Annotated in this window: 4 protein-coding genes and 2 pseudogenes (1 of these 6 cut by a window edge); all 6 read right to left on the reverse strand. The window is 73.4% G+C overall.

Annotation, left to right across the window (positions count from 1 at the left end; genetic code table 11):
* A protein-coding gene (locus ACQPZW_RS31830; protein WP_433789717.1) for a type I polyketide synthase crosses the window boundary here: on the reverse strand, positions 1-8,692 show its 5' portion. Its footprint begins 821 nt before the window's first position; only the first 8,692 of its 9,513 coding nucleotides appear in the window; the start codon lies at positions 8,690-8,692; the stop codon falls past the left edge of the window.
* A 20-nt stretch (positions 8,693-8,712) separates the two neighbouring features.
* Positions 8,713-29,385 (reverse strand): SDR family NAD(P)-dependent oxidoreductase, encoded by a 20,673-nt coding sequence (locus tag ACQPZW_RS31835; RefSeq protein ID WP_433789718.1) that lies wholly within the window; start codon positions 29,383-29,385, stop codon positions 8,713-8,715.
* A 23-nt stretch (positions 29,386-29,408) separates the two neighbouring features.
* Positions 29,409-41,804 (reverse strand): SDR family NAD(P)-dependent oxidoreductase, encoded by a 12,396-nt coding sequence (locus tag ACQPZW_RS31840; protein ID WP_433797671.1) that lies wholly within the window; start codon positions 41,802-41,804, stop codon positions 29,409-29,411.
* Between the two features lie 252 nt (positions 41,805-42,056).
* Positions 42,057-44,059 (reverse strand): annotated as a pseudogene (locus tag ACQPZW_RS31845) (type I polyketide synthase); the annotation flags it as partial.
* Positions 44,060-44,192: 133 nt separating this feature from the next.
* On the reverse strand, positions 44,193-52,949 hold the full coding sequence (locus ACQPZW_RS31850; protein WP_433789719.1) for a type I polyketide synthase: 8,757 nt from the start codon (positions 52,947-52,949) through the stop codon (positions 44,193-44,195).
* A gap of 3 nt (positions 52,950-52,952) precedes the next feature.
* Positions 52,953-57,353 (reverse strand): annotated as a pseudogene (locus ACQPZW_RS31855) (type I polyketide synthase); the annotation flags it as partial.
* Positions 57,354-57,671 lie beyond the last annotated feature (318 nt).

Raw genomic sequence — 57,671 nt, forward strand, 5'->3', positions numbered from 1 at the left:
CGAGCGCGTCGAGGGCGGCGTTGGCGGCACCGTAGACACCCTGGCGGGCGCTGCCCCACACCCCGGCGTTGGAGGAGAACAGCACCACCCGGTCCAGGTGGGCGGGGTCGAGCAGGTCGAGCAGGTGTACGGCGCCGTCGACCTTGCCCGACATGACGTGGGCCAGGTCGGCCTCGGTCGTGTCGGCGAGCAGGATCGGGTCGAGGGTGCCGGCCGCGTGGATCAGCGCGTGGACCGGCGTGTCCAGTGCGGCGAGCAGGGCGGCGACCTGGGCGCGGTCGGCGGTGTCGTAGGCGGCGATCGTCGCCCGTACCCCCAGGTCCTCGAGCTCTTGCCGCAGTTGCGCCGCGCCGGGGGCGTCCGGGCCGCGACGGCTGGTCAAGACCACGTGGTCGGCGCCGGAGGCGGCGGCCCACCGGGCGACGTGGCCGCCGAGCGCGCCGGTGCCGCCGGTGATCAGCACCGTGCCGTGCGGCGTCCACAGCGGCTGCGTCGGGTCGGCGGGGGCCGGGCGCAGGCGGCGGGCGAGGACGCCGGTCACGCGGATCGCGACCTGGTCCTCCTCGTCGTACCCGGCGAGGACGGCGGCGATCCGGTCGGTGGCGCGGGCGTCCACGGTAGCCGGCAGGTCGAGCAGGCCGCCCCACTCCTCCGGGTGTTCGAGCGCGAACGTGCGGCCGAGCGCCCAGATCTGCGCGGCGGCGACCTGCGCGGGCGGGTCGCCGGCGACGGCGCGGACGGCGCCGCGGGTCACGATCCACAGCGGGACGCCGGTGCCGGCCACGATGTTCATCAGGTCGAGGGTGCCGGTCACGGTGGTCAGCAGGGAGATGATCCCGGCGTACGGCCGGCCGGTCACCGCGTCGATCTTGGTGGCGTGCTCGACTTCCGCGCCCGCGCCGACCAGTGCCAGCGTCAGGTCCGCCGGGTCGGTGCCGGCCGGATGCAGCACCAGCCATGTGCCGGTGAGGCGGCCCGGCTCGGGCTCGGGCAGCGGCTTGAACACGATCCGGAACCGCCACGCGTCGACCTGCCAGCGTTCGCGCCGGCCGCGGTGCCAGCCGGCCAGGGCGGTCAGCACCGGGGCAAGCGTGCCGGGGTCGACGCCGAGCGCCTCGCCGAGCCGGTCGGCGTCGGTGGCCTCGACGGCGGCCCAGAACTCGTTCTGCGGGTCGCCGCCCGTGGTCGCGCCGGGGGTGTCGGCGAGCCAGTAGTGCTTGCGCTGGAAGGCGTAGGTCGGCACGTCCAGGTTCCGGCGGCGGCCGGTGAGGACGGTGGACCAGTCGACGGGGACACCTGTCACCCAGGCCTCCGCGAGGGTACGGATCTCGCGTCCCGGCTCGTCGCGGCGCAGCGTCCCGGTGACCGCCACGTCGCCGCTGGTGTCCTGGATCGACCCGGTCAGCACCGGATGCGGGCTGACCTCGACGAAGTGCCGGTACCCGTCGGCAGCCAGGCGTTGCACGGCGTCGGCGAACCGGACCGGCAGGCGCAGGTTGTCGTACCAGTAGGCGGCCCCGGCCTCCGGGCTCATCGGCTCGGCGCGCACGGTCGAGTACCACGGCACCCGCCCGGCGCCGATCCGCACGTCGGCCAGCAGCTCCAGCACCCGGTCGCGCAGCACCTCCACCTGCGCCGAGTGCCCGGCCGCGCTGGCCTTGACCCGCCGGGCCCGTACCCCGTCGGCCTCGAACTTCGCGGCGAGCGCGTCGATCGCCTCGGCCGGCCCGGTCAGGATCACCGACGCCGGCCCGTTGATCGCCGCGATCTCCACTTCGGTGTCCCCGAGGATGATGTCGGCGGCCGGGGCGGCGACCGCGAGCATCGCTCCCCCACCGGCGATCGTCATCATCTCGATGCTGCGCAGCGCCACGATCCGGGCCGCGTCGTCGAGGGTGAGCGCCCCGGCCACGCAGGCGGCGGCGATCTCACCCTGGGAGTGGCCGACGACCGCGGCCGGGCTGACGCCGTGCTGCTCCCACCAGGCGGCCAACGACACCATCACGGCGAACAGCACGGGCTGGACCACGTCGAGCCGGTCCAGGTTTCCGGACGTTCCCCGCAGCACCGCCTCGACGGAGTAGTCCAGGTACGCGCCGAGTGCCTTGTCGCACTCGCGGAGCCGGGCCGCGAAGACCGGGGAGCTGTCCAGCAGGTCGGCCGCCATCCCTTCCCACTGGCCGCCCTGGCCGGGGAAGACGAAGACGATCCCACCGGCCGGGCCGCTGGTCCCGGTGACGGCGCCCGGGGTGGGGCGGCCGTCGGCGAGGGCGGTCAGCGCATCCAGGTCGGCGCCGAGCACGACCGCGCGGTGTTCCAGGCGGGCCCGTCCGGCGATGGTGTGCGCCACCTCGGTCACCGGCAGTGCGGGGTGGTCGCGCAGGAATCCGGCCAGCCTTCGGGCCTGACCGGCGAGGGCGGTCTGGTCACGGCCGGACAGCAGCAGCGGGACGACCGGCAGGGCCGGGTTCTCCGGCGCTTCGGGGAGGGCCGGGGCCTGCTCCAGGATGACGTGGGCGTTGGTGCCGCTGATCCCGAACGACGACACCGCGGCCCGGCGCGGGCGGCTCAGCTCCGGCCACACGCGGGCGGTGTCGAGGAGGGTGACGGCGCCGGACTGCCAGTCGATGTGCGGCGACGGCGCGTCGATGTGCAGGCTGCGCGGCAGCACGCCGTGGCCGAGCGCGAGGACCATCTTGATCAGTCCGGCGACACCGGCGGCGGCCTGGGTGTGGCCCAGGTTCGACTTGACCGAGCCGAGGTAGAGCGGGTCGGTCTCGCGGTCCTGGCCGTAGGTAGCGAGCAGCGCCTGCGCCTCGATCGGGTCGCCCAGCGCGGTGCCGGTGCCGTGTGCCTCGACCGCGTCCACGTCCCGCGGCTTCAGGCCGGCGCCGGCCAGCGCGGCCCGGATGACGCGCTGCTGGGAGGGCCCGTTCGGGGCGGTCAGCCCGTTCGAGGCGCCGTCGGAGTTCACCGCGGAGCCGCGCATCACGGCGAGGATCGGGTGGCCGAGCCGCTGGGCGTCGGAGAGTCGTTCGACGAGCAGGACTCCGGCGCCCTCGGACCAGGTGGCGCCGTCGGCGGCGGCGGAGAAGGGCTTGCACCGGCCGTCGGCGGCCGACCCGCCCTGCCGGGCCACCTCGACGAACGTGGCCGGGTTGGCCATCACCGACACGCCGCCGGCCAGCGCCATCGTGCACTCGCCGCGGCGCAGTGACTCGGCCGCCAGGTGCAGGGTGACCAGCGACGACGAGCAGGCGGTGTCGATGGTGAGGGCCGGACCCTCCAGGCCGTAGACGTACGCGACCCGGCCGGAGGCGACACTGCCGGACACGCCGGTGGCCCGGTAGCCTTCGACGCCTTCGGGCAGGATGGACAGTCCGGTGCCGTAGTCGTGGTACATCAGGCCGGTGAACACGCCGACCCGTTCACCGCGCCGCCCGAGCGGGTCGAGCCCGGCCCGTTCGAACGCCTCCCAGGAGATCTCCAGCAGCAGCCGCTGCTGCGGGTCCATGGCCAGCGCCTCGCGCGGGGAGATGCCGAACACCCCGGCGTCGAACTCACCGGCGTCGTAGAGGAAGCCGCCGAGCTGGGTGAACCCGGCGCCGGTGAGGTCCCAGCCGCGGTCCTGCGGGAACCCGGCGATCGTGTCGACACCGTCGTCGAGGACCCGCCACAGGTCCTCGGGCGAGCGCACCCCGCCGGGGAAGCGGCAGGCCATCCCGATGATCGCGATCGGCTCGTCGGTACGGGCCGCCACCGGCTCGGCCGTGGGCGCGGCGGCGCCGAGCACCCGGTCGAGCAGGAACCGGGCGATGGCCCGCGCGTTCGGGTAGTCGAACGCCAGCGTCGCCGGCAGGGTCACGCCGGTCGCCAGCTGGAGGCGGTTGCGCAGCTCGACCGCGGTCAGCGAGTCGAAGCCCAGCTCGCGCAGCGCCCGGTTCGGGTCGACCGCGGCGCCCCCGCCGAAGCCGAGCACGTTCGCGATGACGCCGCGGACCAGCTCGGTGGCGGTCTGCTCGCGTTCGGCCTCGGAGACCCCGGCGAGCTGCTGGGCGAAACCGCCGCTGGAGGCCCGGCGCGGTGCGGTGCGGACCAGGCCGGACAGCACGATCGGCAGCATCCCGGCCGCGGCGGTCTCGCGCAGCGCGGGCAGGCTCAGCGCGACCGGCACGGCCAGCGGCACGTCGGCGCGCAGCGCGGCATCGAACAGGGCCAGGCCGTTCGCCGGGTCCAGCGGCAGCACACCTCCCCGGCGCAGTCGCCGCCGGTCGGCGTCGGTCAGGTTGCCGGCCATCCCGGCGTCGGTGTCCCACAGGCCCCAGGCCAGCGAGGTGGCGGGCAGGCCGCGGGCGCGGCGGTGGGCGGCGAACGCGTCGGTGAACGTGTTGGCGGCGGCGTAGGCGGCCTGGCCGGCGTTGCCGAACAGACCGGCGGCCGACGAGAACAGGACGAAGGCGGCCAGGTCACGGCCGGCGGTCGCCTCGTGCAGATGGTGTACGGCGTCCACCTTCAGCCGCAGCACCGCGTCCAGGCGTTCCGGGGTGAGGTCGGTGAGCATCGCGTCGTCGAGCACCCCGGCGGTGTGGATCACAGCGGTGACCGGCATGTCGCGCAGCGCCGCCAGGACCGCGTCCCGGTGGGTGACGTCGCAGGCCACCCCCCGGACCGTGGCGCCCTCGACGTCGACGGTACCGCCGGAACGCGACAACAGCAGCAGATCCCGTACGCCGTGCGCCGCCACCAGATGCGCGGCCACGAGCCGTCCGAGCGTGCCGGTCGCGCCGGTCACCACGACCGTCCCGCCGGTGAGGTCGGGCAGCTCCCGGTCGGACGGCTCCTGCCGGGCGACGCGGGGCACGAGGATCCGGCCGTCACGGACGGCCGCCTGCGGATGCCCGGCGGCCACGATGTCGGCCAGCCGGCTGTCGTCGGGCGCGTCCACGATGGTCAGGCGACCGGGGTGCTCACTCTGCGCCGAACGGACCAGTCCCCACAGGGCCCCGGACACCACCCCCGGCACCGTGTCGGTCCCTAGTACGGCGAGCGCCCCGTCCGTACGTACCACCAGATGTTTTGAATGATCGTGAAGGTTGTGCTGGAGGACCGTGAGCAGGCGCGCGGTTTCGGCCCGGACGGTCTCCGGGGTGGCCTCGGCGGTGCTCGCGAAGTCGAGGACGACGTGGTCGGTTTCGGACACCGATGAGACGTCGGTCTCCACCCAGCCGAGCGTGTGGAGCGGCGGCACGGTGACCGTGGCCTCGGTGGCGGCCGGGCGGACCGCGAGGGCGTCGATGTCGAGAACCGGCAGGCCGGCCTCGTCGCAGGCCTGGAGCCGGACCGTCTCGGCGCCGGCGGCCGCGGTCAGCCGGATCCGCAGTGTGCGGGCGCCGGTCGCGTGCAGCCGGGCCCCGCCGAACACGAACGGCAGCCGCGCCGTGTCGCCGGGCACCAGCCCACCGGCGGCCAGGGCGTGCAGGCAGGCGTCGAGCAGCGCCGGGTGGATGCCGTAGGCCTCGGCCTCGGCCGGCAGGGTGACCTCGGCGAGGATCTCGCCGTCGCGCCGCCAGGCCCGCCGCAGCCCCTGGAAGGCGGGGCCGTAGACGAGGCCGGTGTCGGCGAGGTTCGCGTAGAGGGTGTCGGCGTCGACCGGCTCGGCGTGCGGCGGCCACGGCAGGTCCGGCCCGGGCGTCTCGCCGGCCGGGCGCAGCGTGCCGGTGGCGTGCTCGGTCCACGGCTGATCACGATCGGTCCGGGAGTGGATGGCGATCTCCCGGTCGGCGGTGACGGTGACCCGCAGGTCGGCGCCGCCGGTCTCGGGCAGCACCAGCGGCGCCTTCAGCAGCAGCTCGCCGACGACCGGCGAGCCGGTCCACTCACCGGCGGCGAGAGCGAGTTCGAGCAGGGCCGCCCCGGGGACCAGCACCCGCCCGAGCACTTCATGATCCAAAAGCCAGGGATGGGTACGCCGGGAGACGTGCCCGCTGAACGCCACCGTTCCGTCGCCGGGCAGCAGGACCGCGGCGGCCAGCATCGGGTGGCCGGTGTCGTCGAGCCCGGCGGCGGCCAGGTCGCCGGCGCCCGGCGCCGAGGCCAGCCAGAAGTGCTCGCGCTGGAACGGATACGTCGGCAGGCCGGGCAGCCAGCGGCCGTCGCTCGGCCAGGCGCGCCAGTCCACGTCCACGCCACGCACCCAGGCGTCCCCGAGCGCACGGATCTGAGCGGCGGGGCCGTCCTCACCGCGGCGCAGCGTGCCCCACACACCGGCGTCCGGCGCGCTCTGCTCCAGCGCCAACGTCAGCACCGGATGGCCCGACACCTCGGCGAACAGGCGGAACCCGTCGCCGGTCAGCTTCTCCACCACCGGCGCGAACCGCACCTGCCTGCGTAGGTTCTCCCACCAGTAGTCAGCCGTCACCAGCTCGGTGACCCGCTCCCCCGTGACCGTGGAATACCAGGGGATCTGCGGAGCCGTACCCGTAACGTCCTTGATCGCCGTGAGCACGTCCTCGCGGACCGGCTCCACCTGCGCCGAATGCGACGCGTAACCGACCTCGACCTGCCGCGCGCGGACTCCCTGCCGCTCACACCACGGCACGAACGCCTCGATCGCATCCCGCCTACCGGCCACGACGACCTGCGACGGCGAATTGACCGCCGCGATCGTGATCCCGTCCCGCAGCCAACCCTCGACCGTGCCAGGGCCCGCGGCGATCGACGCCATCCCGCCGGTGCCGTCCAGATCGACCAGCGCCTGCGACCGCGCGGCCACCACCCGGGCACCGTCCTCCACCGACAACGCCCCGGCCACCACCGCGGCGACGACCTCACCCTGCGAATGACCGATCACCGCGGCCGGAGTCACACCGAAGGACTGCCACCAAGCCGTGAGCGCGACACCGACAGCCCACAGCACCGGCTGGACGATGTGCACCTTGGTGAGCCAGTCGTCGCCGCCGCACAGCACCTCCTCGACCGAGAACCCGACCAGCGGGCGCAACGCCGCATCACACTCACGCAGCCGGTCCGCGAACGCTGGATCGTCCAGCAGGCCCACGGTCATGTGCAGCCACTGACCGCCCTGACCCGGGTAGACGAACACGACGTCGGAGGTGCCGAGGACCGTGCCGGAGACCTGGATGTCCGCCAGGGACTCCGCGTCCCAGGCGACCGCCCGCACCGGCAGCGCCCCACGGGTGAGCAGGGTCGCGCCGAGGTCGGCCATCGACGCCGGGTACTCGCCGACAGTGGCGGCGAGTGCCCGCAACCCGGCCATGTCAGCGCCGGACAGCGGCAGCGGCACGATCGGTGTCGTGCCCTCGGGCGCGGGCTGCGCGGCCGGCGCCTGCTCCAGGATGATGTGGGCGTTGGTGCCGCTGAACCCGAACGACGACACCGCGGCCCGGCGCGGCTCGTCACCGGCCGTCCACGGGCGGGCCTCGGTGAGCAGCTCGATCGTCCCGGCCGACCAGTCGATGTGCGACGACGGGGCGTCCACGTGCAGCGACTTCGGCAGCACGCCGTGCCGCATCGCCTCGACCATCTTGATCACCCCGCCGACACCGGCGGCGGCCTGGGTGTGTCCCAGGTTCGACTTCAGCGAGCCGAGCCGCAGCGGGTTCGCCGGCGCCCGGTCCCGGCCGTAGGTGGCCAGCAGCGCCTGCGCCTCGATCGGGTCGCCCAGCCGGGTGCCGGTCCCGTGCGCCTCGACCGCGTCGATCCGGTCCGGAGTGAGCCGGGCGTCGGCCAGCGCGTCCAGGATGACCCGCTGCTGGGCGGGCCCGTTCGGGGCGGTCAGCCCGTTCGAGGCGCCGTCGGAGTTGACCGCCGAGCCACGGATCACCGCGAGAACCGGGTGGCCGAGCCGCTGCGCGTCGGAGAGCCGCTCCACCAGCAGCACACCGGCGCCCTCCGACCAGCCGGTACCGTCGGCGGCCTCGGCGAACGGCTTGCACCGGCCGTCCGCCGCCAGGCCACCCTGCCGGGCGAACTCGACGAACGTGCTCGGCGACGCCATCACCGTCACACCACCGGCCAGGGCCGTCGTGCACTCGCCGCGCCGCAGCGACTGGACCGCCAGGTGCAGGGCCACCAGCGACGACGAGCAGGCCGTGTCGATGGTCAGGGCCGGGCCCTCCAGCCCGAACGTGTACGCCACCCGGCCGGACACCACACTGCCCGAGGTACCGGTCGCCAGGTAGCCCTCGACCCCTTCCGGCAGGGCGGTGAGCTGGGACGCGTAGTCGTGGTACATGACACCGGCGAACACTCCGGTGGCCGAGCCGCGTACCCCCAGCGGGTTGATGCCGGCCCGCTCGAACGCCTCCCACGACGTCTCCAGCAGCAGCCGCTGCTGCGGGTCCATGGCCAGCGCCTCCCGCGGCGAGATGCCGAACACCGCCGGGTCGAACGCGCCCGCCTCGTCGAGGAAGCCACCCTCCTGCGTGAAGTCGCCGTCCGGCACGTCCCAGCCGCGGTCCTGCGGAAACCCGGTGATCGCGTCGCGGCCGGAGTCCAGCAGATCCCACAGCTGCGCGGGCGTCTCCACCCCGCCCGGATAGCGGCAGGCCATGCCGATGATCGCGATCGGCTCGGCGGCCCGCTCCTGGACGTCGACGAGGTCCCGGCGCGCCTGAAGAAGGTCGGTGGTGGCCCGCTTGAGGTAGTCGCGGAGCTTCGCTTCGGTGTCCATGTCGGCTACTCCCATGTCGGTTACGCGCCGAGTTCGTTGTCGAGCAGGCTGAACAGCTCGTCGTCGTCGGCTGCGGCGATGTCGTCGTGGAGGGTGGTCGCGGTGCCGGCCTCGGTCTCAGCCTTGGTGAGATCAGCGAGCAGCGACCGCAGTCGCAACGCGATCCGGTTGCGAGTGCTGGCGCTCGGCGATCCGGCCGCCAGGGCGGCCTCCAAACCGGCCAGCTCGGCTTCGCCGTCGGTGACTTCCGGAGCCAGCTGTACGCGCAGCGCCTCGGCCAGGGCCACCGGGGTCGGGTGATCGAAGATCAGGGTCGGTGCGAGGCGCAGCCCGGTGTCGGCGGCCAGGCGGTTACGGAATTCGACAGCGGTCAGCGAGTCGAACCCGAGCTCCTTGAACGCCTTGGTGTCGCCGACGTCGGTGTGGCCCAGCACGGCCGTCGCCTGCGTGCGGATCAGGCTCAGCAGGGCCCGGGTCTGCTCGGCCGCCGACAGTGCCGCGAGCTGCCTGCTCAGGGCCTTGTCGCGTGCGCCGGTGCGGGTGGTGGCCGGTTTCGGGCGGGGCGTCGCGAGCTCCGGCAGGCGGCCTGCCGCGGCCACCACCAGGGATGCGCCGGTGGTGAGTGCGGCGTCGAAGAGGTCCAGCGCGGCCGCCGTCTCCAGTGGCTCGACGCCGCCGCGCCGCAACCGGTCCCGGTCCATGCCGGTGAGCGCCCCGCCCATGCCCCCGGCCCACAGGCCCCAGGCAATCGACGTGGCCGGCACGCCTTCGGAGCGCAGCCGGGCCGCGTACGCATCGAGGAACGCGTTCGCCGCCGCATAGTTGCCCTGGCCGGCGTTGCCGAGCAGGCCGGCGATCGACGAGAACAGCACGAACGCGGCCAGCGGCCGGTCGGCGGTGGCCGCCCGCAGGTTCGTTGCGGCGTCCACCTTGGCGGCCAGCACCGACTCGAAACGGTCAGGGGTGAGCGAGGTGATGGTGGCGTCGTCGGTCACCCCGGCCGCGTGCAAGACCGCGCTGACGTGCACATCCTTCAGCAGGTCGTGGACGGCCCGGGCGTCGGCCAGGTCGCAGGCCGCCAGGCGCACGCCGGCGCCGGCGGCGGTCAGCTCGGTGACCAGGTCGGTGGCGCCAGGGGCGCCGGGGCCCCGGCGGCTGACCAGCAGCAGATCCTTCACGCCGTGGGCGGTTACCAGGTGCCGGGCCAGGGCCGCACCGAGCGCTCCCGTCGCGCCGGTGAGCACTACCGTCCCGGTACCCAGTCCGGGCAATCCCGGTCCGGCCGGGCCCGAGGCGGCCGCTCCCTTATCTACCGCGCCCGGTTGCGCCGCTCCCCGGTCCGCCGTTTCCAGGGCCGCCGACGCTTCTCTTTCCGCCGCGCTCGGTTTCGCCGCTTCCCTTTCCGCCGCGCCCGATTCCGCCGCTTCCCTTTCCGCCGCGCCCGATTCCGCCGCTTCCAGGCTCGCCGCTGCCCTTTCGGCAGCGCTCAGTTCGGTGGTCGCCGGTGACGGGTGGCTCGATGAGGCCGTGAGGGCGGTCAGGCGCGGTGCCAGGACGACGCCGTCGCGGACGGCCGCTTGCGGCAGCCCGGCGGCGAGGATCCCCGGAACGAGCGGGCTCGCGTCCGCGTCCACCAGCGTGATCCGGCCCGGGTTCTCGGTCTGCGCCGAGCGGACCAGCCCCCACAGCGTGGCGTGGGTGAGGCCGGGCACCGGATCGGCCGGGCCGGTGGCGACCGCACCGTAGGTCAGAACGATCAGCTGACTGTCCGCCCAGGCCTGATCGGCAGCCCACTGTTGCAGCACGCCGAGCGCGGCGGGCAGCGCCGCACGCACCGGCCACGGGTTGGTGGCGTCGAGCACCACCACGGGCGCGACGGCGGCCGGCAGCGGCTCACCCAGCGGCAGGTGCAACCACCCGGTCGTGTCCCCGTCCCCGCTCACCGCCGTCTGCTGCCACTGCACGGTCCGCAGGCCGGTCGCGGCGGCGGGCAGCGGACGCAACGCCACCCGGTCGACGCCTCCCACCGGCAGGCCGGCCCGATCGGCGAGTTCCAGGCGCACACCGTCGGCACCGTCCGGTGACAGCCTCGCCAGCAGCCGGTCAGCGCCGCCGGTGACGAGCCGGACCCCGGTGAACGCGAACGGCAGCCGCACCGTGTCGACGAGCCGTCCCGCGGCGACGGCGTGCAGCACGCTGTCGAGCACGGCCGGGTACAGCAGGAAACCTTCGGCCGGGTCGGGCGCCTCGATCTCGGCGTACACCTGCGTGCCGGACCGCCACGCCCGGCGCAGGCCCTGGAAGGCCGGTCCGTACCCGAGGCCGGCGTCGGCCATCGCCGGGTAGAAGCCGTCGAGGTCGATCTCGTCGGCGTCCGCCGGGACGGTCACCGTGCCCGGCTCGGCACCGTCGTCCGGGGCCAGCAGGCCGGAGGCGTTCGCCGTCCACACGTCGTCCTCGCCGGTCCGCGAGTGGACGGTCACCGGCCGCCGGGCGCCGTCGACAGGCTCGCCGACCGTGACCCGTACCTGCACGGTCGCCCGATCCGGCAGGTCCAGCGACGTCTGCAGCAGCAGCTCGTCGAGGACCGGGACACCGGCAGGCGCCCCGGCGGCGAGCGCCATCTCAGCGAGCGCGGCGCCGGGGACGACCGGACGGCCGTGGACGGTGTGGTCGAGCAGCCACGGGTGGGTGGCGGCGCTCAGGGTGCCGGTGAACAGCACCAGGCCGGCGCCGGGGATCTCGGTGCTGGCGCCCAGGATCGGGTGCCCGGTTCCGGTCAGGCCGAGGCCGGCGACGTCGGCGGTGACGCCGGTGCGCGGGCGCGGCCAGTACCGCCGGTGCTGGAACGGGTAGGTCGGCAGTTCGGCGTGCGCCCGGCCGATGACGGCCGGCCAGTCGACGTGCTGGCCCCGCACCCACAGTTCGGCAAGCGCGGTGAGCAGGGTGTCGACCTCGCCGCGGTCGCGGCGCATCGCGGGCACGCCGCCGGTGAGGGTGCTGAGCACGGCGTCCGGGCCGAGTTCGAGGATCCGGTCGGTGCCCAGTCCCGCCGCGGTGTCGATGAACCGCACGGTGTCCCGCACGTGCGACACCCAGTACTCCGGGTCGGCCCACCGGCCTTCACCGTGGAACGCCAGCGTCCGCACGACCTTCCGGAAGTCGTCGAGCATCGGCTCCATCAACCGCGAGTGGAAAGCATGGCTGGTCTTGAGCCGCGTCGTCTTCCACGGCCCACGTTCCAGAGCAGCGATGTCAGAACCGCCACCAGGCCCCGCCTCACCCGCCGCCGGTTCCGTGACGCCGCCAGAATTAGCCACACCCAACGCCAGATCCGCGACCCCGCCGGAAACGGCCCCACCCGACGCCAGATCCGCGTCGTTGCCGGAAGCGGCGTCGCCCGAGGCCGGATCCGTGTCGCCGCCGGGAGCCGCCTCGCCCGCCGGCAAGGCCGCGACGCCACCGGCAGCAGCCTCATCGCCCGACGTGGCCGGGAGGAGACCTGCGACGACAACCGACGACGGGCCGTTGACCGCTGCGATGTCCAGATCCGGGAACGCCGCCCGAACCTCCTGCTCAGACGCCTGTACCGCGACCATCACACCGCCCGCCGGGAGGGCCTGCATCAACCGGGCACGTGCCGACACCATCGTCGCCGCATCCTCCAGCGACAACACACCGGTCGCGTAGGCCGCTGCGATCTCACCGATGGAATGACCGGCGTAGACATCAGCCTCGACACCCCAAGAGCGGATCAACGCCAGCAGGGCGATCTCGACGGCGAAGATCGACGGCTGCGCCCACCCGGTCTGGTCCACGTCCAGATCCGGGATGTCCAGCAACGCGGTGACCTCGTCGAACGCGGCCTTGTAGACCGGGAACGTCTCGTACAGCTCCCGACCCATGTTCAACCGCTGCGAACCCTGGCCGGTGAACAGGATCGCCAGACGGTCCTCGGAGGCCACTCCCCGGATCGTCGACTCGCCGAGCACGACGCTCCGGTAGGGCAACGTGGCCCGGCTCGTCAGCGCTCCGGCCAGACCCTCGATCGAGGTGTCGAGCCGCTGCTCCATGGATTGCAGTGCGTCCGGATCCGCGGCGCTCAGCACGATCGGCGCATGCGGGAGCACGTCAATCTGTGCCGTCTCGACAGGCGGCGCGGCTTCGAGGATCACGTGCGCGTTGGTGCCGCTGATCCCGAATGACGACACTGCAGCACGTCGCGGTCGATCTGTTGGCGGCCACTCACGAGTTGACGTCAGCACATCAACATTGCCGGCCGTCCAGTCAACATGTGCAGTGCGTACGTCAACATGGAGCGTCGACGGCATGACACCGTGCCGCATCGCCTCGACCATCTTGATCACACCGGCCACACCGGCCGCCGCCTGCGTATGACCGATGTTCGACTTGACCGAACCGATCCACAACGGTGACTGACGATCTTGGCCATAGGTGGCCAGCAACGCCTGCGCCTCGATCGGATCACCCAGCGACGTGCCCGTGCCGTGCGCCTCGACCACATCCACATCAGCCGTCGTGAGCCCACCGGCGGCCAGCGCCTGCCGGATCACCCGCTGCTGTGACGGCCCGTTCGGCGCCGTCAACCCGTTGGACGCGCCGTCCTGGTTGACGGCGCTGCCACGGACGATGGCGAGCACCGGATGCCCGAGACGGCGGGCGTCGGACAACCGCTCCACCAGGAGCATGCCGACACCTTCCGACCAGCCGGTCCCGTCGGCCGCGTCCGCGAACGACTTGCACCGGCCGTCCGGCGACAGCCCTCGCTGGCGGGAGAACCCGACGAACGTCGCCGGTGTGGCCATCACGGTGACCCCACCGGCCAGCGCTGCATCGCACTCGCCGTTACGCAGGGCCTGGGCGGCCAGGTGCAGTGCGACCAGTGACGAGGAGCAGGCGGTGTCGACGGTGACAGCCGGTCCTTCCAGGCCGAACGTGTACGACACCCGTCCGGACGCGACGCTCGCGCTCGTACCCAGGAAGCCTTCGGCATTGTCGGTCGACTGGTCGAGCACCAGACCGTAGTCGTTGTACATGACGCCGACGAACACTCCGGTCCGCGACCCACGCAGGCCGAGCGGGTCGACTCCGGCCCGTTCGAAGGCCTCCCATGACGTCTCCAGCAGCAACCGGTGCTGCGGATCCATGGCGAGCGCCTCACGCGGCGAGATCCCGAACAGCCCCGGGTCGAAGTCCGCCGCGCCGGCCAGGAACCCGCCGTGCCGTGTGTAGGAGGTGCCCGGGTGCGCCGGGTCCGGGTGGTAAAGGTTGTCCAGGTCCCAGTCGCGGTCCTCGGGGAACGGCACGATGCCGTCGCGTCCGGTGAGGACCAGGTCCCACAGGTCGTCCGGCCCGGTCACTCCCCCGGGGTAACGGCAGGCCATGCCGACGATCGCGATCGGCTCGCCGGGGTCGGCGACGTCCGTCGTCTGCTCCCGCCCGACGAGTTCGCCGGAGACGTCCGTCGCCTGCTCACGGCCACCGAGTTCGCCGGAGAGGTACGCCGCCAGCGCGGTGACCGTCGGATAGTCGAAGGCCAGCGTCGACGGCAGCCGCAGTCCGGTAGCCGTGGCCAGCCGATTGCGCAGCTCGAGCGCGGTCAGCGAGTCGAAGCCCAGCTCGGTGAACGCCCGCCCGACAGCGATCCGGTCCGCGCCGGCGTGGCCGAGCACCTCAGCGACCTGGGCTCGAACCAGCCCGCGCACGGCGGCGTCGCGCTCCTCCGTGGGCAGCCCGGCCAGCTGCCGCCCGAGCAGGCTGGTGGCGCGATTGGCGGCGCGGCCGGGCACGAGCGCTTCCAGCATCGTTGGGACGACCGGCGCCGACCGCATAGCCGCTGTGTCGATGCCGAGCGCCGCGACGACCGGCAGGCCGCTGCCCACCGCCGCGTCGAACGCCGCCAGCCCCTGCTCAGCACTCAACGGCACCACGCCACCGCGCCGCATCCGCTCCCGATCGGAATCGGTCAACGCGGCGCCCATACCGGCGTCCCACAGGCCCCAGGCGATCGACGTCGCCGGGACACCCTCAGCGCGCAGTTCCTCGGCGTAGGCGTCGAGGAAAGCATTCGCCGCCGCATAATTGCCCTGGCCGGCGTTACCGAACAGACCAGCCGCCGACGAGAACAACACGAACGCCGCCAGCTGACCGGTAGCCGCGTGCAGATTCCGGGCCGCGTCCACCTTGGCCCGAAAAACCGTCGCCAGCCGCTGCGGCGTCAGGTCAGTGAGCATCGCGTCGTCGAGGACACCGGCCGCGTGCACGACCGCTGTGACCCGCTCACCACGCAGTGCCTCTTCCAGGGCCGCAGCATCACCGAGATCACACGCGACCGTCCGGACCTCAGCCCCGTCGATCGACATCGGCTTCGCCGACCGAGAGATCAAAATCAGCCGGGGTACGCCGTGCGCCCGCACCAAATGCTCAGCGATCATCCCGCCGAGCGTGCCGGTCGCACCCGTCACCACCACAGCACCGTCACCGAAGTCCGGCACACCCGACGACTTCAGACGACCCAGCCGCGGCACCAGCACCTGACCGTCACGCACCCGCGCCTGCGGCACCGGATAGAACACGTCCTCCGGCCCGTCCAACAGGAAAATCCGGTCCGGATGCTCCGACTGGGCGCTACGAACCAAACCCCACAACGCACCCGCATCAGCACCACCATCGGTGCGAATCACCAACCGCGACCCCGACCACACCGGATCGGCCAGCCACTGCTGCAACAACGCAAGCAACGCAGCAGCACGATCCAGAACACCACCGGCAGCACTCGCATCGACCACCAACACCCCCGCCGGCCGGTTCTCCGCCAGGCCGTCGACCACCAGGCCCGCGGGCCGCGTTTTCGCAGGCTCGTCAACCATCAACATGTCGACCGGCGAACTCTCCCCGACCAGCGGGCTCTCCGCAGCCGTGTCGGACTTGAGCCCCTCGGCCGGCGACGGTAGGGGCTCGCCCAGGGTGATGGCCGGGGCCGGTGCGCCCTGCACCTGCTGCGGCACCCATTCGACGCCGAACAGCAGGCGATCGGCGGTGGCGCCGGGGCGCTGCCCGTTGACCGGCCGCAGGACCAGGCCGTCCACCTCGGCGACCGGCAGCCCGGCCGCGTCGGCGAGTGCCAGCCGGACCCCACTGCCGCCCGCGGTGAGCCGGACCCGCAGGTTCGGTCCCGCAGGACGGGCCAGCCGAACCCCGGAGAACGAGAACGGGAGATGGGCCCCTTCGGCGGGAAGCAGGCCACTCACGCCGACCGCATGCAGTGCCGCGTCGAACAGGGCCGGGTGTAGTCCGTAGCCGTCGACCTGTTCACCGGTCGTTACCTCGGCGAACACCGTGTCACCGGCCCGCCAGGCTCGCCGGAGCCCGCGGAACGCCGGGCCATAGCCGAGGCCGGCATCCGCGAACGCCTCGTAAACGCCAGCCAGATCGAGTTCCTCGGCCTCGGCCGGCGGCCAGACCACCAGGTCGGCGGCGAGGTCAACCGAATCCACCATGGGGGCGAGCACACCGGTCGCGGTCACTGTCGTTCCGTCCGCGTCACCGGTGTAGACCGTGAATGTCCGCCGTCCTGCCTGGTCCGCCTCCTCCAGCAGGACGCGCAGCCGGGCCGGCAGGCCGATTGGCTCCCGCAGCACCAGTTCCTCGACGGCCGGGACGCCGGCGCGGGCGCCCACCGCCAGAACTATCTCGAGCAGCGCCGCGCCGGGGACGATCGGAGCGCCGTGTACCCGGTGGTCGCCGAGCCAGGCCTGGCTGCCGAGAACACCGGTGAACAGCAGCGCCCCCGAGCCGGGCAGTTCGATCGCCGCACCGAGCAGCGGATGGCCGACGTCGTCAAGACCGGCGGCGCTGAGGTCGCCCGTGGGCGCGCTCGGCGCAAGCCAGAACCGCTGGTGCCGGAACGGGTAGGTGGGCAGGTCATCTCGCGGCCCGTCACCGAGAACAGCGGCCCAGTCGACGTGCTGACCCTGGACCCACAGGTCCGCTGCAGCGCTGAGCAAGGTTTCCACCTCGCCGCGGTCGCGGCGCATCGCCGGCACGCCGCCGGTGAGGGTGCTGAGGACCGCGTCGGGACCGAGTTCAAGGATCCGGTCGGTGCCGAGCCCAGCAACGGTGTCGACGAACCGCACGGTGTCGCGCACATGCGACACCCAGTACTCCGGGTTCGCCCACGGGCCGTCACCGTGGAACGTCAGCGTCTCGACGACCTCCCGGAAGTCGTCGAGCATCGGCTCCATCAACCGCGAATGGAACGCGTGACTGGTCTTGAGCCGCGTCGTCTTCCACGGCCCCCGCTCCAGCTCCGCGATATCGGACGCCAACGACAACCAACCGGCCGCCCCACCCGCCGAAGAGAACCGAACCCTCGCCTCACCATCGGGCGAAGACTGAGCCGCCGACTGAACATCCAGCGAAATCCGGGCCGCCACGTCACCAGCCGACGAGAACCCAACGCCCGCCGCACCCGCCGAGAAGGACCCAACGCCCGCGTCACCAGCCGACAAGGACCCAACGCCCGCCGCACCCGCCGACGAGATTCGGGCTGCTGGGTCGCCCGCCAGCAGATCCGGATCGAGACCCGCGACCACCACCGACCTCGGGCCGTTGATCGCCGCGATGTCCAGGTTCGGATACGCCGCCCGGACCTCGTCGGCCGACGCCTGCACCGCGACCATCACGCCCCCGGGCGGCAGGGCCTGCATCAACCGGGCACGAGCCGACACCATCGTCGCCGCGTCTTCGAGCGACAGCACACCGGAGGCAAAGGCGGCGGCGATCTCACCGATCGAGTGACCCGCGTAAACGTCAGCCTCGACACCCCACGAACGGACCAGAGCCAGCAGGGCGACCTCGACCGCGAAGATCGACGGCTGCGCCCAACCCGTCTGGTCGACATCCAGATCCGGAATGTCGAGCAGGGCGGTGACCTGATCGAACGCCGCCCGGTAGACCGGGAACGTCTCATACAGCTCACGGCCCATACCCGCACGCTGCGAACCCTGACCCGTGAACAGGACCGCCAACGAAGCCGAACGTGCCTCACCGCGACGGAACTCACCAGTACCCAGCGCCACCGCACGATGCCTCAACACGGCACGAGCCGCCAGCGCACGACCCGCCTCTTCGGTCCGTGCGACACGGTCCTGCATGACATCCAGCACATCCGCATCGGCGGCGCTCAACACGATCGGGACGATCGGCAACCTCGACGTCGCGACTGTGTCGACGGACGGACCAGCCTCCAGAATCACGTGCGCATTCGTGCCACTGATCCCGAACGACGACACAGCAGCACGTCGCGGCCGATCAACAGACGGCCAGTTACGTGTTGACGTCAACAACTCAACATTGCCGACAGTCCAGTCAACCTGTGCCGACGGCGAATCAACATGAAGGGTCGACGGCATGACACCATGCCGCATCGCCTCGACCATCTTGATCACACCGGCCACACCGGCCGCCGCCTGCGTATGACCGATGTTCGACTTGACCGAACCCAGCCACAACGGCGACTGACGACCCTGGCCATACGTCGCCAGCAACGCCTGCGCCTCGATCGGATCACCCAACGACGTTCCCGTGCCGTGCGCCTCGACCACATCCACATCAGCCGTCGTGAGCCCACCGGCGGCCAGCGCCTGCCGGATCACCCGCTGCTGCGACGGCCCGTTCGGCGCCGTCAGCCCATTGGACGCGCCGTCCTGATTGACCGCCGAACCCCGCACCACGGCGAGCACCTGATGACCCAGCCGCTTCGCGTCGGACAGCCGCTCCACCAGCAGCATCCCGACGCCCTCGGACCAGCCCGTGCCGTCGGCGCCGTCCGCGAACGACCGGCACCGCCCGTCCGGCGACAGCCCGCGCTGCCGGGAGAAGCCGATGAACGTGTTCGGCGTCGCCATCACCGTCACACCACCGGCCAGCGCCGCATCACACTCGCCGTTACGCACCGCCTGCGCCGCCAGGTGCAGCGCCACCAGCGACGACGAACAGGCGGTGTCGATGGTGACAGCCGGCCCCTCCAGGCCGAACGTGTAGGCGATCCGGCCCGAGGCGACGCTGCCGGAACCGCCGATGGCCAGAAAGCCTTCGACGCCCGGAGGAACCTCGGCCGTCTGCGAGCCGTAGTCGTGGTACATGACGCCGGCGAACACGCCGATCCGCCGTCCGCGCAGGCCGAGCGGGTCGATGCCGGCCCGCTCGAACGCCTCCCACGACGTCTCCAGCAGCAGGCGCTGCTGGGGGTCCATGGCGAGCGCCTCACGCGGCGAGATCCCGAACAGGTCGGGGTCGAAGTCGGCGGCGCCGCTGAGGAAGCCGCCCTCCCGGGTGTACGAGGTACCCGGGTGGTCCGGGTCGGGGTGGTACAGGTTGTCCAGGTCCCAGCCGCGGTCGTCCGGGAACGGGCCGATGCCGTCGCGGCCGGAGAGCACCAGATCCCACAGGTCGCCGGGGCTGTTCACGTCGCCGGGGTAGCGGCAGGCCATGCCGACGATGACGATCGGGTCGTCGTCCGCCCGGACGGTGCCGACCGTCTCGACGGCCCGCTCCCCGGAGTGCGACAGCTGCCCGGCGAGGAAGCCGGCGAGCGCGGCCGCGTTCGGGTGGTCGAAGGCCATCGTCGACGGCAGGCGCAGCCCGGTGGCGGCGGCGAGCCGGTTGCGCAGCTCGACGGCGGTCAGGGAGTCGAAGCCGAGGTCGGTGAACGCGCGTTCGGGGTCGACCTCGTCGGTGGAGCCGTAGCCGAGCACTCCCCCGACGTGACGGGTGACGAGAGTGCGGAGAGCCCGGAGGCGTTCCGGTTCGGGCAATCCGGCCAGCCGCTGGGCGAGCGGGTGCTCCGGCACGGCCGTGGCATGGACCGGGACCAGACCGCTGAGCAGTGCGGGAACGTGGTCGGCGGCCCGCAGCGCGATGGTGTCGATGCCGAGCGCCGCGACGACCGGCAGGCCGCTGCCCACCGCCGCGTCGAACGCCGCCAGCCCCTGCTCAGCACTCAACGGCACCACGCCACCGCGCCGCATCCGCTCCCGATCGGAATCGGTCAACGCGGCGCCCATACCGGCGTCCCACAGGCCCCAGGCGATCGACGTCGCCGGGACACCCTCAGCGCGCAGTTCCTCGGCGTAGGCGTCGAGGAAAGCATTCGCCGCCGCATAATTGCCCTGGCCGGCGTTACCGAACAGACCAGCCGCCGACGAGAACAACACGAACGCCGCCAGCTGACCGGTAGCCGCGTGCAGATTCCGGGCCGCGTCCACCTTGGCCCGAAAAACCGTCGCCAGCCGCTGCGGCGTCAGGTCAGTGAGCATCGCGTCGTCGAGGACACCGGCCGCGTGCACGACCGCTGTGACCCGCTCACCACGCAGTGCCTCTTCCAGGGCCGCAGCATCACCGAGATCACACGCGACCGTCCGGACCTCAGCCCCGTCGATCGACATCGGCTTCGCCGACCGAGAGATCAAAATCAGCCGGGGTACGCCGTGCGCCCGCACCAAATGCTCAGCGATCATCCCGCCGAGCGTGCCGGTCGCACCCGTCACCACCACAGCACCGTCACCGAAGTCCGGCACACCCGACGACTTCAGACGACCCAGCCGCGGCACCAGCACCTGACCGTCACGCACCCGCGCCTGCGGCACCGGATAGAACACGTCCTCCGGCCCGTCCAACAGGAAAATCCGGTCCGGATGCTCCGACTGGGCGCTACGAACCAAACCCCACAACGCACCCGCATCAGCACCACCATCGGTGCGAATCACCAACCGCGACCCCGACCACACCGGATCGGCCAGCCACTGCTGCAACAACGCAAGCAACGCAGCAGCACGATCCAGAACACCACCGGCAGCACTCGCATCGACCACCAGCACGGCGGTGTACGAGCTTTCTGCGGCCGTGCGGGACTTGAACACCTCGGTCGGCGACGGCAGGGGCTCACCCAGGGTGATGGCCGGGGCCGGTTCGGCCCGGAGGATCTGGGGGGTCCAGTCGACGCCGAACAGCAGACGGCCGGCGGCGTTGGCCACCTGAGCGGCCGTGTACGGGCGCAGCCGCAGTTCATCGATGCGCGCGACTGGTAGCCCGGTGTCGTCGGTGAGGAGTAGCCGTACCCCATCGTTGTTGTCGCCGGGAGTGAGGCGGACCCGCAGCGTGCCGCCTGCGGGGCCCATCAGCTGCGTGCCGGTGAAAGCGAACGGCAGGCGCGCCCCGTCGGCCGACGGTAGCAACCGGCCGGCGCCGATCGCATGCAACGCCGCGTCGAGGAGGACCGGATGCAGGCCGAAACCGTCGACCGGCTCGTCCGTCGCCACCTCGGCGAACACCGTGTCACCGGACTGCCAGGCCCGCCGCAGCCCCTGGAACGCCGGGCCATAAGCGAGGCCCGCGTCGGCGAACGCGTCATACAGCCCGTCGAGCGGCAACTCGGTGGCGCCGCGTGGCGGCCACACGATCAGGTCGTCGTCGGCGGTCGTGGCCGCAACGGTGAGGGCGCCGGTGGCGTGCAGGGTCCACGGCGTGTCGTCGTCGGGGCGGGAGTGGATGGTGATCTGGTTGCGGCTGTCGGTGGCCGGTTCGATCGTGGTGCGCAGTTGGGCGCCGCCGGTGGCGGGCAGGGTGAGCGGGGCCTGGAGGATCAGCTCGTCGAGCGAGGGCGTGCCGGTCCGGGCGCCGGCGGCGAGGGCGATGTCGGCCAGGGCCGCGCCGGGTACGACGGTGGCGCCGAAGACGCTGTGGTCGGCGAGCCACGGGTGGCCGGCGATGGAGAGGTATCCGGTGAAGACGACGGTGTCGGTGCCGGGCAGGGCGACGGCCGCGCCGAGCAGGGGGTGTCCGGTTCCGGTCAGGCCGAGCCCGGTGGCGTCGGTGGCCGGGCGGTTCCGGCGCAGTGGCCAGAACCGCTGGTGATCGAACGCGTATCGGGGCAGACCGATGAGTCGTCCGCCGCCCAGGACAGCTCGCCAGTCGACGCGCTCACCCCTCACGAAGAGCTCCGCGACTGCGGTCAGCAGCGTCTCGGTCTCGGGCCGGTCGCGGTGGAGGACGGCGACAGCGGTCAGGCTGGGGTCGATGTCGCGGATCAGGTTGGTCAGGACGGTGTCGGGGCCGAGTTCGAGCACACGGTCCGCGCCGAGCCGGGCGGCGGTGTCGGTGAACCGCACGGTGTCCCGCACATGCGACACCCAGTACTCCGGGTTCGCCCACGGGCCGTCACCGTGGAACGTCAGCGTCTCAACGACCTCCCGGAAGTCGTCGAGCATCGGCTCCATCAGGCGCGAGTGGAACGCGTGGCTGGTCTTGAGCCGTGTCGTCTTCCACGGCCCGCGCTCCAGCGCGGCGATATCGGAACCGCCATCGGGCCCCGCCTCACCCGACACCACATCCGCAGCGCCGCCGAGCGCGGCCCCACCCGCCGCCGCGATGCCATCCGCCGTCGAATCGGTGACGCCACCACATGCGGCCTCGTCCGGAGGCAGGTCCGCGACGCTGTCAGGGGCGGCCTCACCCGCTGGCAGGGCCGGAGCCCAGCCCGCGACGACCACCGTTTTCGGGCCGTTGACCGCTGCGATGTCCAGGTCCGGGTAGGCCGCTCGCACCTCGGCTTCCGAGGCCTGCACGGCGATCATCACGCCCCCGGGCGGCAGCGCCTGCATCAACCGGGCCCGGGCCGACACCAGCGTGGCCGCGTCCTCCAAAGACAGCACGCCGGTGGCGTAGGCAGCGGCGATCTCACCGATCGAATGACCGGCGTAGGTGTCGCCTTCGATGCCCCACGAACGGACCAGCGCGAGCAGCGCGATCTCCAGCGCGAAGATCGACGGCTGCGCCCAGCCCGTCTGGTCGACATCCAGATCCGGAATGTCCAGCAGCGCCGTGACCTCGTCGAACGCCGTCCGGTAGACGGGGAACGTCTCGTACAGATCGCGGCCCATGGCGGCCCGCTGTGAACCCTGGCCGGTGAACACGATCGCCAGGCGACCCTCGGACGCCACGCCCCGGAACGTCACGTCACCGAGAGCGACCGCCCGGTGCGGCAGCAGCGCCCGGCTCGTCAACGTCCACGCCGCGTCGGCGGACACGGTGAGCCGCTCGATCCGGCCGGCCAGCGCACTCGTGGTCGGCGTGCCGTCTAGCCGCTCGACCTGGCCGGCCAGCGCACCCGCGGTCGACGTGCTGTCGAGCCGCTCGATCTGGTGGGTCAGCGCCCCCTCGGTCGCCGCGCTGACGACCATCGGGACGATCGGCAAGGACGACTCGGTCGCCACCACCTCGTCCGCGGGAACCTCTTCGAGGATGACGTGCGCATTCGTGCCGCTGATCCCGAATGACGACACGGCCGCACGTCGCGGCCGGTCGACAGACGGCCAGTCACGTGTTGACGTCAACAACTCAACATTGCCGACAGTCCAGTCAACCTGTGCAGACGGCGCGTCAACATGAAGCGTTGACGGCATGACGCCGTACCGCATGGACTGGACCATCTTGATGATGCCGGCGACACCGGCTGCCGCCTGGGTATGACCGATGTTCGACTTGATCGAACCCAGCCACAACGGTGACTGACGCTCCTGGCCATATGTCGCCAGCAACGCCTGCGCCTCGATTGGATCACCCAGCGACGTCCCGGTGCCGTGCGCCTCCACGACATCGACATCGACCGGTTTCAGGCGAGCGGCGGCCAGCGCCGCCCGGATCACCCGCTGTTGCGACGGGCCGTTCGGTGCCGTCAACCCGTTCGACGCACCGTCCTGGTTGACCGCCGAACCGCGCACCACGGCGAGCACCGGATGCCCGTGACGCTTCGCATCAGACAGCCGCTCGACAAGCAGCATCCCGACACCTTCACCCCAGCCGGTCCCGTCGGCCGCGTCTGCGAACGACTTGCACCGCCCGTCCGCCGACAGTCCACGCTGCCGGGAGAAGCCGACGAACGTGCCGGGCGTCGCCATCACCGTCACACCACCGGCCAGCGCCGCATCACACTCGCCGTTACGCAGCGCCTGGACCGCCAGATGCAGCGCCACCAGCGACGACGAACACGCGGTGTCGACCGTGACGGCCGGACCCTCCAGCCCGAACGTGTACGAGATCCGCCCGCTGGCGATGCTGCCGCCGGTACCGAGGAACCCCTCCACCTCGGCCTCGGCCTGTTCCAGCACGGTCGCGTAATCGCCGTACATGATGCCGACGAACACGCCGGTCCGGGATCCGCGCAGCGACCGCGGATCGACCCCGGCCCCTTCGAACGTCTCCCACGACGTCTCCAGCAGCAGCCGGTGCTGCGGATCCATCGCCAGCGCCTCACGCGGCGAGACCCCGAACAGCGCCGGATCGAACGCGCTCGCGTCGTCGAGGAAGCCGCCCGCCGCGGCGTAGGTGGTGCCCGGGTGGTCCGGGTCCGGGTGGTACAGGTGCTCCAGGTCCCAGCCACGGTCGGCGGGGAAGGCGCCGACCGCGTCGCGCCCGTTCACGACCAGGTCCCACAGCTCGTCCGGGCTGTTCACCCCGCCCGGGTACCGGCAGGCCATGCTCACGATGGCGATCGGTTCGGCGGAGGCCGGTGTGGCGCGGGCCGGTTCGGCGGAGTCCGGTGTGGCGCCGGCCAGTTCGACGGCGAGGTGCCCGGCCAGGGCGGCGGCGTTCGGGTAGTCGAAGACGAGCGTCGACGGCAGCCGCAGCCCGGTCGCCGCGGCGAGCCGGTTGCGCAGTTCCACGGCGGTCAGCGAGTCGAACCCGAGTTCACTGAAGGCGCGTGCGGGGTCGACGTCGTCGGCCCGCGCGTAGCCGAGCACGTCGGCCGCCTGGGTTCGGACCAGGCCGAGGACGGCGGTCTCGCGCTGGTCGGCGGGCAGTCCGGCGAGGCTGCGGCCCAGGGCGGTGCCGGCGGCCGGGCGGGACGGGGCGCGAACCAGGCCGCGCAGCAGTTCGGGGGCGCCGGTGGCATCGCGCAGCGCGACGGTGTCGACGGCCAGCGGCACGACCAGCGGGGTGTCGGCGCCGAGCGCGGCGTCGAAGGCGGCCAGGCCCTGCTCGGTGGTGAACGGCAGGACACCACCACGGCGCATCCGGTCCCGGGCCGCCTCGGTGAGCGTCTCGCCCATGCCGGCGTCCCAGAGTCCCCAGGCGAGCGAGGTCGCCGGAATGCCGCGGCCGCGCAGGTGGGTGGCGTAGGCGTCGAGGAACGCGTTGGCGGCCGCGTAGTTGGCCTGGCCGGCGTTGCCGAACACGCCCGCCGCCGACGAGTAGAACACCATGGTGGCCCGGCCGCCGGTGGCCGCGACCAGGTTGCGGGCCGCGTCCACCTTGGCCCGGAAGACCGTGGCCAGCCGCTGTGGCGTCAACGACTCCAGGGTGCCGTCGTCGAGCACACCGGCCGCGTGCACCACCGCGGTGACCTGCTGGTTCTCCAGCGCGGCGGTGAGCGCCACGGCATCGGCGACGTCACAGGCGACCGTGCGGACCTCGGCCCCGTCGATCATCGTCGGCTGCGCCGACCGGGAGATCAGGATCAGCTTTCGTACGCCGTACGCCCGCACCAGATGCTCGGCCACGATCCGGCCGAGAGTGCCGGTCGCGCCGGTGACCACCACCGGTCCGTCCCCGAGACCGGCCGGAGTGCCGGCCGTGACCCGCGTCAGGCGCGGCACCCGCACCACCCCGTCGCGCACCAGCGCCTGCGGCACCGGATAGAAGACGTCGGAAGGCCCGTCGAGCAGGTGGATCCGGTCCGGGTTCTCGCTCTGCGCGGCCCGGATCAGCCCCCACAGCGCCCCGCCGTCGGGGTCGGAGATCTCGTCCCCGGCCGCCCCGTGCGTGCGAACCACCAGCCGGGAGTCACTCCACGCCGGGTCAGCCAGCCATTGCTGCATCACGCCGAGCAGGGCCGTCGCCCGGTCCAGGGCGTCCCCCGCCACGGTCACGCCGCTCAGCGCGGTTGCGTCCCCGGGCACGCTCGTATCGGCCCGCTCACTTGCGTCGTCCAGAAGACTTGCGCCGGTTGGCGCGCTCGCGGTGGTCGTTGCGGTCGCGTTGATCAGTAGCACCGGCGCCGGGGCGGGCAGCGGGTCGCCGAGCCGGATCGCCATCGGTGTCTCTGCCGGGGCGATCTGCTGGGCGGCCCATTCGATGCCGAACAGGTGCCGGTTCTGGCCGGCCCCGGCCGGCCGCAACTGGAGTCCGCCGACCTCGACGAGCGGCAGCCCGGCCGCGTCGGCGAGCAGCAGCCGGACGGTGTCCGTGCCGTCCGCGCGGGTCAGCCGGACCCGTAGTTGGGCGGCGGCCGTTCCGGTGACGCGCACCCCGGTGAACGCGAACGGCAGCCGCACCTCGGTGCCGGGCAGCAGGTCGCCGGCGCCGATGGCGTGTAGCGCCGCGTCGAACAGCGCCGGGTGCACCGCGAAACCGTCGGTGGTCTGGTCGATCGCCACCTCGGCGAAGATCGTGTCGCCGGCCCGCCACACCCGCTGCAGGCCGCGGAACACGCCGCCGTACGCGAGCCCCGCCTCGGTGAGGTCCGCATAGAGGGTGTCGATCGGGATCTCGTCGGCGCCCGGCGGCGGCCAGGCCACCAGGGTGAGGTCGGGTTCGGCGGGAGCGGCCGGGGCGAGCGTGCCGACGGCGTGGGTGGTCCACTCGTCGGTGTCCTCGGGCTGGGCGTACACGGTGACGGCCCGCCTGTTCGTGTCGTCGGCTGCGCCCACACGCACCTGGATGCGGATGCCGGTGTGCGGTGGCACGACCAGCGGCTCCCGCAGGACCAGTTCCTCGACACCGTCCATCCCGAACCGGCGGCCGGCGGCCAGGACCAGGTCGAGCAGGGCGGTGCCGGGTACCAGGACGGCGCCGTGCACCCGATGGTCGGTGAGCCAGCCCGGCGACCCGGCGGCGAGACGACCGGTGAGCAGGGCGCCGTCGCCGTCGGCGAGCAGGGTGGCGGCGCCGAGCAGCGGATGGTCGGAGGTGAGCAGCCCGGCGGTGGTGACGTCACCGGTGTCGGCCGCGGTGTCGAGCCAGTAGCGCTGATGAGCGAACGCATACGTGGGAACGTCGGCGGGCCGGTGCCCGGTGCCGTCGAAGAGCGCGCTCCACCGGACGTGCTGCCCCCGAACGAACAGTTCGGCGACCGCGGTGAGCAGCGTCTCGACCTCGGACCGTCCCCGGCGCAGCGCGGCCACGGCGGGAAGGTCCGGTTCGATGTCGCGCACGAGGTTCGCCAGAACGGTGTCCGGCCCCAGTTCCAGGATCCGGTCCGCGCCGAGTCCAGCCACGATGTCGGTGAAGCGCACGGTGTCGCGCACATGGGACACCCAGTACGAAGGGTCGGCCCAGACGCTGTCGCCATGGAAGGTCAGTGTTTCGACGACCTCGCGGAAGTCGTCGAGCATCGGCTCCATCAGCCGGGAGTGGAAGGCGTGGCTGGTCTTGAGCCGGGTGGTCTTCCACGGCCCGCGCTCCAGCTCGGAGATGCCGGTGAGCCCACCGGCCGGAGGCGAATTTCCGGCCGCCTGACCGGCCGCCGCAGTCCGGGCCGCCCCGTCCGCCCGCGGTGGGAAGCGGAGCGCTGCCTCGTCCGCCGGTAGATCCGGGTCGAGGCCGGCGACCACCAGCGACGCCGGGCCGTTGATCGCTGCGATGTCCAGCGACGGGTAGGCCGCCCGGACCTCGTCGACCGACGCCTGCACGGCGACCATCACGCCACCCGAGGGCAGCGCCTGCATCAACCGGGCCCGAGCCGACACCAGTCTGGCCGCATCCGCCAGCGACAGCACACCCGTCGCGTAGGCGGCGGCGATCTCACCGATGGAGTGACCGGCGTAGACGTCGGCCTCGACACCCCACGAGCGGACCAGGGCGAGCAGCGACACCTCGACCGCGAAGATCGACGGCTGCGCCCAGCCGGTCTGGTCGGCGTCCAGGTCGCCGGGGATGTCCAGCAAGGTGGTGACCTCGTCGAACGCCGTCCGGTAGATCGGGAACGTCTCGTACAGCTCGCGGCCCATGTCGAGACGCTGTGAACCCTGGCCGGTGAACACGATCGCCAGCCGGCCCTCGGCGGCGACACCCTGAACTGTCGTGTCGCCCAGCAACACGGCCCGCCGCTCGAGCATCGCCCGGGAGCTGAGCACCGCAGCCACGTCGAGCACCGGCGCGGCGGTCTCCCGTACACGCGAGATCTGGTTCTCCAGAGCGACCGCGGACCTGGCCGAGATCACTCGCGGCACCACCGGCAAGGAGACCGTCGCCTCGGCAGGCGCCGGCGCCGTCGGCGCCTGTTCGAGGATGACGTGCGCGTTGGTGCCGCTGATCCCGAACGACGACACAGCAGCACGTCGCGGCCGATCAACAGACGGCCAGTTACGTGTTGACGTCAACAACTCAACATTGCCGACAGTCCAGTCAACCTGTGCCGACGGCGAATCAACATGAAGGGTCGACGGCATGACACCATGCCGCATCGCCTCGACCATCTTGATCACACCGGCCACACCGGCCGCCGCCTGCGTATGACCGATGTTCGACTTGACCGAACCCAGCCACAACGGCGACTGACGACCCTGGCCATACGTCGCCAGCACCGCCTGCGCCTCGATCGGATCACCGAGTCGTGTCCCGGTGCCGTGTGCCTCGACCACGTCGACATCGGCGGCGGCGAGCCCGGCCGACGCCAGCGCGGCCTTGATGACCCGCTGCTGCGACGGCCCGTTGGGCGCCGTCAGCCCACTGGACGCACCGTCCTGGTTGACCGCCGACCCGCGCACGACGGCGAGGATCGGATGGCCGTGCCGCTGGGCGTCGGAGAGACGTTCGACCAGCAGCATGCCGACGCCTTCACCCCAGCCCGTACCGTCGGCCGCGTCCGCGAACGACTTGCACCGCCCGTCCGCGGCGAGCCCGCCCTGCCGGCTGAACTCCACGAACGTCGTCGGCGTCGCCATCACGGTCACGCCGCCGGCCAGCGCCAGGTCACATTCGCCGTTGCGCAGCGCCTGCCCGGCGAGGTGCAACGCGACGAGCGATGACGAGCAGGCGGTGTCGACGGTGACGGCCGGGCCTTCGAGACCGAACGTGTAGGCGATGCGCCCGGACGCGACGCTGCCGGAGTTGCCGTTGCCGAGGTATCCGGCGACCCCGTCGGGCAGGTCGAGCGGCCGGGAGCCGTAGTCGTGGTACATGACGCCGGCGAACACGCCGGTACGCGGGAACGGCACCGCGGTCGGGTCCATGCCGGCCCGTTCGAACGCCTCCCAGGTGGTCTCCAGCAGCAGCCGCTGCTGCGGGTCCATGGCGAGCGCCTCACGCGGCGAGATCCCGAACAGGTCGGGGTCGAACCCGGCGGCGTCGCGCAGGAACCCGCCTTCGAGCCGGGCGCCGCCGTCGAGTTCGCCGGTCTCGTGGTCGTAGAGGCCGTCGATCTCCCAGCCGCGGTCGTCCGGCGGGTCGCCGATGGCGTCGCGGCCGGACGCGACGAGCCGCCACAGGTCCTCCGGCCCGGTGACACCGCCGGGATACCGGCAGCTCATCGCGATGATGGCGAGGGGTTCGCTGCCGCGGTACTCCAGTTCCTCGACCCGGCGGCGGGCGGCCCGCAGATCGGCGGTGGCCCGCTTGAGGTAGGCGAGGTACTTCTCCTCGTTGGCGCCGGCGGCGTCGCTTGCGGAGGTCATGTCGGAACCGCTTTCGGGTCGTCTCACGGGGTGCCGAGCTCGTCGAGGAGGTCGAAGATCTCGTCGGCGGTGGCCGCGGCGAGGTCGTCGTCCCCGTCGGGGGTGGCGGTCCAGCCGGCGGCGAGAGCGCGCAACCGCTGCCCGATCGCCGCACGGTGGGCCTCGTCGACGGCGACGGCCTGCAGGCGGGCTTCCAGACCGGCGATCTCGGCGTAGACGGCGTCGGCCGGGTCGGTTTCGGCCGGCTGCCGCGGCTGCAGAAGGCCGGACAGGTGCCGGGCGAGCGCGACCGGCGACGGATGGTCGAACAGCAGGGTCGCGGCGAGTCTGAGACCGGTCTCGGCGGTGAGCCGGTTGCGCAGTTCGACCGCGGTGAGGGAGTCGAAGCCGAGTTCGAGGAAGCCGCGGGCCGGTTCGACGTCCTTCGGTGAGGCGTAGCCGAGGACCGCGGCGGTGCGCTGCCGGATCAGGTCGGTCAGTGCCTTCTCCCGTTCGGTGTCGCCGAGCCGGGACAGTTCGTCGGCGAGCTGCGCGGTAGGCGCGGCGGCATCGGCCCGGCGCGGCACGGACACCAGGCCGCGCAGCAGTTCGGGCACCACCCCGGCGGTCGAGGCGGCGGTCGAAGCAACAGTCGAGGCGGCGGTCGAGGCGGCGGTCCGGACGGCGGCCAGGTCGAGGGCGATCGGCGCGACCAGGGGATGCCCGGAGGCGACGGCGGCGTCGAAGGCGGCGAGACCGTCGGCTGAGGTCAGAGCCCCGAATCCGGTACGGGCCAACCGTGCCCGATCAGCGGCGGTGAGGCTGTGCCCCATCCCGGCGTCCCACAGCCCCCAGGCGATCGACGTCGCCGGGACGCCCTGTCCACGCAGGTGGACGGCGTAGGCGTCGAGGAACGCGTTCGCGGCGCTGTAGTTGGCCTGGCCGGCGTTGCCGAACAGCCCGGACGCCGACGAGTAGAGCACCAGCGCGGTCAGGTCTTTGGTGGCGGCGACCAGGTTGCGGGCCGCGTCCACCTTGGCCCGGAAGACCGTGGCCAGCCGCTGCGGGGTCAGCGAGGCGAGGGTGCCGTCGTCGAGCACCCCGGCGGCGTGGATCACGGCGGTGACGGGTTCGTCGCGCAGCGCCTCGGCGACGGCGGCCGCGTCACCCAGGTCGCAGGCGACCGCCGTGACCTCGGCTCCGTCGATCATCGTCGGCTGCGCCGACCGGGACATCAGGATCAGCTTTCGTACGCCGTACGCCCGCACCAGATGCTCGGCCACCATCCGGCCGAGAGTGCCGGTCGCGCCGGTGACCACCACCGGCCCGCCGCCGAAGTCCGGGGTCCCGTCGGCCTGGGCCCGCGCGAACCGCGGCACCCGCACCACCCCGTCGCGCACCAGCGCCTGCGGGACCGGATAGAAGACGTCGGCGGGCCCGTCGAGCAGGTGGATCCGGTCGGGGTTCTCGCTCTGCGCGGTGCGGGCCAGACCCCACAGCGCGGCGCCGTCCGGGTCGGGCACGTCGTCGCCGGCGGACCCGTGGGTGCGTACGACCAGCCGGGAGTCGTTCCACGCCGGGTCGGCGAGCCAGGCCTGCAGTGTCGTGAGCAGCTGCGACGCCCGGTCGAGCGCGTCGCCGGGGACGCTCGCGTCGACAAGCAGCACCGGCGCCGGGGCGGGCAGTGCCGCGCCGAGCCGGATCACGACGGGCTTCTCCCCCGGTGTGACCTGCTGCGGCACCCAGTCGACGCGGTACATCGACCGGAACCCGCCGGTGGTGGCGATCTGGTCGGCGGTGACCGGCCGGAACGCCAGCTCGTCTATGGTGAGCACGGGTGCTCCGGCGGCGTCGACGGCGATCAGGCGGACCGTGCTGTCGGCGGTACGGGTGAGGTGTACCCGCAGGCTGGTGGCGCCGACCGCGTGCAGCCGGGCGCCGGTGACCGCGAACGGCAGCCGCACCGTGCCGTCGAAGAGTCCGGCCGCGGCGATGGCGTGCAGGGCCGCGTCGAGCAGGGCCGGGTGCACCCCGTAGCCGTCGGTGGCGGCGCCGTCGAGCCGGACGTCCGCGACGACCTCGTCGCCGTCCCTGGTCACGGCGGTGAGTCCCTGGAAGACCGGCCCGTATCGCAGTCCGGCGTCGGCGAGATCGTCGTACAGGCCGTCCAGCGGGATCGGCTCGCCGGCTGACGGCGCGACGGTCACGGCCGGGGCGGGTGAGTCGCCGAGGGTGCCGGTGGCGTGGGTGATCCAGGTGTCGGCGCCGGCAGGCTGGGAGTGGACGGTGACCGGGCGGCGGCCGTCGTCGCCCGGTTCGCCGACGGTGACCCGGACGGTGGCCGGCGCGACGAGCGGCGCCTGGAGCAGCAGCTCGTCGAGGACCGGGGTGCCGGTGCGGGCTCCGGCCGCGAGGGCGATGTCGACGAGCGCCGCCCCGGGGACCAGGAGGGTGTCGTAGACGGTGTGGTCGGCCAGCCAGTCCGGTGATCCGGCGGCGAACCGGCCGGTGAACAGGCGGGCGTCGGTGTCGGGCAGGGTGATCTCGGCGCCGAGCAGCGGGTGCCCGGCCTCGTGCAGCCCGGCTCCGGTGAGGTCGCCGGCCGGGTCGATCACGTCGATCCAGAGCCGCTGCCGCTGGAACGGGTAGGTCGGCAGGTCGAGCACGGGCGCCGGGCCGGGACCGTAGACGGCCGCCCAGTCGACGTCCTGCCCGGCCACGAAGATCTGCGCGACCGCGGTGAGCAGCGATTCCACCTCGCCACGGCCGCGGCGCAGGGTGGCCGCGGCGACCAGGTCGGGCCGGGCGTCCTGGATGATGGCGGTGAGCACGGCGTCCGGGCCGATTTCCAGCACCCGGGCCGCGTCGAGGGTGGCGACCGTGTCGGCGAACCGGACGGTGTCCCGCACGTGCGACACCCAGTAGGAGGGGTCGGCCCAGCGGCCGTCGCCGTGGAACGTCAGCGTCTCGACCACGGCTCGGAAGTCGTCGAGCATCGGCTCCATCAGCCGCGAATGGAACGCGTGGCTGGTCTTGAGCCGGGTCGTCGTCCACCGGGACAGGTCGGGGAGGCCGGCACCGGCGACCACGATCGAGGTGGGGCCGTTGACGGCCGCGATGTCCACGTCGGGATAGGCGGCCCGCACCTCGGATTCGGAGGCCTGCACGGCGACCATCACACCGCCGGGCGGCAGCGCCTGCATCAGCCGGGCCCGAGCCGACACCAGCGTCGCCGCGTCGGCCAGCGACAGCACACCGGTGGCGTAGGCGGCCGTGATCTCGCCGATCGAGTGGCCGGCGACCACGTCCGGGACCACCCGCCACGACCGCAGCAGGGCGAGCAGCGCCACTTCGAGCGCGAAGATCGACGGCTGCGCCCAGCCGGTCTGGTCCACGTCCAGTTCGGGGATGTCCAGCAGCGCGGTGACCTCGTCGTGGGCGGCCGCGAACACCGGGAACGCCTGGTACAGCTCACGGCCCATGCCGGCCCGCTGCGAGCCCTGCCCGGTGAAGACCATCGCCAGCCGGCCCTCGGCGGCCCGTCCGGACGCGACCGGCTCCGCGTTGTCGAGGAGCACCGCGCGGTACGGCAGCACGGCCCGGGTGGTGAGCGCGTGCCCGACCAGGGGGCGGGGCAGGTCGCGTACCGCGGTGATCCGGGCGATCTGCTGGTCCAGCGCGGTCTGGTCGTTGGCGGTGACCACGAGCGGGACGGCCCGGTTCGGCAGCGGCTCGGCGGGCTCGGCGGCCGGCGGCTCCTCCAGGATGACGTGGGCGTTGGTGCCGCTGATGCCGAAGGACGACACACCCGCCCGCCGGGGCCGGTCACCGGCCGGCCACGGGTGGGCCTCGGTGAGCAGCTCGACGTCACCGGCGGTCCAGTCGACCTGCGGGGTCGGCGCGTCGACGTGCAGGGTGGGCGGCAGTAGCCCGTACCGCATGGCCTGAACCATCTTGATGATGCCCGCGGCGCCCGCCGCGGCCTGGGTGTGCCCGATGTTGCTCTTGATCGATCCCAGCCGGAGCGGTCCGGCGGCGCGGTCCTGGCCGTAGACGGCGAGCAGCGCCTGCGCCTCGATCGGATCGCCGAGGGTGGTGCCGGTGCCGTGCGCCTCGACCGCGTCGACGTCGGCGGGCCGCAGCCCGGCGGCGGCCAGGGCCTGCCGGATGACGCGCTGCTGGGCCGGCCCGTTCGGGGCGGTCAGCCCGTTGGAGGCGCCGTCCTGGTTGACGGCGGTGCCGCGGACCACGGCGAGCACCCGGTGCCCGTGTCTGCGGGCGTCGGAGAGCCGCTCGACGAGCAGCATGCCGACGCCCTCGCCCCAGCCGGTGCCGTCGGCGGCGGCCGCGAACGACTTGCAGCGCCCGTCGGCGGCCAGGCCCCGCTGGCGGGAGAAGCCGGTGAACGTGTCCGGGGTGGCCATCACCGTCACGCCGCCGGCCAGCGCCAGGTCACACTCGCCGGACCGCAGCGCCTGCACCGCCAGGTGCAGGGCGACCAGCGACGACGAGCAGGCGGTGTCGACGGTGACGGCCGGGCCCTCCAGCCCGAAGGAGTAGGCGATGCGGCCGGACGCGACACTGCCCGAGTTGCCGGTGCCGAGGAAACCCTCGACCTCTTCCGGTACGGCCGTGAGCCGGCCCAGGTAGTCGTGGTACATCAGGCCGACGAAGACGCCGGTGCGGGAGCCGCGCAGTCCCAGCGGGTCGACACCGGCCCGTTCCAGGGTCTCCCACGCCGACTCCAGGAGCAGCCGCTGCTGCGGGTCCATGGCCATGCCCTCGCGCGGGGAGATGCCGAATAGCCCCGGGTCGAAGTCGGCGGCGTCGTAGAGGAAACCACCCTCACGGGCGTACGAGGTGCCGGGGTGGTCGGGGTCCGGGTGGTAGAGGCCGTCGACGTCCCAGCCACGGTTCTCCGGGAACCGGCCGATCCCGTCGCGGCCCTGCGCCACCAGGTCCCACAGCTCGTCCGGGCTGTCCACCCCGCCCGGATAGCGGCAGGCCATGCCGACGATCACGATCGGGTCGGCGGCGTCCGCCGCGACCGGCACGATGGTCTGCGGTGCGGCGGCCGGTTGCGGGGCCAGGACGGCGACCAGGTGATCGGCGAGGGCGGACGCGTTCGGGTAGTCGAAGATCAGCGTGGCCGGCAGCCGCAGACCGGTCTCGGCGGCCAGCCGGTTGCGCAGCTCGACGGCGGTCAGAGAGTCGAAGCCGAGCTCCCGGAACGCCCGGGAGGCCGGGATCGCGTCGGCCGACGGGTAGCCGAGAACCGCGGCGGCCTGGCCGCGGACCGTGGCGAGAGCGGCCGCGACCCGGTCGGCCTCCTGCAGCCCGGTCAGGTCGACGGCGAACGACGAGCCGGTGGCGGCGGTGACGCGGCCGGCCGCACGGCGGCGCGCGACGGCCGGGACCAGGCCGTGCAGCAGCGGATGCGGGTCGCCGGCCCGACGTACCGCCGCCGGGTCCAGGCGCATCGGCACGGCGACCGGCTGGCCGGCGGCCACCGCGGCGTCGAACAGCGCCAGGCCGGTCGCCGGGTCCAGCGCGCCGAACCCGGCCGCAGTCATCCGGCGGCGATCGTTGTCGGTCAGGGTGGCGCCGAGCCCGGCGTCCCAGAGTCCCCACGCGATCGACGTGGCCGGGATGCCCTCGGCACGAAGCTGCTCGGCGTAGGCGTCCAGGAACGCGTTCGCGGCGGCGTAGTTGGCCTGCCCGGCGTTGCCGAACAGCCCGGACGCCGACGAGAAGAACACCAGCGCCTTGAGATCGGTCGTGGCCGCGACGCCGGCCGTGCCCGCGACGCCGGTCACGCCCGCGACGCCGGTGGTGGCCGCGACCAGGTTGCGGGCCGCGTCCACCTTGGCCCGGAACACCGTGGCCAACCGGTCCGGCGTCAGTGAGCCAAACAGCCCGTCGTCGATGACGCCGGCCGCATGGACGATCGCCGTGATCCGCTCGCCGGCCAGCGCGTTCCGCACGGCCTCGGCGTCCGCGACGTCGCAGGCCACCTCGCGGATCTCCGCGCCGTCGATCGCCGTCGAGCCTCCCGAGCGGGAGATCAAAATCAGTCGGCGTGCGCCGTGCGCCCGCACCAGATGCTCGGCCACCAGCCGCCCGAGCGCGCCGGTCGCCCCGGTCACCACCACGGCCCCGTCCCCGAAGTCGGGCGCCCCGGCCGCGTCCACCAGGTCCTGCCGCTCGGCCTCGCCGGGGCCGGTCGTCGCCATCCGGGCCAGCCGTGGGACCTCGACGATCCCGTCCCGGACCCGTGCCTGCGGCACCTGATAGAACACGTCGTCCGGGCCGTCGAGCAGGTGAATCCGATCCGGGTGCTCCGACTGGGCGCTGCGCACCAGTCCCCACAGCGCGCCGTCCGCGGCACTGCCGCCGTGCGTGCGCACCACGAGCCGCGACTGAGCCCACGCAGGATCCGCCAGCCACGTCTGGAGCAGGCCGAGCAGTGCAGCCGTCCGCTCCAGGACGCTCGGAGCGCTGCCGTCCGCCGCCATCACCGGCGCGGCGGCCGCCTCGGCCGAGGGCGTCGGCACGGTCGCATCCACGAGCAGCACCGGCACGGGTGCGGGCAGGTCCTGGCCGAGCGTGATGACGGCCGGCGACTCGGTCGCGGGAGCCACGTCGACCGGGGTCCACTCGACCGTGAAGAGGGAACGGGCGGCGTCGTCGCCGGAGGCGGTGTCCTCGGCGGTGATCGCGCGGAACACCAGACCTTCGACCGTGACGACCGGCTCGCCGGCGGCGTCGATCGCGTCGACCCGCACGCTGTCGCCGTCGACGCGAAGCCGGGCCCGCAGCAGGGTCGCACCCTCGGCGTGCACGGTGACACCGGTGAACGCGAACGGCAGCCGGGTCTCCCCGTCACCGTCGGCTCCGGCGCTCAGGCCGTGCAGCACTGAGTCGAGCAGCGCCGGGTGCACGGCGAACCCGTCCGGGTGACCGTCCAGTTCGGCCGCCACATACAGGTCGTCGCCGTGCCGCCAGGCCTCACGCAGCCCCCGGAAGGCCGGACCGTACCCGTAGCCGGACGCGGTGAGCCGGTCGTAGAGGTCGTCGGTCGGTACCCGCTCGCCTCCGGCCGGCGGCCACGCGAACGTCTCGGCGACCGCATCCCCGGCGACGAGGCCGGCCGAAGATGCGGCGGAGGCCGGGGATCCAGCCGAAGATTCGGCGAAAGCCGGCAACCCGACGGGGGACGCGGCGGACGCCGGCAACCCGGCCGGAGACGCGGCGGTGACGAACCCGGTGGCGTGGGTGGTCCAGGTGTCGTCGGCGCGCGAGTGGACGGTGACCGCACGGCGGCCGTCGTCGTCCGGTTCGGCCACGCTGACCTGCACGTCGACCCCGTCGGCGGGCAGGCGCAGCGGCTGCTGGAGGACCAGCTCCTCGACGACCGGCGCGCCCGCCGCGGCACCGGCGGCCAGCGCCACATCGAGCAGCGCGGTGCCCGGAACGAGGACGGTCCCGGTGATCGTGTGGTCGGCGAGCCACGGCTGGGTACGCGCGGCGACCCGCCCGGTCAGGACCGTACCGCCCGATCCGGCCAGCGAGACCGTGGCACCGAGCAGCGGGTGCCCGGCCAGGCCCAGCCCGAGGCCGGCCGGGTCGAGGACCGTTCCGGTTCCGGGACGCGGCCAGTATCGCTGCCGCTGGAACGCGTAGGTCGGCAGGTCGGCGATCGGCGTCCCGGCGTGGTCGAGAACGGCCGTCCAGTCCACGTCGACACCCGCGGCGAACAGGGCGGCGACACCGGTCAGCAGCGTGGTCACCTCGTCGCGGTCCCGGCGCAGCGACGCGACGGCGAGCGCGTCGGGTGCGATCGTCCCGGTCAGGGCGGTGAGCACCCCGTCCGGGCCGGCCTCCAGGAACCGGTCCGCGCCGAGGGCGGTCAGCTCGGCCACCGTGTCGGCGAACCGGACGGTGTCGCGCACGTGCGACACCCAGTACTCCGGGTCCTCCCAGCGCCCCACCCCGGGCAGCGCCGCCGGGTGGAACGTCAGCGTCCGCACCACGGCGCGGAACTCGTCGAGCATCGGCTCCATCAGCCGCGAGTGGAAGGCGTGGCTGGTCCGTAGCCGGGTGGTCTTCCAGCCGTGCCCGGCCACCGCGGCCACCTCGGCCTCGGCGCCGGAGACGACCACCGAGGCGGGCCCGTTGACGGCGGCGATGTCGAGGCCGGGGAAGGCGGCGCGCACGTCCGCCTCGGCCGCCTGGACGGCGACCATCGCGCCACCTGGCGGCAGGGCCTGCATCAGCCTTCCCCGGGCGGTCACCAGGGTCGCCGCGTCGGTGAGATCGAGGATCCCGGCAGCGTACGCGGCCGCGATCTCCCCGATCGAGTGCCCGGCCACCAGGTCCGGCTCGATCCCCCAGTGCCGCAGCAGCGCGAGCAGCGCCACCTCCAGCGCGAACAGGGCGGGCTGGGCGTAGCCGGTGTTCTCGAGGGCGTCCGGGTCGGCGAAGACGACGAGTCGCAGCGGCTGGTCGAGGTGCGGGTCGACGAGCGCGCACACCTCGTCGAAGGCGGCCGCGTAGACCGGGAACGCCGCATAGAGCTGCTCGCCCATGGTGACCCGTTGGGTGCCCTGCCCGGTGAACAGCAGTGCCAGCCGCCCCTCTCCGGCCTCGCCCCGGGCGACGGTGTCGCCCCGTTTGAGCGCCCGCAGCAGCGGTTTCCGGCCGGCCGCCAGGTAGACGGCCCGGTGGGTGAGGGCGGCCCGGCCGGCGACGGTCCGCGCGACGTCGAGGGGGATGGCGCCGTCGTGGCTGTCGAGCCAGTCACGCAGCCGCTCGACCTGGGCCTGCAGGCCGTCATCGGTGGCGGCGGAGACCACGAACGGCAGCACCGGCAGGACGGTCCGGGCGGCGGGCGGCTCGCCGGGCTCGGCGGCGGGCGGCTCCTCCAGGATGACGTGGGCGTTGGTGCCGCTGACCCCGAAGGCGGAGACACCGGCCCGTCGCGGGCGGGTGCCGGCGGGCCACGGCCGGGCCTCGGTGAGCAGCTCGACCCGTCCGGCCGTCCAGTCGACCTGCGGGGTCGGGGCGTCCACGTGCAGGGTGCGCGGCAGGAGCCCGTACCGCATCGCCATGATCATTTTGATGATGCCGGCGGCGCCGGCGGCGGACTGGGTGTGCCCGATGTTGCTCTTGATCGAGCCGAGCCACAGCGGATCGCCGGCGCGGTCCCGGCCGTACGTGGCAAGCAGCGCCTGTGCCTCGATCGGGTCGCCGAGGTTGGTGCCGGTGCCGTGCGCCTCGACCGCGTCCACGTCGGACGCGGACAGTCCGGCGCCGGTAAGCGCCTGCCGGATGACGCGCTGCTGGGAGGGCCCGTTCGGGGCGGTCAGCCCGTTGGAGGCGCCGTCGGAGTTGACCGCCGAGCCCTTGACCACGGCGAGCGCCGCGCGTCCGGCGGCCCGCGCGGTGGAGAGCCGCTCGACCAGCAGCATGCCGACGCCCTCGGCCCAGCCGGTGCCGTCGGCCGACGCCGCGAACGCCTTGCACCGGCCGTCGGCGGCCAGGCCCTTCTGCTTGGAGAACTCGGTGAACGTGCCCGGGGTGGCCATCACGGTGACGCCGCCGGCCAGCGCCAGGTCGCATTCGCCGCGGCGTAGCGCCTGCGCGGCCAGGTGCAGGGCGACCAGCGACGACGAGCAGGCGGTGTCGACGGTGACGGCCGGGCCCTCCAGCCCGAAGGTGTAGGCGATCCGGCCGGAGGCGACACTGCCGGCGCTGCCGATGCCGAGGTAGCCGCTCAGGTCGTCGGCGCTCTCCTCGAGCAGTGACGGATAGCCCTGGTAGGTGGTGCCGACGAAGACGCCGACCGCCTGGCCGCCGAGCCGGGTCGGGTCGAGTCCGGCCCGCTCGAACGTCTCCCAGGCGGTCTCCAGCAGGAGCCGCTGCTGCGGGTCCATGGCCAGCGCCTCGCGCGGCGAGATCCCGAACAGGGCCGGGTCGAACCGGTCGGCGCCGTCGACGAACCCGCCGCTGACCGTGACCGTGGTGCCGGACCGGTCGCCGTCGGCGTCATAGAGAGCGTCGACGTCCCAGCCCCGGTCGGCCGGGAACGGGCCGACCGCGTCGACCTCACCGGCGACGACGTCCCACAGCTGCTGCGGGGTGGTGATGCCGCCGGGGAACCGGCACGCCATCGCGGTCAGCACGATCGGGTCGTCGTCGTCGTCGTCGGCGACCGCGGCCACCGGGGCGGCCGGGGCATCCCCGCCGAACACCTGGTCCTGCAGGTGGCGGGCCAGTTCCAGCGGTGTCGGATAGTCGAACGCGAGGGTCGCCGGCAGCCGCAGCCCGGTCTCGGCGGCCAGAGCGTTGCGCAGATCGACGGCGGTCAGCGAGTCGAAGCCGAGCTCACGGAACGGCCGTTTCAGCGCGACCGCCTCGGCCGACGGGTAGCCGAGGACCCGGGCGGCGTGGCCACGGACCAGGTCGGACAGGGCGGTCTCGCGCTGGGCGGCCGGCAGCACGGCCAGGCGGGCGCGCCAGCCGGTGTCCACCACCGGCTCGGCGACGGTGAGGGCGGCGACCTCGGGCAGATCCTCCAGCAGCGGGCGGCGGCGGGCCGCGGCGAACGTCTCGGTGAACGCCGGCCAGTCGACGTCGGCGACCGTGAGCACCGGTTCCCGGCCGGTGACGGCCTGCCGCAGCACGTCGATCGCCAGGTCGGGGTCGATCGCGGCGAGTCCGCGGCGGCTGAGGGCGGCGCTCGTCCCGCCCTCGGTGGCCATGCCCGCCTCGGCCCACGGCCCCCAGGCCAGCGAGACGGCGGCCAGGCCACGGTCGCGGCGGTCGCGGGCGAGTGCGTCGAGGGCGGCGTTGGCGGCGGAGTAGGCGCCTCCCCAGCCGCTGCCCCAGGTCGCGGCGATCGACGAGAACAGCACGAACGCGTCGAGCGGAGTGTCGCCGAGCAGCTCGTCGAGGTGCCTGGCCCCGGCGGTCTTGCCGGACAGGACCGCGGCGAGGGCGGTGGCGTCGAGGTCGGCCAGGGGCACGCTGTGCGCGACACCGGCCGCGTGCACGACCGCGGTCAGCTCGCCGGGCAGGCCGTCGAGCAGGGCCGCGACCTGGTCACGGTCGGCGAGGTCGGCGGCCACCACGGTGACCTCCGCGCCGGCGGCACGGATGCCGTCGATCAGTTCGGCTGCGTCGGGCGCGGCCGGGCCGCGCCGTCCGGCGAGGACCAGGTGGGCGGCGCCGTTGGCGGCCGCCCAGCGGGCGACCCGTCCGCCGAGCGCGCCGGTGCCGCCGGTGATCAGGACGGTGCCGCGAGGCTGCCAGCCGTCACCGTTCGCGGGCGGGGCGTGTTCCAGGCGGCGTACGAGCAGACCGGCGGCCCGGACGGCGATCTGATCCTCGGCGTCCAGTGCGCCGGCCAGCACCGCGGTCAGACGGTCGGCGGCCCGCTCGTCGAGGGTGGCGGGCAGCTCGATGAGGCCGCCCCAGCGGTCCGGCCACTCCAGGCCGACGACCCGGCCGAGGCCCCAGATCTCGTCGCCGGAGCCGCGGGTCAGGATCCACAGCGGGCCGGTGGCCGCGTTCTCGACGGCCTGCGCGACGGCAAGCGTCTCGGCCAGGCTGGTCGGCAGCGCCACCACCCCGGCCACGCCGGCCCGGCCGGTGATGCTGTCGACGCCCGCGCCGGCCGGCGCCGCGTGGCCGGCGATGGTGCCGCCGTGAGGGCTGGCCGGGAGAACCAGGTCGGCGATGTCGTCGGCCGAGGTTACGGTGATGACGGTCGCGCCGGCTCGGGTCAGGTGGCCGGCGATGTCGTCCGGGTCGGTGGCGGCGACGAGCAGCCAGGTGCCGGTGAGCGGGCGGGCCGTCGGGTCGGGGACCGGCTTCCAGACGTCGCGGTAGCGCCAGCCGTCGGTGCTGCGGCGGCGGCGCCACGATGCGAGGGCCGGTACCAGGGCGCCGAGTGTCTCCCGGTGGGCTTCGGCGTCGATCCGCAACTCCCGGGCGACCTCGCTGAGGTCGGCGGTGTCGATGGCGGCCCACAGTCCGGAGTCGGCGGTGACCGTCTCGCGCGGGGTGGGGCGCAGCCAGTAGCGCTGGTGGTCGAACGGGTAGGTGGGCAGGTCGGCGGGGTGCGCGGCCGGGCCGGTGACCAGGGACGGCCAGTCGACGTGCTGTCCCCGGACGAACAGCTCGGCGACGGCGGTCAGCAGCGTCAGCACCTCGGGCTGGTCGCGGCGCATCGCCGGCACGCCGCCGGTGAGGGTGCTGAGGACCGCGTCGGGACCGAGTTCAAGGATCCGGTCGGTGCCGAGCCCAGCAACGGTGTCGACGAACCGCACGGTGTCCCGGACGTGCGACACCCAGTACTCCGGGTTCGCCCACGGGCCGTCACCGTGGAACGTCAGCGTCTCGACGACCTCCCGGAAGTCGTCGAGCATCGGCTCCATCAACCGCGAATGGAATGCATGGCTGGTCTTGAGCCGCGTCGTCTTCCACGGCCCCCGCTCCAGCTCCGCGATATCGGACGCCAACGACAACCAACCGGCCGCCCCACCCGCCGAAGAGAACCGAACCCCCGCCTCACCATCGGGCGAAGACTGAGCATCCAGCGGAATCCGGGCCGCCACATCACCCGCCGACAAGGACCCAACGCCCGCCGCACCCGCCGACGAGATTCGGGCTGCTGGGTCGCCCGCCAGCAGATCCGGGTCCAGACCCGCGACCACCACCGACCTCGGGCCGTTGACCGCCGCGATGTCCAGATCCGGATACGCCCCCGGACCTCGTCGGCCGACGCCTGCACCGCGACCATCACACCGCCAGGCGGCAGGGCCTGCATCAACCGGGCACGAGCCGACACCATCGTCGCCGCGTCTTCGAGCGACAGCACACCGGAGGCGTAGGCGGCGGCGATCTCACCGATCGAGTGACCCGCGTAAACGTCAGCCTCGACACCCCACGAACGGACCAGAGCCAGCAGAGACACCTCGACCGCGAAGATCGACGGCTGCGCCCAACCCGTCTGGTCCACATCCAGATCCGGAATGTCCAGCCGGGCGGTGACCTCGTCGAACGCCGACCGGTAGACCGGGAACGTCTCATACAACTCACGGCCCATGTTCAGACGCTGCGAACCCTGACCGGTGAACAGGATCGCCAGACGCTCGTCGGTGGCGGCGCCGCGGACGACCGAGTCACCGAGCAGTACCGCGCGATGCTCATGGACGGGACGGGCCGCCAGCCTCACGGCCACCTCGGGGCTCGTCGACCGTACCCCCTGGATCTGGGCTTCCAGAGACGACGCGGACCTGGCCGTGACCACCACCGGGACCACCGGAAGTCCTCCGGCGGACGCCGGTGTGGTCGCCGGGACCGGCGGGGCCTGCTCCAGGATCACGTGTGCGTTGGTGCCGCTGATCCCGAACGACGACACAGCCGCACGCCGCGGCCGGTCAACAGACGGCCACTCACGTGTTGACGTCAACAACTCAACATTGCCGGAGGTCCAGTCAACCTTTGGGGTCGGTTCGTCAACATGAAGGGTTCGCGGCAACTGGGCGTGGCGCAGCGCGAGCACCGTCTTGATCACGCCGCCGACACCGGCCGCGGCCTGCGCGTGGCCCAGGTTGGACTTGAGCGAGCCGAGCAGCAGGGGCCGGTCCGCGGGCCGGTCCTGGCCGTAGGTGGCGAGCAGCGCCTGTGCCTCGATCGGATCGCCGAGGCGGGTGCCGGTGCCGTGCGCCTCGACGGCGTCCACGTCGGCCGGGGTCAGACCGGCGGCGGCCAGCGCCTGGAGGATGACGCGCTGCTGGGCGGCGCCGTTCGGGGCGGTCAGGCCGTTCGAGGCGCCGTCCTGGTTAACCGCCGTGCCGCGGACCACGGCGAGGATCGGGTGGCCGAGCCGCTGGGCGTCGGAGAGCCGTTCGACGAGCAGCAGGCCGACGCCCTCGGACCAGCCGGTGCCGTCGGCGGCCGCGGCGAACGACTTGCAGCGGCCGTCCGGGGCGAGACCGCCCTGCTTGGTGAATTCGCCGAACGAGTCGGGGGTGGACATCACGGCCACGCCGCCGGTCAGCGCGATCGCGCATTCCCGGTTGCGCAGCGCGCGGACTGCCAGGTGCAGGGCGACCAGCGACGACGAGCACGCGGTGTCGATCGTGACGGCCGGGCCCTCGAGGCCGAACGTGTAGGCGAGGCGCCCGGAGAGCACGGCCGGGGCGGTGCCGGTCAGCAGGTGGCCGAGCACCCCGTCGGGCAGATCTTCGACGTATGAGCTGTAGCCCAGGTAACTGCCGCCGACGAACACGCCGGCCTGGGTGCCGCGCAGCCCGGCCGGGTCGATGCCGGCCCGTTCAAGGGTCTCCCAGGCCACCTCCAGCAGCACACGCTGCTGCGGATCCATGGCGAGCGCCTCGCGCGGGCTGATGCCGAAGAAGGCCGGGTCGAAGTCGCCCGCGTCGTGCAGGAAGCCGCCGCGGCCGTCGAGTTCCGGTGCGCCCGGCTCCCACCAGGTGTCCCAGCCACGGTCGGCGGGGAACGCCGAGATCGCGTCACCGCCGGTGGTGACGAGCCGCCACAGGTCGCCGGGTGAGGCGACACCGCCGGGGAAGCGGCAGCCCATCGCCACGATCGCGATCGGCTCCTGGTCGGCCGACTCCAGCTCGGCGAGCCGCCGGCGGGTCTGGGCCAGATCCTCCGTCACCCATTTGAGGTAGTCGCGGAGGGTTTCCTCGGTCGCCATTCAACTCCACCTCTACGGATGCACGGACACCGGCCCAGGAGGGAGGCTAGGAGCGCGCGGAGGGCCCCCGTACCCCTAGCGCTCCCCTACCCGGTCAGCCGCGGCCGAGCTGTCTGTCGATGAATTCCAGCAGCTCATCGTCGTTGTCGACGGGCGCCGTGACGGCTGTCGGAGCCGGTACGCCACCGCGGTCGAGAGCCGTCAACAGTGACCGCAATTTGATCCGCAGCCGGGTCTCGGTGATGGTGTCCGGGGTTTCGGCGGCGAGCCGCTTCTCGATGGCGTCGAGCTCGTCGAGCACCGACCGGGTCTCGTCCGGGACGATCTCCCGGCGCAGGTGTGCGGCGAGCGCGGCCGGGTTCGGGTGGTCGAAGACGAGGGTGGCCGGGCAGCGCAGCCCGGTCGACGCGTTGACCCGGTTGCGCAGCTCGACGGCGGTGACCGAGTCGAAGCCGATCTCCCGGAAGGCCCGCGTGGGCGGGATCTTCTCGGTGTCCGGGAAGCCGAGCACCGTGGCGATGTGCCCGCGCAGCATGTCGACAAGCTCCTGCTCTGCCTCGTCGGCTGGCCGGCCGCGCAGCCGTTCGCGCAGGTCGTCGCCCTCCTCGCCGTCCGGGGCGGGCATCGGCGCCGTGGTCTTCAGCTCGGCGAAGAGCCGGGCCGGTCGGGCCAGGCCGAACGCGGGCAGGAACCGTCCCCAGTCGACGTCGGCGACGACCGGCGCCGGGTCGGCCAGCTGGGTCACGGCCCGGCCGGGGTCCAGTGGCCGGATGCCCAGCCGCAGCAGCGAGCCGTCGGCGGCCGCGGTCGCTGCGATCCCGCCGCCCGCCCACGGCGACCAGGCGATCGCGGTCGCCGCCCGGCCCCGGGCGCGGCACTGCTGCGCGAACGCGTGCAGGTGGGCGTCGGCGGCCGCGGAGGCGGGGTGGCGGACCGTGCCCCAGACTCCGGCGGCCGAGGTGAACAGCAGGAACGCGTCCAGGTCGCGGTCGCCGAGCAGTTCGTCGAGCAGCCGGGCGCCGGTGATCCGGACGTCGGTGACCTCGGCGATCCGGGCCGGGGTCAGCTCGGCGACGGCGGTGTCCTCGCCGGCTCCGGCCGCGTGCACGACCGCGGTGAGGTCATCCGGCAGCCCGGCGGCCAGCGCCGCGACCTGCTCGGGGTCGGTGAGGTCGCACGGCACGAACGTGACGGGCACGTCCAGGTCCGGTGCGGTACGGCCGGCGACGATCACCGTGGTGGCGCCGTTGGCGGCGGCCCAGCGGGCGGCGTGACCGCCGAGCGCGCCGGAGCCGGTGATCAGGACGGTGCCGCGGGGCTTCCACCCGCCGGTCGTGATTGTGGTGGGCCGCAGGCGGCGGCCGTGGGCCCGGCCGTCGCGCAGGGCGATCTGGTCCTCGCCGTCGGCGGCGGCCAGCACGGCGGCCAGCCCGTCGGCGCCGGCCGGTGGCAGGTCGACGAGGCCGCCCCAGAGTTGCGGATGTTCCAGGGCGGCGACGCGGCCCAGGCCCCAGACCTGGGCCTGTGCGGGGCTGGGGTCCGGGTCGTCGACGGCGCCGCGGGTCAGTACCCAGAGCGGGCCGTTCGTCGCGGCCTGGATCAGGGCCACCGTGTCGGTCAGGCCGCGGGGCACGTCCGGGTGGCCGCGGTACGGGGTCTCGTCGAGCGCGAGCAGGGAGATGATGCCGGAGAAGTCGCCCGGTACGAGGTCGCGGGAGATCACCACGTCGGCGCCGGCGCCGGTCAGCTCGGCGGCGACGTCGTCGCCCTCGCCGTCCGGGGTGACGACCAGCCAGCGGCCGGTGAGCTTGGCGCCGGCGGGCAGGTCCAGGGGCGCCCAGTCGATCGTGTAGCGGACGTTCTGCTCGGCGGGCTGTTCCCCGGCGTCGCTGGGCGACAGCCAGTAGCGGCGGTGCTGGAACGGGTAGGTGGGCAGGTCGGGCAGGTGGCGGCCGCCGGTCAGCCAGGTCGACCAGTCGACGTCGACGCCGTGGACCCAGGCCTGGCCGAGAGCGCGGATCCGGGCGGCGGGGCCGTCCTCACCGCGGCGCAGCGTGCCCCACACACCGGCGTCCGGCGCGCTCTGCTCCAGCGCCAGCGCCAGCACCGGATGGCCCGACACCTCGGCGAACAGGCGGAACCCGTCGCCGGTCAGCTTCTCCACCACGGGCGCGAACCGCACCTGGCTGCGCAGGTTCTCCCACCAGTAGTCAGCCGTCACCGGCTCGGTGACCCGCTCCCCCGTGACCGTGGAATACCAGGGGATCTGCGGAGCCGTACCCGTAACGTCCTTGATCGCCGTGAGCACGTCCTCGCGGACCGGCTCCACCTGCGCCGAATGCGACGCGTAACCGACCTCGACCTGCCGCGCGCGGACTCCCTGCCGCTCACACCACGGCACGAACGCCTCGATCGCATCCCGCCTACCGGCCACGACGACCTGCGACGGCGAATTGACCGCCGCGATCGTGATCCCGTCCCGCAGCCAACCCTCGACCGTGCCAGGGCCCGCGGCGATCGACGCCATCCCGCCGGTGCCGTCCAGATCGACCAGCGCCTGCGACCGCGCGGCCACCACCCGGGCACCGTCCTCCACCGACAACGCCCCGGCCACCACCGCGGCGACGACCTCACCCTGCGAATGACCGATCACCGCGGCCGGAGTCACACCGAAGGACTGCCACCAAGCCGTGAGCGCGACACCGACAGCCCACAGCACCGGCTGGACGATGTGCACCTTGGTGAGCCAGTCGTCGCCGCCGCACAGCACCTCCTCGACCGAGAACCCGACCAGCGGGCGCAACGCCGCATCACACTCACGCAGCCGGTCGGCGAACGCTGGATCGTCCAGCAGGCCCACGGTCATGTGCAGCCACTGACCGCCCTGACCCGGGTAGACGAAGACCGGGCTGTCGCCGAGAACGGTGCCGGAGACCGGCAGGGTCGCGAGGGACTCGGCGTCCCAGGCGACCGCCCGGACCGGCAGCGCGCCACGGGCGGCCAGAGTGGCGCCGAGGTCGGCGAGTGACGCCTCATGGCCGGCGACGGATGCCGCCCTGGCCCGCAGACCGGCCGTGTCCGCGCCGGACAGCAACAGCGGAACCGGCCCGGCCACGCCGGAGGCGGGCGCCGGGAGCTCCGAAGAAGAAGGCGCCTGCTCGACGATGACGTGGGCGTTGGTGCCGCTCACCCCGAACGCGGACACCCCGGCGCGGCGCGGCCGTCCGGTCTCCGGCCACGGCATCGCCTCGGTGAGCAGCTCGACCCCGCCGAGCTGCCAGTCGATGTGCGGTGACGGCTCGTCGACGTGCAGGGTCTTGGGCAGCAGACCGTTCCGGATGGCCTGGACCATCTTGATCAGCCCGGCCATTCCGGCGGCGGCCTGGGTGTGCCCGAGGTTCGACTTGATCGACCCGAGCCGGACCGGCTCCCCGGTACGCCCCGCGCCGTACGTGGCGAGCAGTGCGTTCGCCTCGATCGGGTCGCCGAGCGTGGTGCCGGTGCCGTGCGCCTCGACCGCGTCGATGTCGTCGGTGGTCAGTCGCGCATTGGCGAGCGCCTGCCGGATCACCTTCTGCTGGGAGGTTCCGTTCGGCGCGGTCAGCCCGTTGGAGGCGCCGTCGGAGTTGACGGCGCTGCCCCGGACCACGGCGAGGACCGGCCGCCCGGCCCGCTGCGCGTCGGAGAGCCGCTCGACGACGAGCACGCCGACACCTTCGGACCAGCCGGTGCCGTCGGCGGCCGCCGCGAACGACTTGCAGCGCCCGTCGGCGGCCAGCCCGCCCTTGCGGCTGAACTCGACGAACGGCCCCGGCGTGGACATCACGGTGACGCCGCCGACCAGGGCCAGCTCGCATTCGCCCTGCCGCAGCGCCTGCACGGCCAGGTGCAGGGCGACCAGCGACGACGAGCAGCCGGTGTCGACGGTCATCGCCGGGCCTTCGAGGCCGAAGGTGTAGGAGATCCGGCCGGACAGGACGCTCGCCGCGTTGCCGGTGCCGAGGTGCCCTTCGAGGGCGCTGGGGAAGACACCCATCGACCACAGGTAGTCGGAGCCGTTGGTGCCGGCGAACATGCCGGTACGGGAGCCGCGCAGCCCCGTCGGGTCGAGCCCGGCGCGTTCCAGGGCCTCCCACGAGCACTCCAGCAGCAGCCGCTGCTGCGGGTCCATCGCGACGGCCTCGCGCGGGGTGATGCCGAAGAGCCGGGCGTCGAACCCGGCGACGTCGCGTAGGAAGCCGCCCTCGCTGGTGTACGTGGTGCCGCGTACCGACGAGTCGGAGTTGACCAGGTCGCCGAGATACCAGCCCCGGTCGGTGGGGAACGGCGACATCGCGTCCACCCCGTCGGCGACCAGTCGCCACAGCTCCTCCGGCGACTCCGCGCCACCGGGGAATCGGCAGCTCATCGCCGTGATCGCGATCGGCTCGTCGAGGGTGGCGACGCTGCCGGTGACGGTCACCGTCGTGGTGGCGGCGGCCGGTAAGGCCCGGGTGAGCAGGTGCGCGGCGAGGGCGGCGGCGTTCGGGTGGTCGAAGACGACGGTGGCGGGCAGCGCGATCCCGCTCTCCGCGCGCAGCCGGTTGCGCAGGTCGACGGCGGTGAGCGAGTCGAACCCGAGTTCCCGGAACGGCCGGCGCGGCGGGATCTCGTCGGTGCACGCGTGACCGAGGACGGCGGCGGCCGCGGAGCGTACGAACTCGAGGGCCACCCGCTCCCGCTCTGCCGCACCGAGCCCGGCCAGCCGGGCGGTGAGGCCCGATCCGGTGTCCCCCGGCTCGTCAGGTGAGGTGAGGGCGTCGCGGACGGCGGGGATGTCCCCGATCAAGGGCCGGGGCCGTTCGGCGGTGAACAGTTCGGTGAACCGCGGCCAGTCCACGTCGACCACACAGATCGTGGTGTCGTCCTGGGCGATCGCCCGGCGCATCGCCTCTATCGCCGGTTCGGGCGGCAGCGCCACGATGCCGCGGCGGCGTAGGTCGGCGCCGACCTCGGCGGACGCCATCCCGGACTCGGCCCAGGCGCCCCAGGCGATCGCGGTCATCGTGAGCCCGCGGGCGCGGCGCTGCTCGGCGAGTCTGTCGAGGGCGGCGTTGGCGGCCGCGTACGCGGCGTGCGAGTGGCTGCCCCAGACGCCGGACAGCGACGAGAACACCACGAACGCGTCGACCTCGCCGATCAGGGCGTCGAGGTGGACGGCCCCGGCGACCTTCCCGGCGAGCAGCCGGTCCAGCAGGTCCACGTCGGTGTCGGCGAACGGCACGTTCGCGCCGACCCCGGCCGCGTGGATCACCGCGTCGACCGGGCCGACCGCGGCCAGCAGCGCCTCGACGGCGGCCCGGTCGGCCAGGTCACAGGCGTGCACCTCGGCGTTCGGCAGGTCGGTGACGCCGCCGCGGCGGGACACCAGGACCAGCCGGCCGGCGCCGTTCGCGGCGGCCCAGCGGGCGATCCGGCCACCCAGGGCGCCGGTGCCGCCGGTGATCAGGACGGTGCCGCGCGGCTGCCACGGTGTGCCGGGCTTGCGGGCCGGGGCGGGCACGACGCGGCGGGCGTAGACACCGTCGGGGCGCAGGGCGAGCTGGTCCTCGGGGCCGAACGCTCCGGCCAGGACGGTGCCGACCAGGTCCGGGTCGGGGTGCTCGGAGAGGTCGAGCTGGCCGCCCCAGCGGTGGGGCAGCTCCAGTCCGGCGATCCGGCCGAGACCGGCGACCTGCGCCTGGGCCAGGCTGTCGCCCTGGGTGAGGACCCAGACCGGGGTGTCGGCGAGCTGCTGGATCAGGGTCAGGGTGCCGGCCAGGCCGCGGGCCACGTGCGGGTGACCGGGCATCGGGCGCTCGTCCAGGGCGAGCAGCGACACCACCCCGGTCCAGGGGCCGTCCGGCAGGGTGACGGCGGTCGCGTCGACGGTGATCGTCTCGGCTCCCGGCAGCACCTCGGGCACGGTGACACCCTCGGGCTGCACGACCAGCCAGCGGCCGTCCGGCCGTACCGGCGCAGGGGTGTTGATCTTCTGCCAGGTGACCCGGTAACGCCAGCCGTCGATCGTGGAGTCGAGGCGTCTGCGGGTGTGCCAGGCGGCCAGGCCGTCCACGACCGGCTCGACGAGCGCGGTGTCCAGGCCGAGCTCGCCGGCCAGCGCGTCGGCGCCGGCCTCGACGGCCGCCCAGAACTCGGGGTCGCCGCCCTGGTCGCGGCGCTGCTCCTCGGGGGTCAGCCAGTGGCGGCGGCGCTGGAAGGGGTAGGTGGGCAGAGCCGGGTCGGGGCGGAGGCCGGTGAGCCAGGACGACCAGTCGACGCGGACGCCGCGGACCCACGCCTCGCCGAGCGCACGGATCTGGGCGGCAGGGTCGTCCTCGCCGCGGCGCAGCGTGCCCCAGATCCCGGCGTCCGGCGCGCACTGCTCGATCGCCACGGTGACCACCGGATGCCCGGAGATCTCGGCGAACAGCCGGTAACCCTGGTCGGTCAGCTGCTGCACGACCGGGGCGAAGCGGACCTGCTGCCGCAGGTTGGTCCACCAGTAGTCGGCGGTGACCGGCTCGGTGACGCGTTCGCCGGTGACGGTGGAGAACCACGGGATCCGCGGGACCGCGCCGCGGACGTCACCGAGACCGGCCAGGATCGCGTCGCGGACCTGCTCGACCTGCGGCGAGTGGGAGGCGTAGCGGACCTCGACGAGCCGGGCCCGGACGCCACGCTCCTCACAGAACGGAATGAACTGCTGCAGCAGCGGCCGCTCGCCGGCCACCACGACCTGTGCCGGGCCGTTGACCGCCGCGATGTTCAGGCCGGGCCGGCCGGCCAGCCACTGCTCCACGTCGGCGGCCGGGGCGCCGACCGACAGCATGCCGCCGTCGCCGGTCAGGCCGACCAGCGGGGCGGAGCGGGCGGCGACGATCCGGGCGCCGTCCTCGACCGTGACCGCGCCGGCGACCACGGCGGCGACCACCTCGCCCTGGGAATGGCCGATCACCGCGGTCGGCTCGACGCCGTACGACTGCCACCAGGCGGTCAGTGCCACGCCGACGGCCCACAGCACCGGCTGCACCACCTCCACCCGGGCCAGCCAGTCGTCGTCTCCGCGCAGCACGTCCTCGACCGAGAACCCGGTGTGCGGCCGCAGGGCGGTGTCGCATTCACGCAGGCGGTCGGCGAAAGCGGGGTGGTCGAGCAGCCCGACAGCCATGCCGAGCCACTGGCCGCCCTGTCCGGGGTAGACGAAGACGATGTCGGAGGCGTCCAGGGCGGTGCCGGTGACCGGCGGCGCGCCGAGGCTCCCGGCGTCCCAGGCGACCGCGCGTTCGGCGAGCGCGGCCCGCCCGGCCAGGGTGGCGGCGACACCGCCGAGCGGCCCGTCGTGTCCGGCCGCGACGTCGATCTGGGCGCGCAGGGCCGCCGGAGTCGCCCCGGACAGCAGCACCGGGATCGGCCCGTCGACGGCCGTCTCCGGCGGAGACGGCTCGGCGGGGTCGCCCTGTTCCAGGATGACGTGCGCGTTGGTGCCGCTCATCCCGAACGACGACACCGCCGCACGTCGCGGCCGACCTGTTGACGGCCACTCTCGTGTTGACGTCAACAACTCAACACTGCCGGAAGTCCAGTCAACCTTCGGCGTCGGCACGTCAACATGGAGGGTCTTGGGCAGCACGCCGTGCCGCATCGCCTCGATCATCTTGATGATGCCGCCGACCCCGGCCGCGGCCTGGGTGTGGCCGATGTTCGATTTGAGGGATCCGAGCCAGAGCGGACGATCCCTTTCCTTGCCGTACGTGGCCAGCAGCGCCTGCGCCTCGATCGGATCACCGAGGGTCGTGCCGGTGCCGTGCGCCTCGACCGCGTCGACCTCGTCCGGCCCGAGTCCCGCGTCGGCGAGCGCGGCCCGGATGACCCGCCGCTGCGCCGGCCCGTTCGGGGCGGTCAGCCCGTTGGAAGCGCCGTCCTGGTTGATTGCCGTGCCCCGCACCACGCCGAGGATCCGCCGTCCGGCCGCGCGGGCCGCCGACAGCCGTTCGACCAGCAACACCCCGGCGCCCTCACCCCAGCCGGTGCCGTCGGCGGCCGCCGCGAACGACTTGCACCGCCCGTCGGCGGCCAGCCCGCGCTGGCGGGAGAACTCCAGGAACGTGCCGGGCGTCGACATCACCAGCACCCCGCCGACCAGCGCCTGGTCGATCTCGCCGCGCCGCAGCGCCTGCACGGCCAGGTGCAGCGCGACCAGCGACGACGAGCAGGCGGTGTCCACGGTGACGGCGGGGCCTTCCAGCCCGAACGTGTACGCCAGCCGCCCGGACAGCACGCTGGCCGCGTTGCCGGTGCCGAGGTGTCCCTCGAGTTCGCCCGGGTGGTCACCGAGCAGCCCGAGGTAGTCCTGGTCGTTGCTGCCGGTGTACACGCCGGTCCGGGCGCCGCGCTGCCCGAGTGGGTCGAGACCGGCCCGCTCGTACGTCTCCCACGCGCACTCCAGCAGCAGCCGCTGCTGCGGGTCCATGGCCCGGGCCTCGCGCGGGCTGATCCCGAACAGCGACGCGTCGAAGTCTCCGGCGTCGTAGAGGAACCCGCCGCCACGGGCGAACGACGTGCCGGCCGCGTCGGGGTCGTCGCTGAACAGCCCGGCGAGATCCCAGCCCCGGTCGGCGGGGAAGTCACCGACCGCGTCGCGGCCGTCGGCGACCAACTGCCACAGGTCGTCCGGCCCCTGCACACCACCGGGGTAGCGGCAGGCGGCGCCGACGATGGCGATCGGCTCGGTGGCCCGGGCGTCGGTCTCCTGCTGCCGGCGGCGCAGCCGGTCGGTCTCCTTGAGGGCGCTGCGCAGGGCCTCGACGATCTTCTGGTCCGGCTGGGTCATCGTTTACTCCGTGTCGGTCGGTGCGGCGCCGAGGGCGAGTTTCACCAGGTCGTCGATGTCCATGGCGTCGAGGTCGCCGGCCGGTTCCGGTGCGGCGGGCTCGGTGTCGGCCGGTGCGAGCCGCAGCAGGCGGGGCAGCAGCCCAGATGCGCGCAGCCGGTCGACCGGGATCGCGGCGAGCGCCGCGCGGATGTCGGCGTCGGTGCGGCCCGGCTCGTCGGCGGCGGGTGCGATCAGTTCGTCGAGGTACGCGGCCAGCAGCTCCGCGTTCGGGTAGTCGAAGACGAGCGTCGGCGACAGCGGCAGCCCGGTCGCGGCCAGCAGCCGGTCGCGCAGCTGGACGGCGGTCAGCGAGTCGAAGCCGAGCTCGGTGAAGGCCCGCCCGGCCGCGACGGCGCTGCCGGAGCTGTGCCCGAGCACGGCCGCCACCTCGTCGCGGACCAGGCGCAGCAGCGTCCGGGCCCGCTCGTCCGGAGGCAGGTCGGCCAGGTCACCGGGGACCGCGGCCGCGGGTTTCTCCGGCACAGGCGCGAGGTCGGCGAAGAGCGGCCGTTCCCGGGCGGCCGAGAAGACCGGCACGAACCGTTCCCAGTCCACGTCGGCGACCGTGACGGCCACGTCCCCGGCGCCGACCGCGACACCGAGCGCCTCCAGGGCACGCTCGGGTGACATCGGGTTCAGGCCGCGTTTGCGGAGCCGGTCGGCGACCGTGTCGTCGGCGGCCATCCCGACCCGGGCCCACGGTCCCCAGGCGATCGCGGTGCCGGGGCCGCCGCGGGCGCGGCGGCGGGCGACGAGCGCGTCCAGGGCGGCGTTCGCGGCGGCGTAGGCGGCCTGCTCACCGGCGCCCCACACCCCGGCGATCGAGGAGAAGACGATCAGCGGTACGTCCGGCAGCAGCTCGTCGAGGTGCGCCGCCCCGTCGAGTTTCCCGGCCGCGACGGCGCGCAGGTGTGCCGGATCCTCGGCGGCCAGCGGCACGTCGGTGCTGACACCGGCGGCGTGGATCACCGCGTCGACCGGGCCGACCGCGACTAGCAGCGCCTCGACGGCGGCCCGGTCGGCCAGGTCGCAGGCGTGCACCTCGGCGTTGGGCAGGTCGGTGACGCCGCCGCGGCGGGAGACCAGGACGATCCGGTCGGCGTGCGGGGCGGCCCAGCGGGCCACCTCGGTGCCGAGGCCGCCGGTGCCCCCGGTGATCAGCAGGGTTCCGGTGGGCCGCCATCGAGGAGCATCATCCGGTACGGCCACGCGCGCCAGCCGTCGCGCAAGAAGCCGTCCGGGGCCGGCGGCGATCTGGTCCTCGGTCCCGCCGAGGACGGCCGGATCGAAGTCGCCGGTGACGTCGACGATGCCACCCCAGCGGGCCGGGTGCTCGAGCGCGAAGACGCGGGCCAGTCCCCAGGTGGCGGCGGTGTCGAGGTCCCCCGCCCCGGAGGTGACGAACCAGTGGGGCGCGTCGATTCCCAGCTGGACGACCGCAAGGATCTCGGCGGCGGTGCCGACCGCGGCCAGCACCCCGTCCAGGCCACCGGCCGCCCCCATCGCCGGGGCCACGCCGCCGTCGGCCGGCTCGGTGACCACGTCGGCGCCGGCCGCCCGCATCGCCTCGGCCAGGGAGTCGTCGCCGAGCACGAGCCATTGCCCGCCGACGGTGGTGTCCGGCATCGGGACGGGCCGCCACTCGACGCGATACCGCCACCGCTCGGTGCCGGGCTGTGCCGAGTCCAGCCAGAACCGGCGCCGGTGGAAGGCGTAGGTGGGCAGGTCGACGCGGCGGCCGCCGGGGATGACAGCGGCCCAGTCGACCGGCGTGCCGGTGACGTACAGGCTCGCCAGCGCGGTCAGCGCTGTGGTCACCTCGTCGCGCCCGCGCCGCAGCAGCGGAACCGCACCCTCGACCATCGCCGACAGCACCGCATCCGGCCCCAACTCGACGAAACGCACACCGTTCGCGAGTGGCGCCCGGGACACCGCATCGGCCGCGTTCGAGGTACGTGGACCACTGTGGCCCTGGCTCATCTGTGCCACCGCATCCGCGAACCGGACAGTTTCCCGCACGTGCGACACCCAGTAGGCCGGATCCGACCATCGGCCGTGACCCGGCGTGAACGTCAACGTCCGGACGATCCGCTCGAACTCCGGCAGCATCGGGTCCATCAGCCGCGAATGGAAGGCGTGACTGGTCCGCAGCCGCGAAGTCTTCCACCCGTGTGCGGCGATCTCGGAGACGTTGGATTCGTCGCCGGAGACGACGACCGAGGCCGGCCCGTTCACTGCCGCGATGTCGATCGACGGGAAAGCAGCCCGCACCTCCGCTTCGGAGGCCTGCACGGCCAGCATAGCCCCGCCCGCGGGCAGCGCCTGCATGAGCCGGCCCCGCGCGGTGACCAGCGTCGCCGCGTCGGCAAGCGAGAACACCCCGGACACGTGAGCCGCGGCGATCTCGCCGATCGAGTGGCCGACCAGCACGTCCGGGCGCACACCCCACGACGCCAGCAGCGCGTGCAGCGCCACCTCGACCGCGAAGATCGCGGGCTGGGCGTAACCGGTCCGGTTGATCAGCTCGTCGTCGGCGAGCACGTCGGCGAGAGGCCGGTCCAGGTGTTTGTCGATGTGCAGGGCGACCCGGTCGAACGTCTCGGCGTAGACCGGGAACGCCGCGTACAGGCCGAGGCCCATGCCGGCCCGCTGCGAGCCCTGGCCGGTGAAGAGGAATACCCGCTTGCCGCGCGCCGCGACCCCACGGACCGGCGGGTCCGTCTCGTTCAGGTGCACGGCCCGGTGCGGAAGCGCAGCCCGCAACGTCGCCGACCAGGCCGCATCGACGCGGTTCAGGTCCGGATGCTCGGCGAGGTGGCGCAGCAGCCGGTCACCCTGACGGCGTGCGGCGTCCTCGTCGGGGCCGCTCACCACCAGAGGAACGATCGGTCCAGCCGCCGCAACTTGGGAAACGGCCGGGATCAGGGCCGGGCTGCCGGGTGCCGCCGGGGCGGCCGGCGCGGTCCGCTCGTCGAGGGCGGGCGGGGCCTCCTCGATGATCACGTGCGCGTTGGTGCCGCTGATGCCGAACGACGAGATCCCGGCCCGGCGCGGCCGATCCCCGGCAGGCCACGGCTCGGCGCGGGTGAGCAGTTCCACCCGGCCGGCCGACCAGTCCACGGCGGGGGTGGGCGCGTCCACGTGGAGGGTGGCGGGCAGGAGGCCGTACCGCAGGGATTGAACCATCTTGATGATGCCCGCGGCGCCGGCCGCCGCCTGGGTGTGCCCGATGTTGCTCTTGATCGATCCCAGGCGGAGCGGACGATCTCTTTCCCTGCCGTACGTGGCCAGCAGCGCCTGTGCCTCGATCGGATCACCGAGGGTGGTCCCCGTGCCGTGCGCCTCGACCGCGTCGACGTCGGCCGTGGTCAGCCCCGCGTCGGCGAGCGCCTGCCGGATGACCCGCTGCTGGGCCGGCCCGTTCGGGGCGGTGAGCCCACTGGACGCGCCGTCGGAGTTGACCGCCGTCCCGCGCACCACGGCGAGCACCCGGTGACCGTGCTTCCGCGCGTCGGAGAGCCGCTCGACCAGCAGCATCCCGGCGCCCTCACCCCAGCCGGTGCCGTCGGCGGCCGCCGCGAACGACTTGCACCGCCCGTCGGCGGCCAGACCGCGCTGACGCGAGAAGCCGATGAACGTCTCCGGGGTGGCCATCACCGCCACCCCGCCCGCGAGCGCCAGATCGCACTCGCCGGACCGCAGCGCCCGGACCGCGAGGTGCAGGGCCACCAGCGACGACGAGCAGGCGGTGTCGATGGTGAGGGCCGGGCCCTCCAGGCCGAGGGTGTAGGCGATGCGCCCGGAGGCGACACTGCCCGAGTTGCCGGTGCCGAGGTAGGCCTCCACCTCGTCGGGCACGTCGAGGCCCGGGCGGGCGGCGTAGTCGTGGTACATCATGCCGACGTAGACGCCGGTCCGGCTGCCGCGCAGGCCGAGCGGGTCGACGCCGGCGGTTTCCAGGGTCTCCCACGCGGTCTCCAGGAGCAGCCGCTGCTGCGGGTCCATGGCGAGCGCCTCACGCGGCGAGATCCCGAACAGGTCGGGGTCGAAGTCGGCGGCGTCGTAGAGGAAGCCGCCCTCACGGGCGTACGAGGTGCCCGGGTGGTCCGGGTCGGGGTGGTAGAGCCCGTCCAGGTCCCAGCCGCGGTTGCCGGGGAAGAAGCCGATGCCGTCGCGTCCCTGTGCGACGAGTTCCCACAGCTCGTCCGGTGTGGTCACCCCGCCCGGATAGCGGCAGGCCATCCCGACGATCGCGATCGGCTCCCGCTCACCGGCGCCGGCCTCGATCTCGGCCAGCCGTAGACGTGTCTGGTGCAGATCGGCGGTAACCCGCTTCAGGTATTCCCGAAGCTTCTGCTCACTCGACGACACGCGTCACCTCACTGCGGGGTTCCGGGACGGTGCCGCACACACCGGCGGCACCGTCGCGGACGCTAGGAGCGTCCCCGGCCCCTTCCAACCCCTACCGTTCCCTTACGGTCCGCACGCTCATCGCTGAGCAGTGGACTGCCCGGGTTGACCTCAACCTGACTCGAGATCGCATGCTCTCCGGTGTCCGCCACGCGCGAACGACAGGGAGCAGGCGTCATGAGAGTGGTTCAGGCCGTCGATTTCGGCGGCCCCGAGGTGCTGGTTCCCGGGTGGGCGCCGGATCCGGTGGCCGGCCCGGACCAGGTGGTG

This window comes from Actinoplanes sp. CA-252034 (genome assembly GCF_050956125.1).
In the GTDB taxonomy this organism is placed as follows: domain Bacteria; phylum Actinomycetota; class Actinomycetes; order Mycobacteriales; family Micromonosporaceae; genus Actinoplanes.

Excerpts from the sequence above, each read along its gene's own strand:
- ACQPZW_RS31835 (WP_433789718.1), bottom strand. The coding sequence starts at position 29,385 with ATGACCTCCGCAAGCGACGCCGCCGGCGCCAACGAGGAGAAGTACCTC.
- ACQPZW_RS31850 (WP_433789719.1), bottom strand. The coding sequence starts at position 52,949 with ATGACCCAGCCGGACCAGAAGATCGTCGAGGCCCTGCGCAGCGCCCTC.
- ACQPZW_RS31840 (WP_433797671.1), bottom strand. The coding sequence starts at position 41,804 with ATGGAGCCGATGCTCGACGACTTCCGGGAGGTCGTCGAGACGCTGACG.